Source organism: Streptomyces sp. CNB091 (assembly GCF_000377965.1).
Genome location: NZ_KB899004.1, coordinates 172,362 through 229,530 on the forward strand (window position 1 = coordinate 172,362; position 57,169 = coordinate 229,530).

The 57,169-nt window shown below is 71.9% G+C and carries 48 protein-coding genes and 3 pseudogenes (1 of these 51 running past the window's edge); 37 read left to right on the top strand and 14 right to left on the bottom strand.

The window, feature by feature from the left end; translation table 11 throughout:
- The 4 genes and pseudogenes from D581_RS0125740 to D581_RS0125755 form a co-directional block, all read left to right on the top strand.
- Window positions 1-248, top strand: partial view of an MMPL family transporter gene (locus D581_RS0125740; protein ID WP_018960066.1) — the final stretch only. It extends 2,014 nt beyond the left edge of the window; only the last 248 of its 2,262 coding nucleotides appear in the window; its start codon lies off the left edge, out of view; the stop codon is at window positions 246-248.
- 25 nt (window positions 249-273) lie between these two features.
- Window positions 274-432 (top strand): annotated as a pseudogene (locus D581_RS0125745) (GNAT family N-acetyltransferase); the annotation flags it as partial.
- Window positions 433-808: 376 nt separating this feature from the next.
- Window positions 809-985 carry a hypothetical protein gene (locus D581_RS1000000141705; protein WP_018960068.1) on the top strand — a complete coding sequence of 59 codons (177 nt, stop codon included), beginning with the start codon at window positions 809-811 and terminating at the stop codon, window positions 983-985.
- Window positions 986-1,080: 95 nt separating this feature from the next.
- The gene (locus D581_RS0125755) at window positions 1,081-4,230 is read left to right on the top strand and encodes a helix-turn-helix transcriptional regulator (RefSeq protein ID WP_026290908.1); all 3,150 of its coding nucleotides are present in this window, start codon (window positions 1,081-1,083) and stop codon (window positions 4,228-4,230) included.
- Between the two features lie 15 nt (window positions 4,231-4,245).
- On the opposite strand, the gene D581_RS0125760 is transcribed toward D581_RS0125755, so the two are convergent.
- From D581_RS0125760 to D581_RS0125770, 3 genes are all read right to left on the bottom strand, one after another.
- A complete protein-coding gene (locus tag D581_RS0125760) occupies window positions 4,246-4,566 on the bottom strand; it encodes a DUF6191 domain-containing protein (RefSeq protein WP_018960070.1) in 321 nt (106 codons plus the stop codon).
- A 38-nt stretch (window positions 4,567-4,604) separates the two neighbouring features.
- Window positions 4,605-5,777, bottom strand: coding sequence for a PQQ-dependent sugar dehydrogenase (locus D581_RS0125765; protein ID WP_486585882.1), 1,173 nt, complete (start codon window positions 5,775-5,777; stop codon window positions 4,605-4,607).
- Between the two features lie 180 nt (window positions 5,778-5,957).
- A complete protein-coding gene (locus D581_RS0125770) occupies window positions 5,958-6,950 on the bottom strand; it encodes an aldo/keto reductase (RefSeq protein ID WP_078625928.1) in 993 nt (330 codons plus the stop codon).
- 300 nt (window positions 6,951-7,250) lie between these two features.
- Between D581_RS0125770 and D581_RS0125775 the strand changes: the two genes are divergently transcribed.
- The 13 genes from D581_RS0125775 to D581_RS0125840 all read left to right on the top strand — a co-directional run bounded on the left by D581_RS0125775 (window position 7,251) and on the right by D581_RS0125840 (window position 24,773).
- Window positions 7,251-8,198, top strand: coding sequence for a 2-hydroxyacid dehydrogenase (locus D581_RS0125775; RefSeq protein WP_026290910.1), 948 nt, complete (start codon window positions 7,251-7,253; stop codon window positions 8,196-8,198).
- A gap of 484 nt (window positions 8,199-8,682) precedes the next feature.
- Window positions 8,683-11,505 (top strand): EAL domain-containing protein, encoded by a 2,823-nt coding sequence (locus tag D581_RS0125780; protein ID WP_018960074.1) that lies wholly within the window; start codon window positions 8,683-8,685, stop codon window positions 11,503-11,505.
- A gap of 217 nt (window positions 11,506-11,722) precedes the next feature.
- On the top strand, window positions 11,723-13,579 hold the full coding sequence (locus D581_RS0125785; protein WP_026290911.1) for an acetolactate synthase large subunit: 1,857 nt from the start codon (window positions 11,723-11,725) through the stop codon (window positions 13,577-13,579).
- A 22-nt stretch (window positions 13,580-13,601) separates the two neighbouring features.
- Window positions 13,602-14,129: an acetolactate synthase small subunit gene (gene ilvN, locus D581_RS0125790; RefSeq protein ID WP_003966072.1), complete on the top strand. Its 528-nt coding sequence runs from the start codon at window positions 13,602-13,604 to the stop codon at window positions 14,127-14,129.
- A gap of 110 nt (window positions 14,130-14,239) precedes the next feature.
- Complete coding sequence (gene ilvC, locus D581_RS0125795) at window positions 14,240-15,241, top strand: ketol-acid reductoisomerase (protein ID WP_018960076.1); 1,002 nt, start codon at window positions 14,240-14,242, stop codon at window positions 15,239-15,241.
- Window positions 15,242-15,533: 292 nt separating this feature from the next.
- Window positions 15,534-17,126 carry a phosphoglycerate dehydrogenase gene (gene serA / locus D581_RS0125805; RefSeq protein ID WP_018960078.1) on the top strand — a complete coding sequence of 531 codons (1,593 nt, stop codon included), beginning with the start codon at window positions 15,534-15,536 and terminating at the stop codon, window positions 17,124-17,126.
- 311 nt (window positions 17,127-17,437) lie between these two features.
- Complete coding sequence (locus tag D581_RS0125810; RefSeq protein ID WP_026290912.1) at window positions 17,438-19,957, top strand: Tox-REase-5 domain-containing protein; 2,520 nt, start codon at window positions 17,438-17,440, stop codon at window positions 19,955-19,957.
- 127 nt (window positions 19,958-20,084) lie between these two features.
- Window positions 20,085-20,783 (top strand): hypothetical protein, encoded by a 699-nt coding sequence (locus D581_RS0125815; protein ID WP_026290913.1) that lies wholly within the window; start codon window positions 20,085-20,087, stop codon window positions 20,781-20,783.
- Window positions 20,780-21,310, top strand: coding sequence for a hypothetical protein (locus tag D581_RS0125820; protein WP_018960080.1), 531 nt, complete (start codon window positions 20,780-20,782; stop codon window positions 21,308-21,310). The genes D581_RS0125815 and D581_RS0125820 overlap by 4 nt, the downstream gene beginning before the upstream one ends.
- An 82-nt stretch (window positions 21,311-21,392) precedes the next feature.
- Window positions 21,393-22,175 carry an isoprenyl transferase gene (locus D581_RS0125825; RefSeq protein WP_018960081.1) on the top strand — a complete coding sequence of 261 codons (783 nt, stop codon included), beginning with the start codon at window positions 21,393-21,395 and terminating at the stop codon, window positions 22,173-22,175.
- Between the two features lie 164 nt (window positions 22,176-22,339).
- Window positions 22,340-23,149 carry an alpha/beta fold hydrolase gene (locus tag D581_RS0125830; RefSeq protein ID WP_018960082.1) on the top strand — a complete coding sequence of 270 codons (810 nt, stop codon included), beginning with the start codon at window positions 22,340-22,342 and terminating at the stop codon, window positions 23,147-23,149.
- Window positions 23,149-24,417 (top strand): PP2C family protein-serine/threonine phosphatase, encoded by a 1,269-nt coding sequence (locus tag D581_RS0125835; protein WP_018960083.1) that lies wholly within the window; start codon window positions 23,149-23,151, stop codon window positions 24,415-24,417. The genes D581_RS0125830 and D581_RS0125835 overlap by 1 nt, the downstream gene beginning before the upstream one ends.
- A complete protein-coding gene (locus D581_RS0125840) occupies window positions 24,414-24,773 on the top strand; it encodes an STAS domain-containing protein (protein ID WP_018960084.1) in 360 nt (119 codons plus the stop codon). The genes D581_RS0125835 and D581_RS0125840 overlap by 4 nt, the downstream gene beginning before the upstream one ends.
- Window positions 24,774-24,813: 40 nt before the next feature.
- Here D581_RS0125840 and D581_RS0125845 read toward each other — a convergent pair whose 3' ends face one another.
- Entirely contained in the window at window positions 24,814-25,962 is a 1,149-nt protein-coding gene (locus D581_RS0125845) for a PucR family transcriptional regulator (RefSeq protein WP_018960085.1), read from the bottom strand.
- Between the two features lie 191 nt (window positions 25,963-26,153).
- On the opposite strand from D581_RS0125845, the gene D581_RS0125850 reads away from it, so the two are divergent.
- Window positions 26,154-27,080 (top strand): proline dehydrogenase family protein, encoded by a 927-nt coding sequence (locus tag D581_RS0125850; RefSeq protein ID WP_018960086.1) that lies wholly within the window; start codon window positions 26,154-26,156, stop codon window positions 27,078-27,080.
- 79 nt (window positions 27,081-27,159) lie between these two features.
- Complete coding sequence (pruA, locus tag D581_RS0125855) at window positions 27,160-28,791, top strand: L-glutamate gamma-semialdehyde dehydrogenase (RefSeq protein ID WP_018960087.1); 1,632 nt, start codon at window positions 27,160-27,162, stop codon at window positions 28,789-28,791.
- 225 nt (window positions 28,792-29,016) lie between these two features.
- Here pruA and D581_RS0125860 read toward each other — a convergent pair whose 3' ends face one another.
- Window positions 29,017-29,727, bottom strand: a complete 711-nt coding sequence (locus D581_RS0125860) for a nitroreductase family protein (RefSeq protein ID WP_018960088.1) — start codon at window positions 29,725-29,727, stop codon at window positions 29,017-29,019.
- A gap of 200 nt (window positions 29,728-29,927) precedes the next feature.
- Here D581_RS0125860 and D581_RS0125865 point away from each other — a divergent pair, with 200 nt between their 5' ends.
- From D581_RS0125865 to D581_RS0125885, 5 genes are all read left to right on the top strand, one after another.
- The gene (locus D581_RS0125865; protein ID WP_018960089.1) at window positions 29,928-30,998 is read left to right on the top strand and encodes a S1 family peptidase; all 1,071 of its coding nucleotides are present in this window, start codon (window positions 29,928-29,930) and stop codon (window positions 30,996-30,998) included.
- 137 nt (window positions 30,999-31,135) lie between these two features.
- On the top strand, window positions 31,136-31,687 hold the full coding sequence (locus D581_RS0125870; protein WP_018960090.1) for a GNAT family N-acetyltransferase: 552 nt from the start codon (window positions 31,136-31,138) through the stop codon (window positions 31,685-31,687).
- A gap of 357 nt (window positions 31,688-32,044) precedes the next feature.
- The gene (locus D581_RS1000000142265) at window positions 32,045-32,173 is read left to right on the top strand and encodes a hypothetical protein (protein ID WP_018960091.1); all 129 of its coding nucleotides are present in this window, start codon (window positions 32,045-32,047) and stop codon (window positions 32,171-32,173) included.
- A gap of 111 nt (window positions 32,174-32,284) precedes the next feature.
- Window positions 32,285-33,328 carry a 3-isopropylmalate dehydrogenase gene (locus D581_RS0125880; RefSeq protein WP_032753022.1) on the top strand — a complete coding sequence of 348 codons (1,044 nt, stop codon included), beginning with the start codon at window positions 32,285-32,287 and terminating at the stop codon, window positions 33,326-33,328.
- Between the two features lie 257 nt (window positions 33,329-33,585).
- Entirely contained in the window at window positions 33,586-34,689 is a 1,104-nt protein-coding gene (locus D581_RS0125885) for a branched-chain amino acid aminotransferase (RefSeq protein ID WP_018960093.1), read from the top strand.
- Between the two features lie 172 nt (window positions 34,690-34,861).
- On the opposite strand, the gene D581_RS0125890 is transcribed toward D581_RS0125885, so the two are convergent.
- Both D581_RS0125890 and melC1 read right to left on the bottom strand, forming a co-directional pair.
- Complete coding sequence (locus D581_RS0125890; protein WP_018960094.1) at window positions 34,862-35,680, bottom strand: tyrosinase family protein; 819 nt, start codon at window positions 35,678-35,680, stop codon at window positions 34,862-34,864.
- A gap of 16 nt (window positions 35,681-35,696) precedes the next feature.
- Window positions 35,697-36,146 carry an apotyrosinase chaperone MelC1 gene (melC1, locus tag D581_RS0125895; protein WP_018960095.1) on the bottom strand — a complete coding sequence of 150 codons (450 nt, stop codon included), beginning with the start codon at window positions 36,144-36,146 and terminating at the stop codon, window positions 35,697-35,699.
- Between the two features lie 445 nt (window positions 36,147-36,591).
- On the opposite strand from melC1, the gene D581_RS0125900 reads away from it, so the two are divergent.
- From D581_RS0125900 to D581_RS0125920, 5 genes are all read left to right on the top strand, one after another.
- Entirely contained in the window at window positions 36,592-37,635 is a 1,044-nt protein-coding gene (locus D581_RS0125900) for an agmatine deiminase family protein (protein ID WP_018960096.1), read from the top strand.
- Entirely contained in the window at window positions 37,632-38,246 is a 615-nt protein-coding gene (locus tag D581_RS0125905) for a TetR/AcrR family transcriptional regulator (RefSeq protein WP_018960097.1), read from the top strand. Before D581_RS0125900 ends, D581_RS0125905 begins: the two co-directional genes overlap by 4 nt.
- A gap of 341 nt (window positions 38,247-38,587) precedes the next feature.
- Window positions 38,588-40,195, top strand: coding sequence for a citramalate synthase (cimA, locus tag D581_RS0125910; protein ID WP_018960098.1), 1,608 nt, complete (start codon window positions 38,588-38,590; stop codon window positions 40,193-40,195).
- 505 nt (window positions 40,196-40,700) lie between these two features.
- Entirely contained in the window at window positions 40,701-43,184 is a 2,484-nt protein-coding gene (locus D581_RS0125915) for a glycoside hydrolase family 3 N-terminal domain-containing protein (protein WP_018960099.1), read from the top strand.
- A 57-nt stretch (window positions 43,185-43,241) separates the two neighbouring features.
- The gene (locus D581_RS0125920) at window positions 43,242-44,624 is read left to right on the top strand and encodes a hypothetical protein (protein WP_018960100.1); all 1,383 of its coding nucleotides are present in this window, start codon (window positions 43,242-43,244) and stop codon (window positions 44,622-44,624) included.
- Between the two features lie 203 nt (window positions 44,625-44,827).
- Here D581_RS0125920 and D581_RS0125925 read toward each other — a convergent pair whose 3' ends face one another.
- Complete coding sequence (locus D581_RS0125925) at window positions 44,828-47,140, bottom strand: FlgD immunoglobulin-like domain containing protein (protein WP_018960101.1); 2,313 nt, start codon at window positions 47,138-47,140, stop codon at window positions 44,828-44,830.
- A gap of 120 nt (window positions 47,141-47,260) precedes the next feature.
- Window positions 47,261-48,271, bottom strand: coding sequence for a YdcF family protein (locus tag D581_RS0125930; protein ID WP_018960102.1), 1,011 nt, complete (start codon window positions 48,269-48,271; stop codon window positions 47,261-47,263).
- Between the two features lie 106 nt (window positions 48,272-48,377).
- Here D581_RS0125930 and D581_RS0125935 point away from each other — a divergent pair, with 106 nt between their 5' ends.
- Both D581_RS0125935 and D581_RS0125940 read left to right on the top strand, forming a co-directional pair.
- The gene (locus D581_RS0125935) at window positions 48,378-48,917 is read left to right on the top strand and encodes a hypothetical protein (RefSeq protein ID WP_026290914.1); all 540 of its coding nucleotides are present in this window, start codon (window positions 48,378-48,380) and stop codon (window positions 48,915-48,917) included.
- Window positions 48,918-49,021: 104 nt separating this feature from the next.
- Window positions 49,022-49,255, top strand: coding sequence for a hypothetical protein (locus D581_RS0125940; RefSeq protein WP_018960104.1), 234 nt, complete (start codon window positions 49,022-49,024; stop codon window positions 49,253-49,255).
- 129 nt (window positions 49,256-49,384) lie between these two features.
- Here D581_RS0125940 and D581_RS0125945 read toward each other — a convergent pair whose 3' ends face one another.
- A complete protein-coding gene (locus D581_RS0125945) occupies window positions 49,385-50,362 on the bottom strand; it encodes an ornithine cyclodeaminase family protein (RefSeq protein WP_018960105.1) in 978 nt (325 codons plus the stop codon).
- A 163-nt stretch (window positions 50,363-50,525) separates the two neighbouring features.
- Here D581_RS0125945 and D581_RS1000000142270 point away from each other — a divergent pair.
- Window positions 50,526-50,690 (top strand): annotated as a pseudogene (locus D581_RS1000000142270) (NAD(P)-dependent alcohol dehydrogenase); the annotation flags it as partial.
- A gap of 45 nt (window positions 50,691-50,735) precedes the next feature.
- On the opposite strand, the gene D581_RS0125950 reads toward D581_RS1000000142270, so the two are convergent.
- Window positions 50,736-51,329 (bottom strand): TetR/AcrR family transcriptional regulator, encoded by a 594-nt coding sequence (locus tag D581_RS0125950; RefSeq protein ID WP_018960106.1) that lies wholly within the window; start codon window positions 51,327-51,329, stop codon window positions 50,736-50,738.
- Between the two features lie 140 nt (window positions 51,330-51,469).
- Between D581_RS0125950 and D581_RS0125955 the strand changes: the two genes are divergently transcribed.
- The 3 genes from D581_RS0125955 to D581_RS0125965 all read left to right on the top strand — a co-directional run bounded on the left by D581_RS0125955 (window position 51,470) and on the right by D581_RS0125965 (window position 53,773).
- The gene (locus D581_RS0125955) at window positions 51,470-52,351 is read left to right on the top strand and encodes an NAD(P)-dependent oxidoreductase (RefSeq protein ID WP_018960107.1); all 882 of its coding nucleotides are present in this window, start codon (window positions 51,470-51,472) and stop codon (window positions 52,349-52,351) included.
- A 112-nt stretch (window positions 52,352-52,463) separates the two neighbouring features.
- The gene (locus D581_RS0125960) at window positions 52,464-53,336 is read left to right on the top strand and encodes an AraC family transcriptional regulator (RefSeq protein ID WP_018960108.1); all 873 of its coding nucleotides are present in this window, start codon (window positions 52,464-52,466) and stop codon (window positions 53,334-53,336) included.
- Window positions 53,337-53,530: 194 nt separating this feature from the next.
- On the top strand, window positions 53,531-53,773 hold the full coding sequence (locus D581_RS0125965; protein WP_018960109.1) for a hypothetical protein: 243 nt from the start codon (window positions 53,531-53,533) through the stop codon (window positions 53,771-53,773).
- Between the two features lie 93 nt (window positions 53,774-53,866).
- Here D581_RS0125965 and D581_RS1000000142275 read toward each other — a convergent pair whose 3' ends face one another.
- Both D581_RS1000000142275 and D581_RS0125970 read right to left on the bottom strand, forming a co-directional pair.
- Window positions 53,867-54,136 carry a DUF397 domain-containing protein gene (locus tag D581_RS1000000142275; protein WP_078625929.1) on the bottom strand — a complete coding sequence of 90 codons (270 nt, stop codon included), beginning with the start codon at window positions 54,134-54,136 and terminating at the stop codon, window positions 53,867-53,869.
- Window positions 54,137-54,225: 89 nt separating this feature from the next.
- Window positions 54,226-54,972, bottom strand: a pseudogene (locus D581_RS0125970) (helix-turn-helix domain-containing protein); the annotation flags it as partial.
- A 113-nt stretch (window positions 54,973-55,085) separates the two neighbouring features.
- On the opposite strand from D581_RS0125970, the gene D581_RS0125975 reads away from it, so the two are divergent.
- Both D581_RS0125975 and D581_RS0125980 read left to right on the top strand, forming a co-directional pair.
- Window positions 55,086-55,499, top strand: coding sequence for an ATP-binding protein (locus D581_RS0125975; protein ID WP_018960111.1), 414 nt, complete (start codon window positions 55,086-55,088; stop codon window positions 55,497-55,499).
- A 76-nt stretch (window positions 55,500-55,575) separates the two neighbouring features.
- Complete coding sequence (locus D581_RS0125980; RefSeq protein ID WP_032753026.1) at window positions 55,576-56,559, top strand: NAD(P)/FAD-dependent oxidoreductase; 984 nt, start codon at window positions 55,576-55,578, stop codon at window positions 56,557-56,559.
- A gap of 109 nt (window positions 56,560-56,668) precedes the next feature.
- Here D581_RS0125980 and D581_RS1000000141710 read toward each other — a convergent pair whose 3' ends face one another.
- Window positions 56,669-56,839 (bottom strand): hypothetical protein, encoded by a 171-nt coding sequence (locus D581_RS1000000141710; protein ID WP_018960113.1) that lies wholly within the window; start codon window positions 56,837-56,839, stop codon window positions 56,669-56,671.
- Between the last annotated feature and the right edge of the window lie 330 nt (window positions 56,840-57,169).

A 57,169-nucleotide genomic window follows, 5' to 3' on the forward strand; every position in this document is an offset into this window, starting at 1 on the left:
CCCTGGACGCCTTCGTGCTGCGCACCCTGCTGGTGCCCGCCCTGATGCACATGCTCGGCGGGGCGAACTGGTGGCTGCCGGGCTGGCTGGAGAAGCGGCTGCCCAGGATCAGCATCGAGCCGCCCGACTGCGTACCGCTCCGTGCGAAGATCCCGGAGACACGCGGTACGGGTGCGGAAGAGGGCGATGAACCGGTGACGGGCCGCCCCGCCGAGAAGGAGCACGATGTTCGCCATATCCCTGGGTGACGACCGGGCGGAGCTGGAACGGGTCGCCTCCGCCGCGAACACCAGGTCGATCGCGGTGGCGAAGCGGCTCGGCATGACCCGGGACGGGGTGATGCGGCAGAACTACGTCCACCGGGGCGTACGCCACGACACCGAGATCTGGTCGGTCCTCGCCCCGGAGTGGGAGGCCCGCGCGGGGCGCTGAGCCCCGACCCACGCCCCGCGCGGCCCCGGCGTGCTTGATCTCCGCGGGCATTACGTCGACCTCTTCGTCGCCCTGCCCACCGCGGGCGCCCCGGCCGGCGGCTGACCCCACTGCTCACCGCCCCGTACGGCACGGGGACGGGGCGTGTCCGGCAGGCCCGGTCATGATCCGCCGGGCACTCCCTAAGGCCCGCGCCCACCCCTCGGACACCCCAGGGCTCGCCCTAAGGCCCCCACCGCCGCGAAGATGCGGAACTCGCCCGATGCGGCGCCCCCGCCTGGCCGACGACAGTGGACACACAGCGAACACAGGGCCCCGGCCGACCGACCGGGCACCCCGCCGGTCCGCTGCCACGACCAGGAACAAGGGGCACTCCATGTACGAGTACGAGCTCTACCGCTCCACCTCCGCCGAGCTGATCCGCCGGGCCGACGCCGAGCGCGAGCTCGGCCGGGCCCGCCTCGTCCGCCGGGCCGCCCGCCGCTCCGGACACGGTGATCCCGAAGGGAAGGTGGTGGAGGGCGACCGCACCCGCTTCGCCCCGGCCGCCTGACGGTGTCCGGGGCCGGCAGCACCACCGCACCGGTCAGCGGTCCCGCCGACGCCCCCTCCGGATCGGGCGCGGCGGGCCCGGACCGCGCCGGGAGCATGATCACCCTCCGCGAAAAGCCGCCCGCGGCCTCGTACGCGTATGCGATGCTCGGCAGCGTGGAGACCAGGTCAGTCAGCCCCGTGTTCATCGGGCGCGCCGAGGAGTTCGCCGCGCTCACCGAGGCGCTCGCGCGGGCCGCGTCCGGCGACCCGCAGGCGCTGCTGATCGGCGGCGAGGCCGGCGTCGGCAAGACCCGCCTGGTCGAGCGGTTCGTCACGGCGGCCGAACGGCGCGATGCCGTCGTCGCCGTCGGGTCCTGCGTCGAGATCGGGGCCGACGGACTGCCGTTCGCCCCCTTCCCCACCGCCCTGCGCGCCCTGCGCCGGGCCCTGCCCGAGGAGATGGCCGCCGCCTGCGCCGGCCAGGAGGGCGAACTGGCCCGGCTCCTGCCCGAACTGGGCGAGGTCCACCGGGACGCGACCGACGAGCACAGCATCGCCCGCCTCTTCGAGCTCACCGTACGGCTGCTGGAGCGGATCTCCGCCGAACGGGTGGTCGTCCTCGTCCTGGAGGACCTGCACTGGGCGGACGCCTCCACCCGGCACCTGCTCGCCTACCTCTTCCGCACCCTCGGCAGCGGCCGCCTCATGGTCGTCGGCACCTACCGCGCCGACGACATCCACCGCCGCCACCCCCTGCGCCCGCTCCTCGCCGAGCTGGACCGGCTGCGCACCGTCACCCGCGTCGAACTCGACCGGTTCAGCCACGACGAGGTCGGCCGCCAGCTCGCCGGCATCCTCGCCGAGACCCCCGAGGCCGCGCTCGTCGACGAGATCTTCGACCGCTCCGACGGCAACGCCTTCTTCGTCGAGGAGCTGGCCCGCTCCCTGGAGTGCTGCGGCGACAGCTCCGGCCTGACCGAATCGCTCCGCGACCTCCTGCTCGTCCGCGTGGAGGCGCTCCCCGAGCACGCCCAGCGGATCGCCCGGCTGGTCGCCGAGGGCGGCTCCTTCGTCGAACACGAACTGCTGGCCACCGTCGCCCAACTCGCCGAGTCCGACCTCGACGAGGCCCTGCGCGCCGCCGTCGGCGCCAACCTGCTGCAACCGTCGCCCGACAACGACGGCTACCGCTTCCGGCACTCCCTGGTCCGCGAGGCCGTCAGCGACGACCTGCTGCCCGGCGAACGCACCCGCCTCAACCGCCGGTACGCCGAAGCCCTGGAGGCCGACCCCTCCCTCGTCCGGGACGACGAACGCGCCACCCGCCTCGCCAGCTACTGGTACGCCGCGCACGACGCCGCCAAGGCCCTGCCCGCCGTGCTCAGGGCCGCCGTCGAGGCCCGCCGACGCTACGCCTACTCCGAGCAGCTGAAGCTGCTGGAGCGGGCGATGGAGCTCTGGGACGACGTCCCCGACGCGGTGCTCGCCACCCTGCGCCCCTTCGACTACGCGGAGGTCTACCCGGCCTCCGGCTGCGATCCGGAGAACACCCCGCTGCGCTACCTGGACGTGATGGCCGAGGCCACCGTCGCCGCCCACTTCGGCGGCGACCGCAAACGCGCCCTGGCCATCTCCAAGAAGGCGATGCGGGTCCTGGCGTCCGAGGCCGACCCGCTGCGCGAGGCCTGGTTCTGGGTGCAGCGCAGCCGGCTGGTGCAGGGGCTCGACAAGGGGGACGGCTGGGAGGAGCTGGCCACCGCACAGGAACTGGTGCGCGGGCTGCCGCCGTCCCCGGTGCAGGCCGACGTTTTGACCAACGTGGCCAGTTGGCGGGCGCTGCACCAGCCGGGCCCGCAGGCGCTCGCCGACAGCGACCGCGCGGTGGAGTACGCCCGGCTCGTCGGTGACGAGTACATCGAGCTGCACGCCCGCCTCACCCGGGGCTGGCTCACCGCGGACGCGGGCGGCGTGGAGGACGGCCTCGCCGAGATGTACGCGGTCCGGGACCGTGCCGAGAAGCTGCACCTGATGAACCTGCTGGGCCGGGTCAGCGTCAACCTGCCCTCCTCGCTCGAAGCGATGGGCCGCTCGCTGGAGGCCGTCGCCGCCGCCGACCACGGCATCGAGATCTGCCACAGCCACGGCCTGGCCGACTCCGGGGCCTGGGTGTACGCCAACCAGTCGCAGTCCCTGTTCTCCCTCGGGCACTGGACCCAGAGCGAGGCCGCCGCCGCGTCCGCCGCCCGCCTGGCGCTGGGCCCCAGGGCGAAGGGCCTCGCCACCCTCCGCCATACTGAACTGGCCTTCGCACGAGGGGACTTCGCCGAGGCCGAGGAGTTGCTCGCCCTGACCCGCAAGCACTTCGGCCAGCGCGATCCGCAGCCCCAGCACCTGATCGCGCCCGTCCGGCTCACCATGCTCCTGGCCGCGGCCCAGGGCAGGCTCGCCGAGGCGCGGGCCGCGTTCGGGGAACTGGCCCGGCACGGCTTCCCGCCCGGCACCCAGCGCTACGCCCTGCCGCTCCTCCAGACCGCCGCCATGATCGAGGCGGACGCCCGCGGGCTGCCCGCCGCCGAACCGGACCGCCCGGAGCTGCTCGCGCTGATCCGCCGGTGCGCGAAGAGGCTCCCGATGCTCGTCCCCGTGTGGGCGGCCCACGGCGTCCTCATCGACGCGGAGCTGGCCCGCGCGGACGGCACGGACACCCCCGGTCACTGGGCGCGCGCCGCCGAGGCCTTCGGGCCGCTCAGCCGCCCCTACGAACTGGCCCAGATCCACCGCCGCTGGGCGGAGTCCCTGCTCATCGCCCCCGGCGACCGGTCCACCGCCACGACCCTGCTGCACCGCGCCCACGAGGCCGCCCACCGGCTCGGCGCCCGCCCGCTCGCCGAGGCCGTCGAACAGCTGGCGGCCCGCGCCCGCATCCCCCTGGACGGCTCCGGCACGGCACCCGGCCCCGACGCCGGGATCCACCCGGCCGTCCTGACCGCCGTATCCGCCGGAGGGAGCCCCGAGCCCGCGGCGGCCGCCGGACAGGACCCCGCCATCGCCGCCGTGGCGTCCTTCGGGCTGACCCCGCGAGAGCAGGACGTGCACCGGCTGGTCGCGGCCGGGCACACCAACCGCAGGATCGCCGAGGAGCTGTTCATCTCGCCGAAGACCGCGAGCGTGCACGTCTCCAACATCCTGGCCAAGCTCGGCGTCTCCAGCCGCGGCGAGGCGGCCGCCCTCGCCCACCGCCTCCGCCTCTACCCGGCCGCGTAGGCCCTGGTCACGTCCTTACGTCCCGGGCTCCTCGTCCGCGCGCCGCTCGGGCCCGCTCACCGGCTTCCCGGGTCTCGGCCGGTCCAGGACGGCGTCCTGCTCGGGCGCGGGCGGAAGCACGCTGCCGTTGCCGGGCCCGGCGGTACCGTCCGGGGCCATGCCGTAAGCGGGCCCCGGGGCCGGAGCACGGACGGTCACCTTCCCGGAGGTCAGGTCTATCGGCCCCCGGTCCGGATCGCCGATGCCGAGATCCACCCTGCTCAGCTCCAGGCGCCTCTGCTCGTCGGAGACGTGCTTGCGCCCCGGGGCGAAGAGCTCCTCGAAGAAATTGAACACCGGCCGTGCTCCCTCCGACGTGCCGCGCGGGCGGACGGCTAACCCACTTCCACCTGGAGGATCCTGTCGTCCCCGGGCTTCCGCGTGCCCCGTCCGTCCGTGTTGCTGGTGACCAGCCACAGGCGGTCGCCCCCCGCACTCACCACAGTGCGCAGGCGGCCGTGCTTCTCCTCCAGGAACGACTGGGGGTCGGCATAAGGTTCCTCCGCCTTCTCGCCGGACAGCGGAATGCGCCAGAGCCGCTCGCCGCGCAGCCCGGCCATCCAGACCGAGCCCTCCGCGTACGCGATCCCGCTGGGGGAGGCCTCGGAGGTCTTCCACTGGGCCACCGGGTCGATGAACCCGTCCTCGCCCTCCCGGCCCTCGACCTCGGGCCAGCCGTAGTTCCCGCCGGGCTCGATCAGATTCAGCTCGTCCCAGGTGTTCTGGCCGAACTCGGCGGCCCACAGCCGCTTCTCCGCGTCCCAGGCGAGCCCCTGCACATTGCGGTGCCCGTACGAATACACCACCGAGTCCGCCTGCGGATTGCCGTGCACCGGCTCCCCGTCCGGGGTCATCCGCAGGATCTTCCCCGCCAGCGACTCCTTGTCCTGGGCCAGCCCGGTGTCCCCGGTCTCGCCCGTGCCCGCGTACAGCATCTTGTCCGGGCCGAAGGCGATCCGGCCCCCGTTGTGGATGCTGCCCTTGGGGATGCCCCGCAGGATGGTGTCCGGGGCCCCCAACTGCTGTCCCGCCGGACGCTTCTCGTCGTAACTCATGCGGACGATCCGGTTGTCGGACGTGGTGGTGAAGTAGGCGTACACCAACTGGTCCGCGCCGAACGTGGAGGAGACGGCGAGCCCGAGCAGCCCGCCCTCGCCCGCCGGGGACACCCCGGGCACCGAGCCCAGCAGCGTCTGCTTCCCGCTCTCGCCGTCGACCCGGTGGACCGTTCCCTCGTCGCGCGAGGAGACCAGCAGGTCACCGCCCGGCAGCGCGGCCAGGCCCCAGGGCGACTTCAGACCCTCGGTCAGCGTCGAGACCACCTTCGCCGAGCCCTTCGCCGGCGGCAGACCGGCCGACCGGCTCGGGGTGGCCGGGGGAGCGGAGCCCCCCGAGGCGCTCGGGGAACCGGCGGGCTGCCCGGACGGCCCCCCGCCCCCGTCGCCGGAACACCCGGCGGTCAGCAGCAGCGTGGCCGACGCCAGCACGGCCACCACCCCCCTGCGCATCGCCGGAGACTGCACAGGTCCGAACAGAGCACCACGCACGGAACCGATCCTTTCGACGGTTGCCCGACTACCTGCTCCTACACCTTGTTCCTACACCGCGACCGGCCCAGGAGTTCCCGATGCGCCCATTCTCCCGCCGGGCGCCGGACGGCGCCCCCCTGACCACCGCTCCCGCGACACTCAGTCCCACGACTCGCGGGCGGCGGGCAGGCCGTCGATCTCCGCCAGGTCCCGGTCGTCCAGGACCACCCGCGCCGCCCCGGCGTTCTCCACCGCCCACCGCTCCCGCTTCGCCCCCGGGACCGGCACCACATGCGGACCCTGGCGCAGCACCCACGCCAGCGCCACCTGGGCCACGGTCGCCCCGCGCCGCTCCGCGACCCGCCGCAGGCCGGCCACCACCGGCTGGTTCGCCGCCATCACCTCCGCCGTGAACCGCGGATGCCTGGCCCGCAGATCCTCCGGCTCGAAACCCTGGCCCGGCTTCAGCGTCCCGGTCAGATAGCCGCTGCCCAGCGGCATCGCGGCCAGCAGTCCGACCCCGCGCGCCACGCACCACGGCAGCAGCTCCGCCAGCGCCTCGCGCGACCACACCGACAGCTCCGCCTCGACGGCGCTCACCGGGAAGACCTGCTGGATCCGCTCCAACTGCCGGATCGTTCCCTCATGCGGTCCCGCACCCGACCGGCGCGGGGCCCGCGCCCCCACCGCGCACAGTCCGAGCGAGCGCACCTTGCCCGCGGTCACCAGCTCCGCCATCGCACCCCAGGTCTCCTCCACCGGCACCTCCGGGTCGGCCCGGTGCAGCTGGTACAGGTCGATCACATCGGTCTGGAGCCGCCGCAGCGAGGCGTCACAGGCCCGCCGGACATACCCCGGCCGGCCGTTGGCGACGATGTGCTGATCGCCCACCAGCAGCCCGCACTTGGTGGAGACGAACGCTTCCCCGCGGCGCCCCTTCAGCGCCCGCCCCACCAGCAGCTCGTTGGTGAACGGGCCGTACATGTCCGCGGTGTCGAGCAGCCGGACGCCCGCGTCCAGCGCAGCGTGCACCGTCCGCACCGAACGGTCTCCGAGCCGCTGCGACGCGCTGTAACCCCAGCTCATCGGCATGCAGCCGAGACCGACCGCACCGACGGCAAGCCCCGCCGCCCCGATAGTCCTGCTCTCCAACTCCCCGAACCCTTTCCTGGACGAGCCGTTCCGCCCTCCCGTCCGCCGCGGTCCACGGGCGGCTCTTTCCGGAGACGGCGCGAGAGCACGGTCCCGGACCCGGACGGTCACGCCCGCCCGATCCACGACGCAGGTCCCTGTCGGGGGAGTTCGGTGAGTGATTGACGGAAGCGTTTGGGCGATGTGACGATACGCCGATGCCCGGCCCACCCGCACGGACGGCTGCTCGTGGTGGTGACCGCACCGCCGGCGCACCCCACCCCTGGAGCGCTCGTACATCTGTCGCATAGCCTCCTGACCATGACTGCGACGACTGCCGACGTGTGGCTGCCCTACCCGGCCGAGGAGATCGACGGCCTGCCCGAGGGCCTCAACTACCTCTTCTGGGACGGTGAACCGGAGTACCCGGGCGACCCGGCCGACTGCGCCTACTACGTCGTTCCCTACCTGAAGGGTTCCGAGGTCGCGGTGCGCCCGCTGGCCTCGATGAACGCCGTCCGGGTGGTGCAGACGCTCTCCGCGGGCATCGACCACGTGGAGCCGGGCCTCGGAGTGCTTCCCGCCGGCGTACGCCTCTGCAACGCCAAGGGGGTGCACGAGGCGTCCACCGCCGAGCTGACGCTCGCCCTGATCCTCGCGTCCCTGCGCGGGTTCCCGGGATTCGTCCACGGCCAGGACAAGGGGGAGTGGCGGTCCGGCTTCTACCCGGCGCTCGCCGACAGGTCCGTCCTCATCGTGGGGTACGGATCCATCGGCTCGGCCATCGAGGACCGGCTCGCCCCCTTCGAGTGCGCGCGGGTGGCGCGCGTCGCGCGCTCCGCGCGGACCACCGCACGCGGTCCCGTACAGACGCTCGACGATCTGCCCGCCCTGCTGCCCGAGGCCGACGTCGTGATCCTCTCCACTCCGCTGAACCCGTCCACGCAGGGGCTGGTGGGCGCCGACTTCCTCGCCGCGATGCCCGACGGGGCCCTCCTCGTCAACGTCGCCCGCGGCCCGGTCGTCGACACCAAGGCCCTGCTGTCCGAACTCGAATCCGGACTACTGCGGGCCGCACTGGATGTGACCGACCCGGAACCCCTGCCCGAGGGCCATCCTCTCTGGCATGCTCCGAATGTCTTGATCACGCCGCACGTGGGCGGCAGCACCTCGGCCTTCGAACCGCGTGCCAAGCGGCTGCTGGCCGCACAGCTCACCCGGTTCGCCGCCGGAGAGCCGGTGCGCAACGTCGTGACCACCACCGGCTGACCCCGCCGCGGCGGCCACGCTACGGGGCGGTCCGGATGCACGCGGTGCCGCCCACCTCGCACTTCGTCACGGAGCGTAGAGAATCTATGGCCCTGAGTGACGGATCTGGTGTATCGTCCGATCCGGGGGGCTGCGCCGTGGAAGGGACGGCGCGGGGGGAGCACCGGAACGCGAGGGGGCGACGGGCGATGTGCTGGCCATGGAGAGACGATCCGACGCGGACGAGCGGACGGTTGCGGCCGCCCGCGCCGACGGAGCACAGCACCCGTCGGTGGCCGGATTCCTGCCCCGGCCCGGCAACGCCGAAGCCGCCGCGGCCGGGCCGGAGCGAGCGGCGCCGGAGAGCCCCCGCCAAGGGCCGGGCGCCTCGGCGCCGCGTACCTCAGCGCCTGGCTCCCCAGTGCCTGGCCTCTCGGTGCCGTACGCCGAGGAGCCGGGCGCCGGGGAGCGCCTGCCCGGCGGGCCCGGGGCGGGGAGCCCTCCGGTGAGCGCGCTGGGGGCCCTGCTCGCCCCGCGGTCCGCCACCGGCACCACGGGACTGCGGTCCAGGATCCTGCTCGGCGTCGTCTGCGCCGGATATTCGGTGGGCGCCGCCCTCGGCTGGGGCTCACCGCGGGTCGCCGTCATCATGGGGGACTTCGGTCTCGCCGCGGCGGCCCTGGTCGCCGCCGTCTCCTGCTTCCTCTACGCACGGGCGGTCAGGGGCCGGCTGCGCCCCGCCTGGCTGCTGTTCTCGCTCTCCTCCGCCATGGCGGCCTGCGGAAACGCAGTCTGGGGCTGGTACGAGGTGATCCTCGGCGTCGCCGTGCCCACACCCTCCCTCGCCGACGTCTTCTTCCTCTGCTTCGCGCCGCCCGCCATCGTCGGACTGCTCGTGCTCGCCAAACGGCCCGTCACCCGCGCGGGCTGGGTGTGCCTGGCCCTGGACGCCTGGCTGATCGGCGGCTCCCTGCTGACGCTCGCCTGGAGCCTCGCCCTCGCGCACACCGCGCAGCTGGCGGGGGTCCAGGACACCAGCGTCGCGCCCGCGGCCCTCGCGCTGGCCTACCCGCTGCTCGACATCGTGCTCGTCTCGATGGTGCTCGCCCTGCACTTCCGCCGGGCGGGCGTGAACCGCACCGCGGTGAACACCGCCATCGCCGCCCTCGCGCTCACCGTGCTGAGCGACGCGGTGTTCACCTCGCCGCTGCTGCGCTCCACCTACCACTCGGGCCAACTCCTCGACGCCGGCTGGTTCGCCGGTTCGCTGCTCCTCGCCTACGCCCCCTGGGGCGCCCGGAGCGGGGCCGGGCCGTCCGCCCGCCCCGGGCCGCCGCGCGCCATCGCCAGCCGCCCGATCGCCGGCTCGCTGGCCGCCCTGACCCCGTATCTCGCCGCCGCCGTCTGCACCCTGGGCATCCTGTACAACGTGGTCGACGGCCGCCGGGTGGACCACGTCGTCATCTTCACCGGCTGCACCGTCGTCCTGGCCCTGGTCGTCCGGCAGGGCATCATGCTCCTCGACAACATCTCCCTCACCCAGGAGCTGGCCCAGAAGGAGAACCACTTCCGCTCCCTGGTGCAGGGCTCCAGCGACGTCATCATGATCGCCGCGCCCAACGGCACCCTGCGCTACGTCAGCCCCGCCGCCGCCGGGGTCTACGGGCGCGAGGCGGAGGGCCTCGTCGGCTCCGAGCTGTCCTCGATCATCCACCCCGACGACCTCGGCCGGTTCGTCCACGAGGTGCGACGCTTCCTGGCCGCACCGCCGCACGAGGAGCCCACCACCCGCATCGAGTGCCGCTTCCGCTCGGGCGCGGGTGACTGGCTCCACGTCGAGTCCACCGTCAACCGCCACCAGGGCGGCCTCCTCCTCAACAGCCGGGACGTCACCGAACGGGTCAGGCTCCAGGCCCAGTTGCAGCACAACGCCGAGCACGACCCGCTCACCGACCTGCCCAACCGGGCCCTGTTCACCGCCCGGGTCCGACAGGCCCTCGGCGGCCGCCGCTCGGGCGACCCCGGCACCGCGGTCCTCTTCATCGACCTCGACGGCTTCAAGGCGGTCAACGACACCATCGGCCACCAGGCGGGCGACGAACTCCTCGTCCAGGCCGGCCGCCGCCTCCAGGACTCCGTCCGGGCCGGCGACACCGCGGCGAGGCTCGGCGGCGACGAGTTCGCCGCGCTCATCATGGGCGACGGCACCCGCGACCAGGGCGCCCGGGAGTACCAGGTCCACGAGATCGCCGACCGGCTGCGCCTCACCCTCTCCCAGCCCTACCGGATCGGCCCCAGCGAGGTCCGGGTGGCCGCCTCCATCGGCGTGGCCTTCGCCGAGCCCGCCATCAGCCCCACCGACCTCATGCGCAACGCGGACCTCGCGATGTACCGCGCCAAGGCCGGCGGCAAGGACCGGGTCGAGCTGTACGCCCCGCAGATGCAGGCCGACGTCGTACGCCGCTCCGAGCTGGCCACCCGGCTGCGCACCGCCCTGCGCGAGGGCGAGTTCGCCCTGCTCCACCAGCCCGTCGTCCATCTCGCCAGCGGGTCCGTCGCGGCCGTCGCCGCACAGGCCCGCTGGCGGTCCGCCCAGGGCATCCTGTTCACCCCCGCCGAGTTCCTCCGGGTCTCCGGCGACGACGACCGCACCGCCGAGCTCGGCCGCTGGCTCCTGGAGGAGGCGGTGGCCCAGGCCGCCGACCGGGCCAGGGCCGGGCACCCCGTCGCCGTCTCCGTCCGGCTCTCCGCCGCCCGGCTGCTGGAGGCGGCCGAGCCCCCCGGCTCCATCGAGGCGCTGCTGACCCGCCACGGCCTGCCCTCGGGCGCCCTGATGATCGAGGTGGCCGACAGCGACCCGCGTGTCTCCTTCGACGCCCTGGAGCAGCGCCTCGTGGCCCTGCGCCGCCTCGGTGTACGGATCGCGCTCGACGGCTTCGGCAGCGGCTTCGCGGCGATCAACGCGCTGCGCCGGCTCCCCATCGACGTACTGAAGCTCGACCGGAACCTGGTCGAGGGGGTGGTCGAGTCGGCCAGGCTGCACAAGATCACCAGCGGTCTCCTGCGGATCGCCTGCGACCTCGGTCTCCAGTCCGTCGCCGACGGCGTCGACGTCCCCGAGCAAGTGCTCGCCCTGCGCGCCATGGGGTGCACTCACGGCCAGGGGATGGCCTTCTCGGGCCCGCTCGACGAGTACCGGCTGCGACGCGCCCTGGTCCGGGGGGAGTTCCCCGTACCGAGCATCCCCAGCCCCCGGCCGGTGATGGCGGGCGGCTCGATTCCCCTGCTCACCGGATCACATGCTGAGACGCCCGTCCCACCCACTTGACACGTCATGCGTGCCGGAGAGAGGGTCAATGCCATGCGCACCCGAATTCTCGTACTTGGAAAGCGCGTCGGCTGAAGCAGAGTCACTCCACGACACTCTGCGACCGCACCCGGCGCGCTCCCCTCGCTTGCCTCACGGCACGAGGGGTTTTTTGTTGCACTGACACCGCTCAAACCGCTGCAAAACACCCGCGAAAAACCTCAGCTTCGAGAAGAGAATGCCGATGACCGAGCAGGCCACCGGGGCCCACCACCCGCAGCCGCGCGCCCGTAACGGCGGACAGCCGTCCGTCACCGTTGAGCACGTCACGGGCGCGCAGTCCCTCATCCGTTCTCTCGAGGAAGTCGGCGCCGACACGGTATTCGGCATTCCCGGCGGCGCGATCCTCCCCGCCTACGACCCGATGATGGACTCCACCCGGGTCCGTCACGTCCTGGTCCGCCACGAGCAGGGCGCCGGCCACGCCGCCACCGGGTACGCGCAGGCCACCGGCAAGGTCGGCGTCTGCATGGCCACCTCGGGCCCCGGCGCCACCAACCTGGTCACCCCGATCGCCGACGCACACATGGACTCCGTGCCGCTCGTCGCGATCACCGGCCAGGTCGCCGCCAAGGCCATCGGCACCGACGCCTTCCAGGAAGCCGACATCTGCGGCATCACGATGCCGATCACCAAGCACAACTTCCTGGTCACCAAGGCCGAGGACATCCCGCACACCATCGCCGAGGCCTTCCACATCGCCTCCACCGGCCGCCCCGGACCGGTCCTCGTCGACATCGCCAAGGACGCCCTCCAGGCGAAGACCACGTTCAGCTGGCCGCCCACCCAGGACCTGCCCGGCTACCGCCCGGTGACCAAGCCGCACGCCAAGCAGATCCGCGAGGCCGCGAAGCTGATCACCCAGGCCAGGCGCCCCGTGCTCTACGTCGGCGGCGGCGTCATGAAGGCCGGCGCCACCGCCGAGCTGAAGGTCCTCGCGGAGCTGACCGGAGCGCCCGTCACCACCACCCTGATGGCGCTCGGATCCTTCCCCGACAGCCACCCGCTGCACGTGGGGATGCCGGGCATGCACGGCGCGGTCACCGCCGTCACCGCGCTGCAGAAGGCCGACCTGATCGTCGCCCTCGGAGCCCGCTTCGACGACCGCGTCACCGGCAAGCTGGACAGCTTCGCCCCGTACGCCAAGATCGTCCACGCCGACATCGACCCGGCCGAGATCGGCAAGAACCGCACCGCGGACGTCCCCATCGTCGGCGACGCCCGTGAGGTCCTGGCCGACCTGGTCCAGGCCGTCCAGGCCGAGCACACCGACGGCAACACCGGCGACTACACCGCCTGGTGGAAGGACCTCAACCGCTGGCGCGAGACCTACCCGCTCGGCTACGACCTGCCCGAGGACGGCAGCCTCTCCCCGCAGCAGGTCATCCAGCGCATCGGCGAGCTCGCCCCCGAGGGCACGATCTTCGCGGCCGGCGTCGGCCAGCACCAGATGTGGGCCTCCCACTTCATCGACTACGAGCAGCCCGCCACCTGGCTCAACAGCGGCGGCGCCGGAACGATGGGCTACGCGGTCCCGGCCGCCATGGGCGCGAAGGCCGGCATGCCCGACCGCACGGTCTGGGCCATCGACGGCGACGGCTGCTTCCAGATGACCAACCAGGAACTGACCACCTGCGCGCTCAACAACATCCCGATCAAGGTCGCCGTCATCAACAACGGCGCGCTCGGGATGGTCCGCCAGTGGCAGACCCTCTTCTACAACCAGCGCTACTCCAACACCGTGCTGCACTCCGGCGCGGACACGGACGGCGTCCCGGCCAAGGGCACCCGCGTCCCGGACTTCGTCAAGCTGTCCGAGGCCATGGGCTGCTACGCCATCCGCTGCGAGGACCCGGCCGACCTGGACAAGGTCATCGAAGAGGCCAACTCCATCAACGACCGCCCCGTCGTGATCGACTTCATCGTCCACGAGGACGCCATGGTCTGGCCGATGGTCGCGGCGGGCACCTCCAACGACGAGGTCCAGGCCGCCCGCGGCGTCCGCCCCGACTTCGGCGACAACGAAGACGACTGAGAGACAGAGAGAGACCGACTCCATGTCCGAAAAGCACACGCTCTCCGTCCTGGTCGAGAACAAGCCCGGTGTCCTCGCCCGGATCACCGCGCTGTTCTCCCGACGCGGCTTCAACATCGACTCGCTCGCGGTCGGTACCACCGAGCACCCCGACATCTCCCGCATCACCATCGTCGTGAATGTCGAGGGCCTGCCCCTGGAGCAGGTGACCAAGCAGCTCAACAAGCTGGTCAACGTCCTGAAGATCGTCGAACTCGAGCCCGCCGCCGCGATCCAGCGGGAGCTCGTCCTGGTGAAGGTCCGCGCCGACAGCGAGACCCGCTCCCAGATCGTCGAGATCGTCCAGCTGTTCCGCGCCAAGACCGTCGACGTCTCCCCGGAGGCCGTCACGATCGAGGCGACCGGAGGGGCCGACAAGCTGGAGGCGATGCTCAAGATGCTGGAGCAGTACGGCATCAAGGAGCTCGTCCAGTCCGGCACCATCGCCATAGGGCGCGGCGCGCGCTCGATCACCGACCGGTCCCTGCGCGCCCTCGACCGCTCCGCCTAGGCGGAACGGGGAGCGGCCCCCGCGCCGCTCGCATGGCGAGACCCGATCACGTACCCGACGCCCCCGCCGTACGGTGGGACGCAACACCTGCACACCAAGGAGAAGACCCAGTGGCCGAGCTGTTCTACGACGACGATGCCGACCTGTCCATCATCCAGGGCCGCAAGGTCGCGGTTCTCGGATACGGCAGCCAGGGCCACGCCCACGCGCTGTCGCTCCGCGACTCCGGCGTCGACGTCCGCGTCGGTCTGCACGAGGGCTCGAAGTCCAAGGCCAAGGCCGAGGAACAGGGCCTGCGCGTGGTGACCCCGGCCGAGGCCGCCGCCGAGGCCGACGTCATCATGATCCTCGTCCCGGACCCGATCCAGGCCCAGGTCTACGAGGAGTCCGTCAAGGACAACCTCAAGGACGGCGACGCGCTGTTCTTCGGCCACGGCCTGAACATCCGCTTCGGCTTCATCAAGCCGCCGGCCGGCGTCGACGTCTGCATGGTCGCCCCCAAGGGCCCCGGCCACCTGGTCCGCCGTCAGTACGAGGAGGGCCGCGGCGTTCCCTGCATCGTGGCCGTCGAGCAGGACGCCTCGGGCAAGGGCCTGGAGCTCGCCCTCTCGTACGCCAAGGGCATCGGCGGCACCCGCGCCGGCGTCATCAAGACGACCTTCACCGAGGAGACCGAGACCGACCTGTTCGGTGAGCAGGCCGTCCTCTGCGGTGGCACCGCCGCCCTGGTCAAGGCCGGTTTCGAGACGCTGACCGAGGCCGGATACCAGCCCGAGATCGCGTACTTCGAGTGCCTGCACGAGCTGAAGCTCATCGTCGACCTCATGTACGAGGGCGGCCTGGACAAGATGCGCTGGTCCATCTCGGAGACCGCCGAGTGGGGCGACTACGTCACCGGCCCGCGCATCATCACGGCCGACACCAAGGCCGAGATGAAGAAGGTCCTCACCGAGATCCAGGACGGCACCTTCGCCAACGCGTGGATGGCGGAGTACCACAACGGTCTGCCCAAGTACAACGAGTACAAGAAGGCCGACAGCGACCATCTGCTGGAGACCACGGGCCGTGAGCTGCGCAAGCTCATGAGCTGGGTGAACGACGAAGAGGCCTAGGCCTCGGGGGAGCGGGGCGGGTCCGCGAAGGACCCGCCCCGCTCCGCGGTGAACCGGAGAAGCCGCTCCGTACGGGGGTACCGGAGGGGCACTTCCGTACGGGTGTACACCACGTCCACCCTCGTGCGGGTGATCCTTCCACCGGGGCGCGGTACGAGGCGCGTCGCATGACTACACTTCTCCACAGATACACGCGTCAGGGCCCACAGTGTCGTGCGTCTCCACGCGGCTAGCCCCTCCACCGCCTGCGGCCGTCGGGACGGCCGTCCGCACTGGACTTGTGAGGACTCACGTGAGCTCGAAACCTGTCGTACTCATCGCTGAAGAGCTGTCGCCCGCAACGGTCGACGCCCTGGGTCCGGATTTCGAGATCCGGCACTGCAACGGCGCGGACCGCGCCGAGCTTCTCCCCGCGATCGTCGACGTCGACGCCATCCTGGTGCGCTCCGCCACCAAGGTCGACGCCGAGGCCATCGCCGCCGCCAAGAAGCTCCGGGTCGTGGCCCGCGCCGGCGTCGGTCTTGACAACGTCGACGTCTCCTCGGCCACCAAGGCCGGCGTGATGGTCGTCAACGCCCCCACCTCCAACATCGTCACCGCGGCCGAGCTGGCCTGCGGTCTGCTGGTAGCCACCGCGCGCAACATCCCGCAGGCCAACACCGCGCTCAAGAACGGTGAGTGGAAGCGCTCCAAGTACACCGGGGTCGAGCTCAGCGAGAAGGTCCTCGGCGTCGTCGGCCTCGGCCGCATCGGCGTCCTGGTGGCCCAGCGCATGTCGGCCTTCGGCATGAAGATCGTCGCCTACGACCCCTACGTCCAGCCGGCCCGCGCCGCGCAGATGGGCGTCAAGCTCCTCAGCCTGGACGAGCTGCTGGAGGTCGCGGACTTCATCACGGTGCACCTGCCCAAGACCCCCGAGACCCTCGGTCTCATCGGTGACGAGGCGCTGCACAAGGTGAAGCCCTCGGTCCGCATCGTCAACGCCGCGCGCGGCGGGATCGTCGACGAGGAGGCCCTGGCCTCCGCGCTGAAGGAGGGCCGCGTCGCGGGCGCCGGCCTCGACGTGTACGCGAAGGAGCCCTGCACGGACTCCCCGCTGTTCCAGTTCGACCAGGTCGTCTGCACCCCGCACCTCGGCGCCTCCACCGACGAGGCGCAGGAGAAGGCGGGCATCGCGGTCGCCAAGTCCGTCCGCCTCGCCCTGGCCGGCGAGCTGGTCCCGGACGCGGTCAACGTCCAGGGCGGCGTCATCGCCGAGGACGTACGCCCCGGCCTGCCGCTCGCCGAGAAGCTCGGCCGGATCTTCACCGCGCTCGCGGGCGAGGTCGCGGCCCGGCTCGACGTCGAGGTGTACGGCGAGATCACCCAGCACGACGTCAAGGTGCTGGAGCTCTCCGCGCTCAAGGGCGTCTTCGAGGACGTCGTCGACGAGACCGTCTCCTATGTGAACGCCCCGCTGTTCGCACAGGAGCGCGGTGTGGAGGTCCGCCTCACCACCAGCTCCGAGTCGCCCGACCACCGCAACGTGGTCACCGTGCGCGGCACGCTCTCCGACGGCCAGGAGGTCGCGGTCTCCGGCACGCTGGCCGGCCCGAAGAACCTCCAGAAGATCGTCGCCATCGGTGAGCACGACGTCGATCTGGCGCTCGCCGACCACATGGTCGTCCTGCGCTACCAGGACCGTCCCGGTGTGGTGGGCGCGGTCGGCAAGATCCTCGGCGAGGCCGGGCTGAACATCGCGGGCATGCAGGTGTCCCGGGCCGCCGTGGGCGGCGAGGCGCTCGTCGTCCTCACCGTCGACGACACCGTCCCCCAGCCGGTGCTGACCGAGATCGCCGAGGAGATCGGCGCGTCCTCGGCCCGCTCGGTGAACCTCACCGACTGACGCGGACACGTTGGTGAGCCTCACCGGCTGACGCGGACACGTTGGTGAGCCTCACCGGCTGACGCGGAAGCGTCGATGAGGCTCACCGGCCGACGCGGGCGCACAGCCGCACGACCCCGCTCCGTACCCGGTAGCAGGCCCGCTCGTTCCGTACCAGCGGCCCCGCCGCCGGGTACGTCGCTTTCCGCGGCCCGGTCAACCCCTCCGGGTGGGCCCGGGGTTGGGTCCTGGGGCCCACGACGTGAGCGGGTCCCCGCCCCTAGGGTGACCGGTTGTCATGTCACTCATGGGCGCCGGGGGTCGGATCACGTATGTCTGCTGTCGGTGGCATACCCGTAGCGGGAGGCCCTGCTCCGGCCGCCGCCCCGCGGCGTGAACTCCCGCGCCCGCTCGTCCTGGTCCGCGTGCTGCTCCTCGTGCTGTTCGGGGCGACGGTGCTGGGGGCGGTCGGCCTCTCCGGCTCGGCCCTCGCCGCGGACGCGATGGGCGCCGAGGTGCTCGGCATCCTGCTGTACGCCTCCGCGCCCGGGGTGCTCGCGGCGCTGCTGGCCCGGCACGTCAGGACCGGCGGCGCGCGTGTGCGGTGGGGCATCGTCGCCGTACAGGTGTGGCTGATCCTCGGGGGCCTCGCCAACCTCGGGGGCGGGTCGCCGGACGGGCTGACCCAGCTGGTCCTGCCGATCCTGATCACCGTCCTGATCAGCCGCGCGGGGAGCCGGGCGTGGTTCCGGCTGCCGCCCGGCGAACGGGGACAGCCGCCGAAGTTCTCGCTCCCGCACATGATCACCTGGAAGCGGGACCGGGGGCAGACCGCCCTGGAGTACCTGGGCCTGGTCCTGATCGTCGTCGCGCTGATCGGGGCCCTGACCGTGGGCGGCCTCGGCGGCCGGATCACCGAGGGCCTCCAGTCCGCGATCTGCTCGCTGACCGGCAGCTCCTGCCCGGTCTCCCCGGGCAGCGGCTCCGTCGAGGCGGGCGACGGCCCGGGCGGCGGTACGGGCGGCGGTATGGAGGGGGGAGCCGACGGAGGTACGGACGCAGGGGCCGACGGCGGTACGTCGGGGAGCGCGGACGGAGGGGCCGACGGCGGTACGGACGGGGGAGCCGACGGCGGTTCGACGACCACGGGAGGCGTCACCGGAGGGTCCACGGACGGGGCCACCGGCGGTGACGCCACCGGCGGTACGGGAGGCACCGGCTCCACCGGAGGCCCGGGCGGCACCGAGGGCACCGGAGGCACCGAGGGCTCGGGCGGATCCGAGGGCTCGACCACGACCGGCGGCGGCACGGGAGGCCCCGACGACACAGGCCGCCCCGGCACCGGCGCGGACACCTTCCCCGACGACAACGAGGAGCCCGAGGCCGCCCACGACGTACAGGCGTCCGACGACGGTGAGGGCGAGGGCGGCGGCGAGCAGGCCGAGGAGCAGGAGGACTGCGGCGGCTGGGGCTTCTTCGGCTGCGCCTGGGACCGTACGACGCAGGTCGTCAAGGGCCTCGTGGTCGACGGGCTCTGGGGCGACATCACCGGGATCATCGACCTGTTCAAGCCGGAGACCTGGTCGGGCCTGGCCGACTACGGCCGGCAGCTCGGCGACCAGTGGACGAAGGACTCCGCGGGCGCCGGCGACAAGTGGGCGGACGGCGACTACCTGGGCGCGCTCCTGGACTGGGGCAAGGCGTCCGTCGGCACCGTGGTCACGGTCGGCGACGACGTGTTCGTCGGGGACGAGGTCCGCGAGCGCTGGAACAACGGCGAGAAGACCCGGGCCGTCACCGACGTGATCTGGAACGTCGGCTCGATCTTCATCCCCGGCTACAACGTCGGGAAGGTCGTCGGCAAGGTCGGCAAGCTCGGTGCGCTGGGCAAGGCCGCCGGAGCCGTGGCGAGGGCCGCGGACGATGCGGGGGCGGCGGCCCGCAGGGCCCGTAAGGCGGCGGAGGCCGGCGATCTCGACGGCGTGCGGAAGGCGGCGAAGGAGGCCGACGACGCGGCGGACACCGCCGAGGACGCGGCCCGCCGCACCGGCTGCGCCATCGCCTCGGGCCCGCCGCGCGTGCGGTACGGCGAGGGCGGGGCCACCGGTGTCCCGGGCGCCGGCACCGGAGTGCTGGCGGGCGGCTCCCCGGACCGGATCGTGCTCGGAGACGGCGGGTGCGACGAGGCGGCCAAGGCTGCCGCCGCCCGGGCGCGGGCAGCCGAGCGGACCGCCCACCTGGAGCGGAAGAGGCTGGAGGAGCCCGAGCGGGCACGAAAGGCGGAGGTGGACAAGAAGCAGTACCCGCAGGCGCAGCGCAACGACACCTCCGACCCGCGCAACTACAACCCGCCGTCCTGGGCCGACGACCTCAAGGACCGTACGCTCGGGGACGCCGACGCGGGCGACGGCTACTGGGCGAGCCGGGACCGCAACCCCGCGCCCAACTGGAAGAACGAGTCCTGGCTGCGCTACCAGGAGCAGGTGACCGGTACCAACCGGGGCCAGGAGTACGTCGTGCCGCACCCCCGGGAGGGTAAGCCGGCGGTGGAGTACGACGGCTGGGACTCCTCCCGGCAGACGTTCCTGGAGGCCAAGAACGGCTACGACAGCTATCTGTCCCAGTCCGACAGCGGCGCCCTTACCCCCTCGGGCAAGGACAAGTTCGTCACCGAGGCCCGCTCCCAGGTGGAGGCGTCCGGCGGCCGGAGCGTGGAGTGGCACTTCTCCGACCCGGAGGTGGCCAAGGCCGCCCGCAAGGCGTTCCGGGACGAAGGGCTGCCGGTCAAGGTGGTCCACAGCCCGACGAAGCCCAACGACAGCACCAGGAAGCCGGGGGCGTTCGACGAGTAGGCCGCGCGCCGGGACGCAAGCCGTCCTCGTCCCGGGGGAGCCTTGTAGCCTGCACGCGTGGTGATCCCGGCCGCCGTCCGGCCGGGGGACCGCGCGCTGTGGGCCGGCCGACGGAGGAGAGACGAGCATGCGACGTGTAGTGCGGGGCTTCTGGGGTCCCCGGCCGGAGCCGGCCGAGGCGCTTGCCGACCGTTGGCTGCGGACCCTCGACGGGCTCGCCGAGCTGGTCCCGCAGGCGGCCGACGCCTGGAGTCAGGTCCACGGGAACGGCCCCGCCACCGCGTTCACCCCCGACGGGGACGCCCTGTTCGGCGCGCTCCGCGCCGCCCAGAGCGCGGCCGACTGGTCGGACCTCACCGGCACCGGGCTGCGGCTCGTCGGCACCGGGGCGCGCGGCTGGGAGGCCGAGGTCAGCGGAGTGGCCGGCGGGGCGCCGGAGTTCCTGCTCCAGTCGCTCGCGATCATCCTCCACGCCCCGGACGAGGCCGTGGTCCCCGAGGAGGCGCTCCTGTCGCTCGTCGCCCGGGTGTGGGAACCGGACTTCGGCGACGTGAGCGACGACGACGTGCTGGACGCGCTGGAGGACGACGCGGGCTACTCCGTCGGCGACCCGGTCGTCGGCCGGGCCGGCTACCTCTCCCCGGCCCGCGCCGCCCTCGTCCCCGAAGGACTGGAGGTGGTCCGCGAACCTCTGCCCGGCGGCGGGGCGTTGCTGAGCATCGCGGCCCCGGGCGACAGTGCGGGCGTGGTGCGGGTGTACCAGCGGCTGCGCGAGGCGGGGGCGTTGGCTCCGCTGCCCCGCCCGATGGACCGGGCGGTCCTGTGACCTCCCGCGCGGGCGAGGAGTTCGACGCCGAGCGCGCGGCGGCCGAGGTGACCGCGCTCCTCGCCGCCCCCGTACCGGCGGCCGGCCCCACCGCCGCCGAGGGCGACCCGGCCACCGGCGAGTGGACGGTCACCGTCGGGGAGGGCTTCCGGATCGTGCCGCTCTGGGAGGGCCACTCCCTCACCGGTGTGTACGCCCCCGAGTGGAACGAAGCCGTGGAAGCCGCCGAGGGCCATCTGGCGGTGCTGGCACGGGCGTTGGACGACCACTGGGTCCCGCACCGGCCGGTGCGGTTGCACGTGGCGCTGCTGCGGTGGCAGGCCGGGACGCCCGTGGAGCCTTTGTTCGAGGCGCTGTTCACCGCGGATCTGTACGGAGATCTGGTGGTCTGGGGGCCTCTCGCCCCCGACGGCCGGTGGGCCGCCCTGACCGTGGGGCACAGCGACGGCGACGCGCCGCTGGTGCTGGCCGCCCTGGTCAGCGACCGCCCGATCACCGAACCGGACGACGGGGAGAGCCCGTTGTGAGGACCGGCCGGAACGGGCCGGAGGCGCCCGGGACCGTCGGCGGGGTCCTCCGGCACGGGCGGTCCTGTGATGGAGTGGGTCCATGAAGCTGCTTCCCCTGTTCCTCCGACGGCCGATCGAAGCGGTGTACGAGCGTCGGCTCGCCGCCACCCTGGTGGGCCTGCCGCGCCCCCAGCACGTCGGAATCATGGTCGACGGCAACCGGCGCTGGGCCCGGAAGGCCGGGCACACGGACGTCCGGGAGGGCTACCGGGCGGGCGGCGCCAAGGTCACCACGTTCCTGGGCTGGTGCACGGCCGCCGGGATCGAGCACGTGACCCTCTTCATGCTCTCCGACGACAACCTGGGCCGCCCCGCCGAAGAGCTCGGCCCGCTGATCGAGGTCATCGAGGAGACCGTCCGGGACATCACCGCCGAGGGCCGCGACTGGGAGGTCCGGGCGATCGGCTCGCTCGACATGCTGCCCGGCGCCAGCGCCCGGGTGTTCAAGGAGGCCACCGCAGCCACGGCCGGGCGCGGCGGCCTCAAGGTGGACGTGGCGGTCGGCTACGGCGGCCGGCGCGAGATCGTCGACGCCGTGAAGAGCGCCTTCGAGGAGCACATCGCGGCCGGCGGCGACGCGGCCGAACTGGCCGCCCGGTTCGCCATCGACGACATCTCCCGGCACCTGTACTCACCCGTCGCCGACCACACCGACTTCATCATCCGCACCTCCGGGGAGCAGAGGCTGTCCGGCTTCCTCCTCTGGCAGTCCGCCTACGCCGAGATGCACTGGGTGGACTGCTACTGGCCGGCCTTCCGGCACGTGGACTTCCTGCGCGCGCTGCGCTCGTACGCGAACCGGGAACGCCGCTTCGGCAAGTGAAGGACCGGCCTTCCGGACGCCCCTCCGGCCGGGCCCGCCGGTCCCTCCGCCGGCCGGGCCCGCCCGGCACCCCCTTGGGGCGGGCCGCCCTGACGGGCAGGGGGGAGGCGTCGCACAGCGGTAGCGGACCGGGCGGTTCGGGGCGGTCTGCGAGGATGTGCGGCATGGACGTGCTGAGCAGGAACCACGTGAGGGTGAGCGGCCGCGCCGACGGGCCGGTGGTGATGCTCGCGCACGGGTTCGGGTGCGACCAGAACATGTGGCGTCTCGTGGTGCCCGAGCTGGAGCGCCACTTCACCGTGGTCCTCTTCGACCACGTCGGCTCGGGGAACTCGGATCTGTCGGCGTGGAGCCCGGAGCGGTACTCGACCCTGGACGGGTACGTCGCCGACCTCCTGGAGCTGTGCCGGGAGCTGGCGCTGGGCCCGGTGGTGTTCGTCGGGCACTCGGTGAGCGCGATGATGGGCGTGCTGGCCGCCGCGAAGGAGCCCGAGGCGTTCGCCGGTCTCGTGCTGCTGGCCCCCTCACCCTGCTTCATCGACGACCCCGCCACCGGTTACCGGGGCGGGTTCAGCGCCGAGGACATCGACGAGCTCCTGGAGTCGCTCGACGCCAACTACCTGGGCTGGTCGGGTGCGATGGCCCCGGTCATCATGGGGAACCCGGAACGCCCCCAGTTGGGCGAGGAGCTCACGAGCAGTTTCTGCCGTACCGATCCGGAGATCGCCAGGGCTTTCGCCCGCGTGACGTTCCTGTCCGACAACCGCGCCGACCTCGGCAAGGTGACTGTGCCCACCCTGGTCGCCCAGTGCTCCAGCGACGCGATCGCCCCGCCCGAGGTCGGCGCCTTCGTGCACGCACGGATACCGGGCAGTCGGCTGGTCACGTTGGAGGCCACCGGGCACTGCCCCCAGCTCGCCGCCCCCGAGGAGACCGCCGCGGCGATCGCCGCCTTCGCGGGAGACACACTTTGATGAGCAGGACCGACGACGAGGAACACGGTGGAACGAGGGACGAGGGGCCGGTGGACGACCGGGCACAGTTCTCCGCGCTGCTGGAGGACAGCGCCGAGGACCTGTACGAGCACGCGCCCTGCGGCTACCTCTCCACCCTGCTCGACGGCCGGATCGCGAAGGCCAACACCACCCTCCTGGACTGGCTCGGCTACCGTCGCGAGGACCTGGTCGGCCGCAAGCACTTCTCCGACCTGCTCACCGTCGGCGGCCGGCTCTACCACGAGACGCACTTCGCCCCCATGCTGCGGATGCAGGGGGAGATCAGCGGCATCGCCCTGGAGATGAAGGCCGCCGACGGCACCCGACTGCCGGTCCTGGTCACCTCCACGGTCAAGACGGGAAGCGACGGACAGCCGCTGCTGGTCCGCACCACGGTCTTCGACGCCCGCGACCGTCGCGCATACGAGACCGAACTGCTGCGCGCCCGTCAGGCCGCCGACCGGGAACGCGACCGCCTCCAGGCTCTGACCACGACCCTGCAGAGGAGCCTGCTGCCGCCGGTCCTGGCGAACGTGCCCGACCTGGACGTCTCCGCGTACTACCACGTTGCCTCCGTCGACGAGGTCGGCGGCGACTTCTACGACCTCTTCCCCCTGGCAGCCGGTACCTGGGGCCTGTTCCTGGGCGATGTCTGCGGCAAGGGAGCCGCCGCGGCGGCGGTCACCTCGCTGGCGCGCTACACCCTGCGCGCCGCGGCCGTCTATGACCCCGACCCCGTCGCCGTCCTCGGCAACCTCAACACGGTCCTCAACCACGAGTACCACGGCTCCGACCCACGGTTCTGCACCGTCGTCTTCGGCCTGCTCACCCCGGACCTCCTCCACGGCGGCTTCCAGATCACTCTGGCCAGCGGCGGCCACCCCCCGGCCCTGCTGATGCGCGCCGACGGCACCGCCGACTTCCTGCCCACTCCCGGCGGACAGCTCATCGGCGTCCTGCCGAACGCCCACATCGCCACCACCACCATCCACCTCGCCCCCGGCGACACCCTCCTCCTGCACACCGACGGCCTCACCGAGGCGCACACCGACGCCGCCGCCGGTGACGGAGAACGCTACGGCGACGACGCCTTTCTCGACTTCGGCCGCGCCCTGGCCCCCACCACGGCCTCGGACACCGTCAGCGCGGTCCGTGGCCTGCTCGACAGCTTCGGCACCGGCGTCGACGACGACACCGCCATCCTGGCCATCCATGTGCCCCGGCCCCCCAGTGAAGAGCGGCAGTGACCAAGCACCTGACCATGAACACCCGCACGACCCCGGCCGGTACGGTCATCGAACTCACCGGAGACCTCGACCACCACACCACACCCGAGGTCCGCGCCGCGCTGCCGGCTCTCGGCCTGAGCCCCGGCCAGCAGCTCGTGTTCGACCTCGGCGCCCTCACCTTCTGCGACTCCACCGGCCTCACCGTGTTCATCGCCGCCCGCAACCACGCCCTCGCCGCCGAGGCGAGCATCGTCCTGGTCGCGGTCCCCGACCGTGTCAGCCGGATCTTCCGCATCGTCGGCCTGGACCAGGTCTTCCCCACCTTCCCGACCGCCCAGGACGCCGAAGCCGCCTGGCGACCCCCGGCAGGCTGACCCGCCGTCGCACGGCCCGGCCGATCCTGGCCCTGGCCCCCTACAGCCGGGCCCGCTTCACCGCCATGTGCAGCAGCAGCCGGTCCTCGCCGTCGTTCAGGTCGAGGCCGGTGATCTGCTGGATCCGGGAGAGGCGGTAGTACAGCGTCTGGCGGTGGATGCCCAGCGCGGCGGCCGTCCGGCCCGCCTGGCCCGCGCAGTCCAGGAACACCTCGGCGGTGTGCGCCAGCTCCCGGTGCGGCGAGGTCAGCAGCGGGGCGACCGCCGGGTCCCCGGGGGCGTCGCCGGTGCCCGGGAGGGCGGTCAGCAGACGGTACGGGCCGATCGCCGACCACCGGGCGACCGGGCCGAGGCGGGTCTCGGCCCGTGCCGCGCGGGCCGCCGCCGTGGCCTCGCGCCAGGAGACCGGCAGCTCGTCCAGGCCCCGGCGCGGCGTGGCGATCCCCCCGGTGGCGGCCGGGCCGGCATCGGTGCGCAACCGGTCCGCGGCGCTCAGGGCGGGATCGAGGCGGTCCGGCGCGCGCAGCCGGACGAGCGCGGCCAGCGACGACGGCCCGGCTCCCCCCGGCGCGGCGACCGTCGCCAGGGCGGCCGCCGAGCCCACCCCCCGTACCGAGGGCGTGTCGTCCCCCCACGGGGTCACACAGACCACCGTGTGCAGCCCCTCCGCGTCCGGCCCCAGGGCCTCGCTCAGCGCGGCGACGGCGGTGTCGCGCTGCCGGCCGGGGCCCGCCGTGAGCACCGCGCCGAACTCCCGCGACAGGTCGGCGCCCGCCCGTGCCTCGTCGGAGAGCAGCGCCCCGATCCGGGCGGCGACCTCCATCGCGGCGGCCAGCTGCTCGTCGGCCGGGCCGGGGTCGGCGTCGAGCAGCCAGACGTAACCGAGGACGACGCCTCGATGGCGTACGGGAAGGCAGACGCGGTCCCGGAACACCCCGGCCTCGGGGGCGGCGGGGATGCGTACGGGGCCGGTCGCCCGGGTGATGCCGAACCCCTCGAACCAGGCGCGCACGGCGGGCGTGGAGCGACGGGTCAGGATCGACCGGGTGCGGACCGGGTCCATCGCGGAGTCGTCGTCGCTGTCGTGGGCTCCGAAGGCGACCAGGCCGAAATCCCGGTTCTCCAGGGTGGCCGGGGCGTCGAGGAGGGCCGAGATCTCGTCGACCAGTTCCTGGTAATCGCCTGTCACTCCGCCATTCTGCACCCCTTCGCGCCCTTCTTCAGACAGATGTCTGAGATGGCGGCCACGGATGCGTGACAGGTGTCGATGGCACAGGATCGGAGCGGTCCCTAGATTTCACGGTGGTTATCCGTGCCGTACCGGTCCGTTCATGTTCGTGCCGTTACGGCCCTTCGTCCGTACATTCGTGGAGGTGCCCCGTGCTGGGTCCCGTGATTCTCGCCGCATCACGCAGCGACAAGATGCGCCGGTTCGTCTCGGCCGCGCCCGGCACCAAGCAGGTCGTCGACCGCTTCATCGCCGGGGAGACCGTCGACCAGGTCGTACCGATCGTGGAGGACGCCGCGGACAAGGGGCTGGAGGTCACGCTCGACGTCGTCGGCGAGGACATCACCACGCCCGCGCAGGCCGAGGCCGCCCGCGACGCGTACCTGGAGCTCGTCGGGCGTCTGAAGGACCTCGGCCTGGGCACCCGCGCCGAGATGTCCGTCAAGCTGTCCATGTTCGGCCAAGCGCTGGAGGGCGGCCACGAGCTGGCCCTCGCCAACGTGCGCCCGGTCGTCGAGGCGGCGGCCGCCATCGGCACCACGGTCACCCTGGACGCCGAGGACCACACCACCCTCGACTCGATGTTCGCGATCCACGAGGAGCTGCGGAAGGACCACCCGGAGACCGGCTGCGTCATCCAGTCCTACCTGTTCCGCACCGAGGACGACGCCCGCAGGCTCTCCGCCGCGGGCAGCCGCGTACGCATCGTGAAGGGCGCCTACAAGGAGCCCGCCTCCGTCGCGTACCAGGACAAGGCCGAGATCGACAAGGCGTACGTCCGCATCACCCGGATCCTGATGGAGGGCGCGGGCTACCCGATGATCGGGTCCCACGATCCCCGTCTCATCGCCATCGCCCAGGAGCTGGGCCGCCAGGCCGGGCGCAAACTGGATGAGTACGAGTTCCAGATGCTGTACGGCATCCGCAGCGACGAGCACGTCCGGCTCGCGGCCGAGGGCCACCGGATGCGCGTCTACACGGCGTACGGCACCGACTGGTACGGATACTTCATGCGCCGCCTCGCGGAGAAGCCGGCCAACCTGCTGTTCTTCGGCCGCTCGATCCTCACCAAGGGCTGAGCGCCCGGCCCCCACCCGGGGCTGAACCGGCCACGGCCGACCCACCCATCCCCGCCGACACCAAGGAGACAAGGCAACCATGGACGCCGTCACCCAGGTCCCCGCGCCGGTCAACGAGCCGGTTCACTCCTACGCCCCGGGCTCCCCGGAGCGCGCCCGCCTGGAGGTGAAGCTCAAGGAGCTCGCCGACAATCCGATCGACCTGCCGATGACCATCGGCGGCGAGAAGCGGATGGGCGGCGGCGAGCGTGTGGACGTCGTACAGCCGCACAACCACCAGGCCGTCATCGGCACCTTCGCCGGCGCCACCGAGCAGGACGCCCAGGACGCCATCGACGCGGCCCTGGCCGCCGCTCCGGCCTGGCGCGCGATGGCCTTCGACGACCGCGCGGCGATCATCCTGCGCGCCGCGGAGCTGCTGGCCGGCCCCTGGCGCGAGACGCTGGCCGCCTCCACCATGCTCGGCCAGTCCAAGACCGCCCAGCAGGCCGAGATCGACACCCCCTGCGAGCTCATCGACTTCTGGCGCTTCAACGTGCACTACGCGCGCCAGATCCTCGCCGAGCAGCCCCCGGCGAACTCCCCGGGTGTGTGGAACCGCATGGACCACCGCCCGCTGGAGGGCTTCGTCTACGCGATCACGCCGTTCAACTTCACGGCCATCGCGGGCAACCTCCCCACCGCCCCCGCCCTCATGGGCAACGTCGTGGTGTGGAAGCCGTCCCCGACGCAGACCCACGCCGCCGTGCTGCTGATGCAGCTCCTGGAGGAGGCCGGGCTGCCCAAGGGCGTCATCAACCTGGTCACCGGCGACGGCATCGCGGTCTCCGAGGTGGCGCTGAACCACCGCGACCTGGCCGGCATCCACTTCACCGGCTCGACCCCCACCTTCCAGCACCTGTGGAAGACGGTCGGCAACAACATCGCCAAGTACCGCACCTACCCGCGGCTCGTCGGCGAGACCGGCGGCAAGGACTTCGTCGTCGCGCACCCCAGCGCCGACCGCGCCGTCCTGAAGACCGCACTGACCCGCGGCTCTTTCGAGTTCCAGGGCCAGAAGTGCTCGGCGTCCTCGCGGGCGTACGTCCCGGCCTCCATCTGGAACTCCGGTTTCAAGGAGGAGTTCGCGGCCGAGGTCGACTCGATCACGATGGGTGACGTCACCGACCTGACGAACTTCATCGGGGCCGTCATCGACGAGCGTTCGTTCGCCAAGAACAAGGCCGCGATCGACCGTGCGAAGTCCGATCCGGCGTGCACCGTCGTCGCGGGCGGCACCTACGACGACTCGGTGGGCTACTTCGTCCGTCCGACCGTCATCGAGTGCTCCGACGCCGAGAGCGAGGTCTTCACGACCGAGTACTTCGGCCCGATCCTCGCGGTCCACGTCTACGAGGACGACAAGTACGACGCCATGCTGGAGCAGATGGAGTCGGTCTCCGACTACGCGCTGACCGGCTCGGTCATCTCGGGCGACCGCGCGGCGGCCGCGTACACGATGGACAAGCTCCGCTACGCCGCGGGCAACTTCTACATCAACGACAAGTCGACCGGCGCCGTCGTCGGCCAGCAGCCCTTCGGCGGCGGCCGTGCCTCCGGCACCTGCGACAAGGCGGGCGCCCCGCAGAACCTCCAGCGCTGGACCCTCACCCGGGCCATCAAGGAGACGCTGGTCCCGCCGACCGACTACACCTACCCCCACCAGGGCTGACGCCCTCCCGGGGCGCCGCAGCACGACGCCCCGGACCCGGGGTCTCCCGGCGACGGAAGACCCTCCAGAGCACCGCCCCCCGACCGGCCCCCCTGCCGGCCGGGGGGCGGTTTCCATGTGTCGTCTCCTGTCCTCGGGGCCGGACGGGGCCGGGCGGGGCCGGGCGAACCCGAGGAGGGGCCGGGCGGGGCCGGCCGGGGTAGGGCCAGGCTCCTCCGATGCTTCTCAGATCTCCACCAGCACCTGGTCCAGCGACTTGCGCACCAGGTCGGGGACCTCGCAGTCGTCGGCGGGATAGCCGACGGGGATCACGGCGAACGCCTTCTCGTTCTCGGGCCGGTTCAGGACCTCGCCGAGGAAGCGCATCGGGCTCGGGGTGTGGATCAGCGCGGCGAGCCCGGACAGGTGCAGGGCGGTGAGCAGCATGCCCACCGCGATCCCGACCGACTCGTCCCCGTAGTAGTGCTTGCGCTTCGTGCCGTCCTCGCCCAGCCAGTAGCGCTGCTGGAACACCACGATCAGGGCCGGCGCGTCCGTCATATGGGCCTTCACCGCGTCCGTGCCCAGCGGGCGCAGCGCCGCGAGCCACTCCTCGCCGAGCCGCCCGTCGTAGCTCACCTTCTCCTCGTGCTCGGCGGCCTCCCGGATCCGGCGGCGGACCTCGGGGTCCTTGACCAGGGCGAAGGTCCACGGCTGCTGGTGCGCGCCGGAGGGGGCGGTGGCCGCGCACGCGATGGCGTCGCGCACCACCTGCTCGGGGACCGGGTCGGGGGAGAAGGCGCGGACGGTCCTGCGCTCGTCCATGCGCTCCCGCAGCCGGGCGGCGCGGGCGAGCGACTCCTCCGGAGCGATCCGCTCGGGGCGGTAGGGCGCGGGGCGGTACGGGTCGCCGTGGATGGGCGACCACTGCCGGGGCGTGGGCGTCGTGTCGGACATGGCCGCAGTGTGCGCGGTGGGGGAGGCCCGGGGGAAGCGGGGCTTCGGACAGGAGCGGGACCGGTCCCGGTCAGTGTCCGCTGAGCGGGACCGGCTGTCCGCCCTCCGGCGTCCCGGGCACGCGGTCTTGTGGACTAGGTAATGAGCATGTCAAATTCCTTCTCGGTACGTCCCCACACGTCACCCAGAAGGAGCCCCCCATGAGACGCAACTCCCGCGCGCGCCTCGGTGTTTCCCTGCTGCTCGTCGCCGGCGCCCTCGGACTCGGAGCCGCCCCCTCCACCGCCGCCGACGCCCCGGCGGCGCCCGTTCCCCCGGCGACCCCCGCCCCGTCCGCGTACGCGCTCGACGCCGCCGTCGAACGGCAGCTCGGGGCCGCCACCGCCGGCGCCTACCTCGACGCGAAGACCGGGAAGCTGGTCGTCACCGTCACCACCGACCGGGCCGAGGAGCAGGCCCGCGCCGCCGGGGCCACCGTCCGCCGGGTGGCCCGCAGCGCCGCCCAGCTGGACGCCGCGATGGCGGCCCTGGAGGCCGAGGCCAAGATCACCGGCACCTCCTGGGGCGTCGACCCGCGCACCAACCGGGTCGCCGTCGAGGCCGACTCCTCCGTCTCCGCACGGGACATGGCCCGCCTCGAAGCCGTCGCGGAACGGCTCGGCGGCGCGGTCGACATCAAGCGCGTACCGGGCGTCTTCCACCGCGAGGTGCTGGGCGGCGGAGCGATCTACGGCGGCGGCAGCCGCTGCTCGGCGGCTTTCAACGTCACCAAGGGCGGGGCCCGCTACTTCGTGACCGCCGGACACTGCACCAACATCTCCGCCAACTGGTCGGCCGGCTCGGGCGGTCCGGTCGTCGGCGTCCGGGAGGGCACCAGCTTCCCGACCAACGACTACGGCATCGTCCGCTACACGAACGGCTCGTCGCCCGCCGGGACCGTCGACCTGTACAACGGCTCCACCCAGGACATCTCCTCCGCCGCCAACGCGGTGGTCGGCCAGGCGATCAGGAAGAGCGGATCCACGACGAAGGTGACCTCCGGCACGGTCACCGCCGTCAACGTCACCGTCAACTACGGCGACGGGCCCGTCTACAACATGGTCCGCACCACCGCCTGCTCGGCCGGCGGCGACAGCGGCGGCGCGCACTTCGCCGGATCCGTCGCCCTCGGCATCCACTCCGGCAGCTCCGGCTGCTCGGGCACCGCGGGCTCGGCCATCCACCAGCCGGTCGCCGAGGCGCTCTCCGCGTACGGCGTGACGGTGTACTGAGCCGCCACGGCGACGCCGCCAGCGGCACTGCTCGACCCCGCCCGCCCGGACCCCCGCGCACCCCGGTCCGGGCGGGCCTGTGCACGGCGGCCGAATGCGGTGTCGGGAGGGCCGCGGCGGCTGGCAGGCTTACGCTCATGGACCGCTCTTCCGTACCGCGCATCGCCCACACTCATGAGCTCACCGCAGTCGAACGGGACCGGATCCGCGAGCTGCTCGACACCGCCTTCGACGGCAATTTCAGCGACGCGGACTGGGAGCACTCCCTGGGGGGCCTCCACGTCCTGCTGTGCGACGCGGACGACCGCCCGATCGCCCACGGCAGCGTCGTCCAGCGCCGCGTCCTGCACGCGGACCGCTCCTACCGCGCCGGATACGTCGAGGCCGTCGCCGTCCGCGCCGACCGCCGCCGCGCGGGCCTCGGCCACCGGGTGATGGCCGCCCTGGAACACGTCATCGACACGGCCTACGACTTCGGGGCCCTGTCGGCCTCCGACGCCGGAGCGGCGCTCTACGCGTCGCGTGGCTGGCAGGTCTGGCCCGGCAGGCTCGCCGCCCTCGGCCCGGCCGGCCCCGTCCCGCTGCCCGAGGAGGAGGGCACCACCTACGTCCGCCCGGCGGCCGGGGGCGCTCTGCCCGCGGCCGGCCACCCGCTCCAGTTCGACTGGCGGGAGGGGGACCTGCTCTGAGCGGGCGGGCGGACGGACGGGCGGACGGGCGTAGGGACGGATGGGTGGATGGGGGACGGACTCCTTCCGCCGCTGTCACCTGGTCCGATCCGATGACCCGTCTCAGATAGTAGGAAGTCCGAGTAACTGTGGAGACAGGACGGCTCGACTGTCCTAACTTGGTAGGAGCCGAACGATTCGCTCGATCGAGCGACTGTGGCGGTCGCGGGCGCGCGCCCCGAAGCAGGTAACCCCCTGCGGCGCACGCTCCCCGCTCCTTACGGCACCTCGAAATCCGATCCCGGCCCGGCCTCGGCGCCGCATCACGCTGTGCGGCCCGCCCCCGGCATCCATGCGATCTCAAGGAGTCGATCCACCATGGCCACCACCACCGCCCGTCGCGTCCGTCACGCTCCCCGCCCGTCCGAGTCGGACCGCAAGAACGCCGCCGCCGCTCTCCAGCGCGCCCTGGACCGCCGTGACAACGGCGGCTCGACCGGCCACTGAACCGTCCGCAGACCACTCGACCCCACCCTGAACACCCCGAACACCCTTGCCCCCCGTCCGTATGGTGGACGCCGGATGTCATGGGATGGGACGCACCGTTAGGCTTCCGGCATGTCTCGCAGCATCGATCTCGCAGTGATCCCCGGTGACGGAATCGGCCAGGAAGTCGTGGCCCAGGGCCTCAAGGTCCTCAACGCTGTCCTCCCGCAGGATGTGAAGCTGGAGACCAAGGAGTACGACCTCGGCGCCCAGCGCTGGCACCGCACCGGCGACACCCTCCCGGACGCGGAGCTGGAAGCCCTCAAGAACCACGACGCCATCCTCCTCGGCGCGATCGGCGACCCGTCCGTGCCGTCCGGCGTCCTGGAGCGCGGGCTGCTGCTGAAGCTGCGTTTCGCGTTCGACCACTTCATCAACCTGCGGCCCTCCAAGCTCTTCCCGAACACCGCGACCCCGCTCGCCGGCCGCCCCGACATCGACTTCGTCGTCGTCCGTGAGGGCACCGAGGGCCCGTACACCGGCAACGGCGGCTCGCTGCGCACCGGCACCCCCGCCGAGGTCGCCACCGAGGTCAGCCTCAACACGGCGTACGGCGTCGAGCGCGTGGTCCGGGACGCCTTCGAGCGTGCGGCGGCCCGTCCGCGCAAGAAGCTGACGCTGGTCCACAAGAACAACGTCCTCGTCTACGCCGGCCACCTGTGGAAGAACACCTTCGACCGGGTCGCCGCCGAGTATCCGCAGGTCAGCACCGACTACCTGCATGTCGACGCCGCGACGATCTTCTTCGTCACCCAGCCGGAGCGCTTCGACGTCATCGTCACCGACAACCTCTTCGGCGACATCCTGACCGACCTCGCCGCCGCCGTCTCCGGCGGTATCGGCCTGGCCGCCTCCGGCAACATCAACCCGACGGGCGCGTTCCCGTCGATGTTCGAGCCGGTCCACGGCTCCGCCCCCGACATCGCGGGGCAGGGCAAGGCCGACCCGACCGCCACGGTCCTCTCCGTCGCCCTCCTGCTGCGCCACCTCGGCTACGAGACCGAGGCCGCGCGCGTCGAGGACGCCGTCTCCGCCGACCTCGCGGAGCGCGACGGGGCCGCCACGCGTACGACCGACGAGATCGGCGACGCCCTCGCGGTACGTGTAGCGGGCTGACCCGACGACTCCACTTCGAAGCCGCCGGGTCGCACTCAGCGCCCGGCGGCTTCACCTGTGCGGCCCCCGGGTGCCACCATCGATCCCTGGACCGCATTCACACCATTTCGTGCACGGCCCCCCGCAAGTGATAATCGAACGCGGGGCCGTGGCTCGCGGTGAAGCTCGGACGTCCTAGGACCTGACCGAAAAGCGTCGGGCACGAACAGGCGTGAGCGCGGTCCATCACACACAAGACCGGTGAAGGACACGCACTCATGACGACGCCCACGATCGAGCTCAAGCCCTCCTCGAACCCGCTGTCCGACGCGGAGCGCGAGGCGATCCTGGCCAACCCCGGATTCGGCCGGCACTTCACCGATCACATGGTGACCATCCGCTGGACCGAGGGCCGGGGCTGGCACGACGCCCAGCTGGTCCCCTACGGCCCGCTGTCGATGGACCCGGCCAACATGACCCTGCACTACGCGCAGGAGATCTTCGAGGGGCTCAAGGCCTACCGTCAGCCCGACGGCACGGTCGCCTCCTTCCGCCCCGACGCCAACGCCCGCCGCTTCCAGCGCTCGGCCGCGCGCCTGGCCATGCCGGAGCTGCCCGTCGAGACGTTCATCGAGGCATGTGACGCGCTGGTGCAGCAGGACAAGGCGTGGGTCCCGGCCCACGGCGGCGAGGAGTCGCTCTACCTGCGCCCCTTCATGATCGCCACGGAGGTCGGCCTCGGCGTGAAGCCGGCCAACGAGTACCTCTTCCTGGTCATCGCCTCGCCCGCCGGCGCCTACTTCCCCGGCGGGGTGAAGCCGGTCTCCATCTGGCTCTCGGAGAACCGCGTCCGCGCCGTCCCCGGCGGCGTGGGCGACGCCAAGACCGGCGGCAACTACGCCGCCTCCCTCCTCGCCCAGGCCGAGGCCGCCGCACACGGCTGCGCCCAGGTCGCCTACCTCGACGCGGTCGAGCACAAGTGGGTCGAGGAGCTCGGCGGCATGAACCTCTACTTCGTGTACGCCCAGGAGGACGGCTCGAAGAAGATCATCACGCCGTCCCTCACGGGCTCGCTGCTCGCCGGCATCACCCGCGACTCCCTCCTCAAGGTCGCCCGCGACCTCGGTTACGGCTCCGAGGAGGGCCGGGTCTCCATCGACCAGTGGCGCGACGACACCGCCGACGGCACCCTCGTCGAGGTCTTCGCCTGCGGCACGGCCGCCGTCATCACCCCCGTCGGCCTGGTGAAGTCCGAGGGCGGCGAGTGGACCCAGGGCGACGGCGAGCCCGGTGAGGTCACCATGAGGCTCCGGGAGCGTCTTCTCGACATCCAGCGCGGCGTCGTCGAGGACACCCACGGCTGGATGCACCCGCTCGGCTGACGAGTCGCCGCGTGATCGTGGGTGCGGCGTGTTCGGCCGTGGCCCGTTGTCAGGCGTTGTCGGTGCCCGAGCGCACATAGCCGTGACGGCGCGCTCGGGCACCCTCGGCGTCGCCGGCAGCATTTCTGCTGGGACCGGTCCAGAGCCTGGATGGAATCAGGATTCCCAAGGGTTAGGCGTACTTGTAGAAGCGGGTGTGGTCGAGCATCGCGGCCGGGGTGACGTTGTTCCACGGGGCCATGGCCTGGTTCAGCGCCACCACGCCTGTGGTGCGCACGGCGGGCAGATAGGAGTGCCGGCGGTGGCGCCGCTGCCAGTCCGCCCATATCTTGTCGACGAAACTGTGATGCAGCCAGAAGACCGGATCATTGGGTGACACGCTCTGCAGCATCTGCCCCCCGACCCAGTTGTGCACCCCGTTGTGAAGGCCCGGACCGGCCCCGCCTTCGAGGTTGTTGCGGAATCCCGGGGCGGTGAAGTCCCATGGCGCCGTGTCATACGGCGTGACGGCGAGAACGGTGTTCAGCTCGGCCCTGGTCGGCAGGGGCATACCCGGCGGCGCCATGGAGCGCCGGAGGAAGGGTGCGTCGTCGTCCTGCACGGTGATGGTCCAATTGCCGGTGGAATAGGCGAAGGGGCCGTTCATCACCTGTCCGTCCGGCCTCCGGCCGTTTCCACCGAGGAAGTCGGCCGCCCAGAGGGAGGAGGTGGGAGTCCGGTCCCTCGTCCAGTCCCAGTACGGGATGGACACACTGGGGTTGACCGACTGGAGCGCCCGTTCGAAGTCGATCAGATATTGGCGATGCCACGGCAGGAACGACGGTGATTCGTGCCCCTGTCGTATCGGACCCGTCATGTCGGAGAGGAAGATCTCGCGATGAGTGATGACGAAGGGGTCGTACCGGCCTCTCCGCTTGAGTTCCACGACGGCGTTCACGAAGGCTCTCTTCTCGGCGCTGGTGAGGTTTGCCTGGTTCTTCCGTACGGTCATGGCGGCTGCTCCCGGTTCAGGCGGTGGGGGTGTGGGGGACGAGGGCGGCGCCCATGAGCGAGGTCACGGCGGCGCGGGCCGCGGTGTGGGGGTCCGGGAACGTCCGGTAGTGGTTGGTCACGCTCGTCCAGCTGTTGTCCGGCTTCCGCATCACATGCAGTTCTCGGCCGTCGATCAGGACGCGATAGGCGGGGGCGGATGTGTGGTGTCCCCCGTGCGCCTCGCCCTTGGCGTTGGCGTCGCCGGGTATGCCTTCGATGCGACGCCCTTCGAAGACCTCGCTGAACGGGGTCGGGCCGTCCGTGCGGTGGTTCGCGCCGGGTCCGGCCCCGGCTCCTGCGGTGGTGGACTTGCCGGCCTTCTCCGGTGTGGCGTTCGCGGAAGCTGCGGCCATTCCGGCCACGGCTACGCCCGCTGCGACGCCCGCGACAGTGCCGACGACCTGGCGCCGGGTGAATTGGGACATGAAAGTGGAACCCCCTGATTCATGGATGTGCGCGGCCAGGTGATGACTGCGGACCGCTTTCACCATGAGTACAGGCTGCTGGAATACCGGAGAAGAGAAGAATTTTTGGTTCGGCGTTAAGTGGTCATTCTTGAACCGGACAACCGGTGACTGATTCTTTCGCTTCGGAGAGGTGGGCGAAAGCCCGGAAGGGGTGAGGTGAAGATTCGATGAGAATCACCCCTTCCCCATGAGAACGTCCTCAATAAAAGCAATGTGTCGTGTCCACGTTCACACAGGTAACGTGTCCGGAATTGCACCTCTCGCTCGGTCGGCCGTCCGCCCCCCTTCGTCGAGTGAGGGGAGGAGTCGCCTGTTTGCCCGGAGAGGTTCCGGGAGTCTTTCGGGTGGTCGTGCGTCATGGTTAGAGTGTCACTCTAACCATCGGTCGTTCCAGGAGCTCCCCATGCCCGCCACTCCCGCCCCCTTCCGCATGCCCCCCGAATGGGCCCCCCACGAGCGCACCTGGATGGCCTGGCCGGGGCCCAACCCCACCTTCGCCTCCGACGCCGAGCTGGACGGGGCCCGCCGCGCGTGGGCCGGTGTCGCCCGTGCCGTGCGGCGGTTCGAGCCGGTGACCATGGTCGTCGGGCCCGGCCAGGAGGAGGGGGCGGCGGCGCTGCTCGGGCCGGACGTACAGCTGGTCGTGCGGCCGCTCGACGACGCCTGGATGCGGGACATCGGCCCCACCTTCGTCACCGACGGCCGGACGCTCGCCGCCGTCGACTGGACGTTCAACGGCTGGGGCGCCCAGGGCTGGGCCCGCTGGGAGCACGACCAGCACATCGCCCGGGGCGTCGCCGAGCTGGCCGGGGCCCCCGCCCACAGCTCCCCGCTCGTCAACGAGGGCGGCGCGATCCACGTGGACGGCGACGGCACCGTCCTGCTCACCGAGACCGTCCAGCTCGGCGCGGAACGCAACCCCGGCTGGACCCGGGAGCAGGTCGAGGCGGAGGTCCACGCCCGCCTCGGGACCGAGAAGGCCATCTGGCTGCCCCGGGGGCTGACCGGCGACTACGGGACGTACGGCACGCTTGGCCATGTCGACATCGTCGCCGCCTTCGCCCGCCCGGGCACCGTCGTCGCCCACGTCCAGCCGGACCCCGCCCACCCCGACCACGAGGTCACCCGGGCGACCCTGGCGATCCTCCGGGCCGCCACCGACGCGCGGGGGCGCCCCCTGGAGGTCGTCGAGGTGCCCGCGCCCACCGTGCTCCGTGACGAGGACGGGGAATGGGTCGACTACTCCTACATCAACCACTACCTCTGCAACGACGCCGTGATCCTCTGCGCCTTCGACGACCCGCGCGACGAAGAGGCCGCCGCGATCTTCCGGGGCCTCTTCCCGGACCGTACGGTGACGCCGGTCGACGCCCGTACGATCTTCGCCGGCGGTGGAGGCATCCACTGCGTCACCCAGCAGCAGCCGAAGGTCCGAGCGAACCCATGACCCGCACCCCCCGTCGCACCCACCACGCCGCCCCGCCCCGCGAGGACGTCCTCGCCGCCGCCATGGCCACCGTCGCCGAGCGCGGGCTCGACGGGCTGACCATGGCCGGGCTGGGGCGGGAGGTGGGCATGAGCAGCGGGCACCTCCTCTACTACTTCCGCACCAAGGACGAACTGCTCCTCCAGACCCTGGAGTGGAGCGAGCGGCGTCTGGGGGCCGAGCGCGGCGCCCTGCTCGCCCGGCCGGGGACGGCCCGCGAGCGGCTGGACGCGTACATCGACCTCTACCTGCCCGCCGGGCACCGCGACCCCCACTGGACGCTCTGGCTGGAGGTCTGGGGCCGCTCGCAGAACGCCGACGACGACGCCCGCTCCCGGCAGGCCGCGATCGAGGGGGTCTGGCACCGCGACCTGGTGGCGCTGCTCGTCGAGGGGGTCTCGCGCGGCGAGTTCCGGCCGGTGGACGCCGACCGGTTCGCCGCCCGGCTGCGGGCGCTGCTCGACGGGTTCAGCATCCACGTGACGGTCGGGATCCCGGGGACGGGCCGCGAGCAGGTGCTGGGGCAGGCGGCGGAGTTCCTGGACGAGACGCTGGTGCGGGGCGCTCACTGAACGACGCGACCAGGGTCACGACCGCATCCTGAGACACCGCAGTCACGGGGCCGTCGCTGTGCGAGACTGCTCCCGTGTCCTCGTTCGTCATGATTATTGGCAGCAGGCGCGCCGGTCCGCAGTGACCGCCCCGTACCACCACGTACGGCGCGGCCATCGTGCCCCAGACCCGCGCGCAGACCTCTCGCACCCGCGAGGGGTTTTTTCGTTTTCCGGCCCGCACCCGAGCCGGGGCGAGGCGCGCGGGATGATGGGGGCAAGTGGAGCTGGGGCCTGTTCCGGGTTCCCCGAACAGGCCCAGACCGTCCGGATCCACTCATCCGACAGGAGATCAGATCAGCATGACCACCAAGGCCAACGCCACCGACGACAGTTTCCATGTCTTCGACACCACACTGCGCGACGGTGCTCAGCGTGAGGGCATCAACCTGACGGTTGCCGACAAGCTGACCATCGCCCGTCATCTGGACACCTTCGGTGTGGGGTACATCGAGGGCGGCTGGCCGGGGGCCAACCCGCGCGACACGGAGTTCTTCGCCCGCGCCCAGCAGGAGGTCACGTTCGAGAACGCCCAGCTAGTGGCGTTCGGCGCGACCCGCAGGGCCGGCGGCAGCGCCGCCGAGGACCCCCAGGTGAAGGCGCTTCTGACCTCCGGCGCCCCGGTGATCACCCTGGTGGCCAAGGCGCACGACCGGCACGTCGAGCTGGCCCTGCGCACCACCCTGGAGGAGAACCTGGAGATGGTCCGCGACACCGTCTCCCACCTCCGCCAGCAGGGCCGCCGGGTCTTCGTGGACTGCGAGCACTTCTTCGACGGCTACCGCGCCAACGCCGAGTACGCCAAGTCCGTGGTCCGCACCGCGTACGAGGCGGGCGCCGAGGTCGTCATCCTCTGCGACACCAACGGCGGCATGCTCCCCGCCCAGGTCCAGGCCGTCGTCTCCACGGTCGTCGCCGACACCGGCGCCCGCCTCGGCATCCACGCCCAGGACGACACCGGCTGCGCCGTCGCCAACACCCTGGCCGCCGTGGACGCCGGCGCCACCCACGTCCAGTGCACGGCCAACGGCTACGGCGAGCGGGTCGGCAACGCCAACCTCTTCCCCGTAGTCGCCGCCCTGGAACTCAAGTACGGCATGAGGGTGCTGCCCGAGGGCGCGCTCGCCGAGATGACCCGCATCTCGCACGCCATCGCCGAGGTCGTCAACCTCACCCCCTCCACCCACCAGCCGTACGTGGGCGTCTCGGCCTTCGCCCACAAGGCCGGGCTGCACGCCTCCGCGATCAAGGTCGACCCCGACCTCTACCAGCACATCGACCCCGAGCTGGTCGGCAACACCATGCGGATGCTGGTCTCCGACATGGCGGGCCGCGCCTCCATCGAGCTGAAGGGCAAGGAGCTCGGCATCGACCTCGGTGACGACCGCGCGCTGGTCGGGCGGGTCGTGGAGCGGGTCAAGGAGCGCGAACTCCAGGGCTACACCTACGAGGCCGCCGACGCCTCCTTCGAACTGCTGCTGCGCGGCGAGGTCGAGGGCCGGGCCCGGCGCTACTTCCGTACGGAGTCCTGGCGGGCGATCGTCGAGGACCGCCCCGACGGCACCCACGCCAACGAGGCCACCGTGAAGCTCTGGGCCAAGGGTGAGCGGATCGTCGCCACCGCCGAGGGCAACGGCCCGGTCAACGCCCTGGACCGGGCCCTGCGCGTCGCCCTGGAGCGGATCTACCCGCAGCTCGCCAAGTTGGAGCTGGTCGACTACAAGGTCCGCATCCTGGAGGGCCGCACGGGCACCGAGTCCACCACCCGCGTGCTCATCACCACGGGCGACGGCACCGGCGACTGGGCGACCGTGGGGGTCGCCGAGAACGTCATCGCCGCCTCCTGGCAGGCACTGGAGGACGCGTACACCTACGGACTGCTGCGCGCGGGCGTCGAGCCCACGGAGTAACCCGACCTGACCCGACCTGACCCGACCCGACCCGACCCGACCCGACCCGACCCGACCCGACCGGATCCGACCGACCGACCCGATCCGACCCGATGCGGACCGGACCCTGGACCAGTCCGGTCCGCATCGCTCGTGGGAGCCGCCGCCCGTCACCGGGCGGCGGCTCCCACGCGTCCGAGACGGAGTACTCGACCCTCCCTGCCCGGTGGGCGGATGGCGCCGGACCGATCCCGACGTGAGGTGTCGTGAAGTACGGACGGCCCGCGCTCGATGTCGTCATGCGGCGGCAGATCCCGTGACGGCTCGTCCGGTCGAGGGAACAGCCGGACTTCTCGGTCGTGTTGATCATCCACGCCGTCCCGCTCCTGATCGAATTCCCGGGCCGGATCGCGATCGTGCACGGGGGCCGGCCTCGACCGCAGGAGGAGAGAGCGCCCCCATGCCCCGCACACCGCACCCCCGCTCCCGGCCCCGGCCCTGGCCCCGGAAGGACGGAGCGGGACCCGTGACGGCCGCTCTCGCCGCCGGGGCCGTGCTGGCCACCCTGCTCACCGGCCCGCCCACCGGCCCCGCGGCGGCGGCGGACCCGGCGCTCACGGCGAGCGTCCTCACCGACACGGCGGTCCGGCCGGTGCGGAACGGCGCCGACGCCCTGATCGAGCTTTCTGTCGCCACCACGGGCTCCGCGCCCACCGAGGAGCCCCTCACCGTCGCATACACCACGAAGGGCGGCACCGCCCGGGCCGGGAAGGACTACACCCCGGTCACCGGCAGCCACACCTTCCCCGCGGGCACCGCCTCCGGCACCACCCACACGGTGACCGTCCGCACGGCGAAGGCGTCGAAGCCCGCCGTGGCGAAGACGATTCCGCTGGAGCTGACCGTCACCGGTGCCAAGGCCCCCGAGGAGAACCCGCAGGTCGTCATCGACGCGCACGGACTCCCGTACCAGAACGCGCACCTGCCCGTGAAGCAGCGGGTGGCGGATCTGCTGGGACGCATGTCGCCCGCCGAGAAGGCCGGCCAGATGACCCAGGCCGAGCGCAACGCGCTCCGCGCCCCCGGCGACATCGCCGCCTACGGCCTCGGCTCGCTGCTCTCCGGCGGCGGCTCGGCCCCCACCCCCAACACGGCGGCCGCCTGGGCGAAGATGACCGACGCCTACCAGCTGCGCACCCGGACCACCCGCTTCCAGATTCCGCTGATCTACGGCGTGGACGCGGTGCACGGGCACAACAACGTGGCCGGCGCGACGATCATGCCGCACAACATCGGCATCGGCGCGGGCCGCGACCCGGAGAGCGCGGAGCGGACCGGCGCGATCACGGCGAAGGAGGTCCGCGCCACCGGCGTCCCGTGGAACTTCGCGCCCTGCGTCTGCGTCACCCGCGACGAACGCTGGGGCCGCTCCTACGAGGCGTTCGGCGAGGACCCCGCCCTGGTCGAGGCCATGGAGACCGTCATCCAGGGCATGCAGGGCAGTCCGTCCGGCGAGGACCTGCACCGCGCCGACAAGGTGCTGGGCAGCGCCAAGCACTTCGTCGGCGACGGCGGCACCGCGTACGGCTCCTCCACCACCGGCACGTACACGGTGGACCAAGGCGTCACCCAGGTCACCCGGCAGGAGTTGGAGGCCGTACACCTGTCGCCGTTCGAGGAGTCGGTGAAGCGGGGCGTCGGCACGGTCATGCCCTCGTACTCCTCGCTGGACGTCCTGGGCGACGACGAGGGCCCGGTGAAGATGCACGCCAACGCCGAGATGATCAGCGGCGTCCTCAAGGACCGGATGGGATTCGAGGGCTTCGTCATCAGCGACTGGCAGGCCATCGACCAGATTCCCGGTGACCATGCCAGTGACGTCCGCACGTCGGTCAATGCCGGAGTCGACATGATCATGGTCCCGACCGCGTACCAGGACTTCACGAAGACTCTGCGGGACGAGGTGGTCGCGGGCCGCGTCACCGAGGCCCGGATCGACGACGCGGTCGCCCGCATCCTCACCCAGAAGTTCCGCCTCGGCCTCTTCGAGAAGCCGTACGCGGACACCACCCACCTGGACAGGGTCGGCTCGGCCGAGCACCGCGCGGTGGCCCGCGAGGCGGTGGCCAAGTCCCAGGTGCTGCTGAAGAACGACGGAGCCGTCCTCCCGATCGAGCCCGGCCAGAAGGTGTACGTCGCCGGGTCCAACGCCGATGACATCGGCAACCAGACCGGCGGCTGGACCACCAGCTGGCAGGGGTCCTCAGGGGAGACCGCCACCGGCACGACGATCCTGGAGGGCATGCGAAAGGCGGCGCGAACCCCCGAGTCCGTGACGTTCTCCCAGGACGCCTCCGCCGCCACGGACGGTTACGACGTAGGCGTGGTCGTCGTCGGCGAGACCCCGTACGCCGAAGGCATCGGCGACGTCGGCAACGGGCACGACCTGGAACTGACGGCTGCCGACCGGACAGCGGTCGACAAGGTCTGCGCCGCCATGGACTGCGCCGTCCTCATCGTCTCCGGCCGCCCCCAGCTCATCGGCGACCGGCTCGGGAAGATCAACGCACTGGTGGCCTCCTGGCTGCCGGGCTCCGAGGGCGACGGCGTCGCCGACGTCCTCTACGGCAGGCGGGCCTTCACCGGACAGCTCCCGGTGACCTGGCCGAAGGCGGAGGCCCAGCTGCCGATCAACGTGGGGGACACCGCCTACGACCCGCAGTTCCCGTACGGCTGGGGCCTGACCACCCTCACCAAGCCCCGGGCCGGCGGTGAGCCGGCCCTCGCGGCCCTCGCCGTCGCCGCCCGGGCCGCCGAGGAGGCGCACCTCGGGAACACCGCGGCGGGCAGGGCGATCGTGGACCGGGCCCGGCTGCTGGTCCAGCGGAAGATCGACGGGACGTTCGGCCAGGAGGTCTCGAAGCCGTTCGCGGAGGCGGACCACCTGCTGCTCACCGGTGATCTGACCGGGGCGGTGGACAGACTGCGCACGGCGTACCGAGCAGCGTAGGACACGCGTTCCCAGGCGGGCGACGGCGTTCGTCGCCCGTCTGGAGTAGCGTTAAGTATGAGGAAAAGGCTCTTCCCCGCTCTGCTGGCGGGCCTGCTGCTCATCATCGCAGCGGCGGCCCTCGCCCTGACCTCCCCCGCGTCGGCCGCGCCCGCCGCGACCATCCAGGACGCCGCCCAGGCCCTGCGCGACGACCCGGTCTACGTGGACCCGGGCGCTCGCGATCAGCTCTCCGTCGCTGACGAGAAGGCCCTGGAGAACAAGATCACGGGCGCCGGCAAGCCGGTGTTCGTGGCCGTCCTCCCCGATACCCAGGCCTTCCCCGAGGAAGACCTCCTCCAGACCCTGCGCAGCGACACCGGCATCACCGGCGTCTACGCGGTCCGCCTCGGCGACGGCTTCGACGCGGGCGCCGACCCGCAGGTCATGCCCACGCGAGCGGTCGACAACCTCACCGCCGCCGTGGAGAACCCCACCACCGCCGGTGACGCCGACACCCAGCTCAACGCGTTCGTCGACCGCGCCGTCGAACAGGCCCGGGGCAGCGCCCCCGCCTCCTGGTCCGGCGGCTCGGGCGCTGAGGACGGGGCCGGAGCCCCGGTCGGCGGCCTGATCACGCTCGGCGCGCTGGTCGCGGCGGGCGGCGCGGGCGCGTACGCCATCTCCCGCCGCAACAAGCGCCGCGAGGAGGAAGAGGAGCGCGCCGCGCTCGACAAGCTCCGGGTCGTCGTCGACGAGGACATCACCGCGTACGGCGAAACCCTGGAACGCCTGGACTTCCACCCCGCCGAACCGGGCGCGGACGACACCATGCGCGCCGACTACGAACGGGCCCTGGACTCCTACGAGAGCGCCAAGTCGAAGATGGACAGGGCCGGACACCCCTCCGACGTACGCGAAGTCACCCGGTCCCTGGAGGACGGCCGCTACTCCCTCGCGGTCCTGGAGGCCCGCCGCACCGGCGCGGAGATCCCGGCCCGCCGCCCGCCGTGCTTCTTCGACCCGCGCCACGGCACGGCGGTCACGGAGGTTCTGTGGACCCCGTCCGGCGGCGCGTCCCGGGAAGTCCCGGTCTGCGGCGCGGACGAGGCGCGACTCACCCGGGGCGAGGACCCCATGAGCCGTACGGTCGACGTCGGCGACGGCAACCGCCGCCCGTACTGGGAAGCGGGCCCGGCGTACGGGCCCTGGGCCGGCGGTTACTTCGGCGGCGGCCTGCTCCCCGGCCTCCTGGTCGGCACCATGCTCGGCTCGATGCTCGCGACCCCGGCGTACGCCTCCGAGTACGGCGGCGGTGACTTCGGCGGCGGCGCGGGCGGCGACTGGGGCGGCGGCGACTTCTCCGGCTCCGACTTCGACGCCTCGGGCTTCGGCGGGGGCGGCGGGTTCGGCGACGGCGGAGGCTTCGGGGGCGGCGGCTTCGACGGCGGCGGGTTCTGAACGTCCGGGTCCTCCCACGACGCCCCGGGTTCCGGCGGATCCCCTCAGCCGGGACCCGGGGTCGTCGGGCTGACGGTCCGGGGCGGCGGAGGGCCGGCCCCGGACCACGCGGCTCAGGGGGCGGAGCGCCGCCCCGGACCACGCGGGCTTCGCGCTCAGCCGGTGGTGACCCTCCGCCGCCCCGTACCGCGCGGGCTTCGCGCTCAGCCGGTGGTGAGCCGCAACGTGCCCGAGGCCGTGGCGTCCGCGCCCGAGCCGTCCGCCGGCGCGGCGGTCAGCCGCCACGTGTAGCCGCCGGCCGGTACGGGGCCGCCGGCGGCGGACGTACCGTCCCAGCTGACCTTTACCGTTCCGCGCGTGTCCTCACCCGTCCAGGTGCGGACGGTCTCGCCGGTCGAGCGACGGGTGAGGGTGAGCTGCCAGGACGCCGCCGGCTTGGAGAGCCACCACGCGGCGCTCCACGTGCCCGCCGAGGTGGCGGGCACGGTGCTGTGGGTGACGCCCAGAGGGGAGAGGGCCTGCTGCGGGGCGGTGACGTGGATGGTGTCGTCGGTCCCCACCCAGGCGAGCTTGCCCGCTGCCGGGTCCAGGGTCCAGGTGGAGCCGCGCCCGTCGTCGTCCGTGGGCGGCTTCACGCCGGTGACGGTTCCCAGGTCGGCGGTGGATCCGTCGGGACGCAGGGCGGTGAGGCGCAGATCCCCCGACGCGTCCCGTGCGGCCAGGAACCGGTCGCCGAGCAGGACCCGGGACACCGGGGCGGGGTAGTCGCGGTGCGTCGCCGTGTCGTACACGCCCGCCACGTCCTTCGAGGCACAGCTCCAGTACACGAGGCTGCCGCTGACCTGGAGTTCGGAGGGCACACAGTCGACGCCCAGATCATGGCTCCCGGTCGCCCTCCCGGAGCGCGGGTCGACCACGTTCACCGTGCCGGGCTTGCCGGGCGCCGACTTGTACAGCCGGTCACCGGCCAGCGCCGCGCCCTGCGCACGTTGGTCGCGGACGACGCGGTCGCCGACGATGTCGACGACGTACTGCCGGCCGCCCGCCTCGTACAGCACGAACTCCGGTGACGTGTCGATGATGCGGCCGAGGCCGTTCATGTCCGCCAGGGGGATGCCCTCGGTCCGCGGGTCCGGGTCGTCGCCGGTCACGAGGACGTCGCCGCCGGTGTCCGGATCTCTGCGCAGTCGGGCCAGTCCCTCGTCCGTGCCGTCGGCGAACCTGCCCGCCGTCACGAGAGCCGGGTACGCGGCGAGGGGAGCGCCGTCCGCGGGGTCGGGGCCGGTCCCGATGTCCTTGCCGTGCATCCTCGAGTCCCTGTCGAGGTAGTTGATGTACCGCAGCCGTCCCCGGTCGAGGTTCAGCGCCCCGATCTCGCCGTCCGCGGTCTTGACCTGGGGGACCTCCCGCAGCACCAGCTCGCTGACGAGTTCGAGACCGTTGACGCTGAACAGGCGGATCGCGCTCTTGCCGTCGCCTCCCCTGCCGAGCACCACGACCGAACCGGTCCCCTCGGTGCGGAGGAAGGTCCCGAAGATGCTGCTCAGGAGCATCCGGGGGGCGTCCGCACCGGCGAACGGCGTGAGATACAGCGGGCCGCTCAGACCCTCGTACCAGAGCACGTTGTCGCCCACCACGTAGGAGGTGACGTCACTGTCCGAGGACGCCGTGGTGATCGGGACGACGCGGGGCGCGGCCGTGCTCTCCCGCTGGCGGACCCTGACGCCCGGCCCGCCGTCGCCGCCCCGCGAGAACCAGCTGACCGTGGTCTGCGTGATGCGGAAGCTGCTCGCGTCACCGGTCACGGGCAGCGGTACGACCCGGCCGTTGTACGCGGTCAGGATGCCGTAACCGGGGGAGCCGTCGGCGAGCCGATAGCCGATGACGAGCTGGTTGGACCACGAGCTCAGCAGTACGGGCTCGGCTCCGACGGTGGCTCCTGCGGGCAGCTGGACGACGGGATCGTCGGCGGCGGCCCCGCCCCGGGCCACCCGCAGTTCGTGACTCCCGTCGCCCCGGTCGACGGTCGCCAGTACCCAGCCGCCCGAGACGCGCGGGTTGAGGTAGTCGGCGGGCACCTTGACGGTGCTCGTGAAGGCGGGGTCCTCAAGGCCGATCCGCACGACGTCCGTGCCGCCGTCCGCGCGTGGCCGCGTGTAGATGGCCCTGTTGGCCTCGTCGTGACCGTGGACGAGCATGTCCTCGGCCACGTCGTCGAGCTCCGGCACCGCCTTCGTACGGCTGTTGTACGTGTTCGTCCAGAGGTAGCTGAGGCCCTCGCGGTGCAGGACGCCCTGGCTGCCGGTCGCCAGGACCGTCTCGTGGACATCGCCGTAGGCGTCGGGCGCGGGTATCAGGACCTCCGCCGCCTCTGCCGTGCCGACGGCGTGCGCGGTGGCCGGCGGGGCGGCCGTGGCGAGCCCCGCGGCCAGTACCACCGCGACGGCCGCCGCCCCTGTGGCCCGCCCGGTGCGCCGGGCGTGGGTGCGGCTGTTCGTGTGCAGGTGTCGGGACACCTGACCCCCCTCGTCAGTTGACCGATGATGTGCATCCGCGATGCGAACGCGATCAACTTTATTCGCGTGTGGGGGAGTTGTGGGCGGAGCGTGGGAAATCAGTGATGCGGAGAAGGGCCGCTACCCACGGTTCAGCCACCAGGCGGCCACTCCGCCGAGGATGATCAGCAGACACATCACCGTGTTGCTCCGCCGGTAGTCCACGAGGATCGCGGCGAACTCGCGGAGCGTCGCGTTGGGCCAGAAGTACGCGGCCGTCGGCGAGCCCACCACCTGCCCACGGATCCGGACCCGCCGGGCGGTGAGGGCGGCGCGGAAGGCGTGGTAGTTGTTCGTGACGACGACGCACCGGTAGTCGGGCTTGGCCTCCTCCATGATCGCCTTGCTGAACCGCAGGTTCTCCTCGGTGTTCGTCGACCGGTCCTCCCGCTCGATGAGGTGCGCCGGAAAGCCCTCGGCCACCAGGTGGTCGGCCATCGCGTGGGATTCCGGCAGGTCCTCGTCGGGTCCCCGCCCGCCCGAGGTGATGAGCACGGGGGACCCGCCGCGCCGGGAGAGCCGTGCGTGCACCTCCCGGCCCCGCTTCAGCCGGCTCGCCAGCAGCGGGGGCACGGTGGAGCCGCCGACGAGCCCCGAGCCCAGTACGACCACGAAGTCGGCCTTGCGGCGCACCCGCAGCCGCCCGTAGAGGAACGCGTAACAGACGAAGCACAGGAACAGGAACGAGAAGTAGAGCGCCAGCCCGCCGGCCGCCGTCGCCGCGCCGATCAGTATCGGTGTCCGCAGGGCGGCGGCGGTGGCGAGCAGGGCGACCACGGCGAGGACGGCCAGGGCGGCCAGGAGGGAGAGCAGATTCGACGGGCTCCTGCCTTCCTCGCGCAGCATGCGTACGCCGTTGAGGAACAGGAAGCAGGTCAGTACGAGCACCGCCACCGCCCCCAGGCCCAGCAGTGACCACACCACGACGGGCGCGGAGGCGGAGCCGGAGTCGACCAGCCGGTAGAGCAGGCCGGCCAGCGCGAAGAGCGCGGCGAGCCCGAGGATGACGGCGTTGCTGAATTTGCGGCGCTCGCGCAGCACGCTCACGCAGAAGACGAGGAAGAGGAGTGCCGCCGGGGCGTAGACCACCATGCGCACAGACTAGGCAGCGCGCAGGGAGTGGTTGACGGCGAGGCGTTGGTGGGGTTGGAGGGGGCTGGGGCGACCGGTGGCCGGGCGCTGTGCCAGGCTCCAGCCCATGAGACGGAGCTTCAAGCTGCACGGCGGCGCGGCGGCCGCGCTGAGCGTAGTCGCCCTGGTGCTGGCCGCGCTCACCTGGCTGCCCGGCACGCTGCCGTTGTTCGAGCCGGCATGGCCGATGGTGACGGTCTTCTGCCTGGCTCTCCTGCTGTTCCTGGCGGCTCTGGCGCGCCAGTTCGCGACCGGTGCGGACCGGGGTGCGCAGTGGCAGGCCTTTCGGTGCCTTCCCGGCAGGGTGCAGGCGGGGCTCGGGGTCCTGCTCGGGTCGAGTGCGGTCATCATCGTGCTGGGGTTCGTGGCGGCGGGGGACCAGCGGTTGCAGGACGCGGAGGTGCGCGAAGGCCGGTACGTCGCCTACGACACGTCGGTGACCACGGACCGGGCGGTCGAGCTGACGCGGGCCGAGTACCTCGCCCTGCTGCCGAGCAGCCGCCGGATGATGTTCGGGGTGCCGGGGCTTCTGTCCGTCACCGCCGCCGCCCTCGTGCTGGCGGCCGGGGAGTTGCGCCGCGCGGACGCCGCCTCCGCCGCTCGGTGACGGAGACGGAGACGGTGACAGAGACGGAAACGGCAGACTCTGACCGTGACGGTGATCCTCGATCGGGGCGTGCCCTTTGCGGGGTCCGAACCGTTGAACCCGGCATGAAGAAGCGAAGCGTACTCGCCGCCGTCACCCTCGCCGCCGGAGCGGTCATCGCCGCCATCTCCCCGCCCCCGGGAGGCGGGGACACCGCGCACGCCGCCGAGCCGCCCGTCAGCCTGGGCGCGCTGGACAACATCGGCGAACTCGGCGCGCTGGTCGACGGCGCGGCGGAGGCCACCACCTCCACCGCCGGCACGGTCACCAGCACAGTGGAAGGCGCCCAGCTCAGCTGAACCGGCAGGGAAAGGGGGTCGGGGGTGACCGAAGGGTCGCCCCCGACCCCCTTTCCCGCTCCCGGCACTCCGCCGATGGCGCCCGGGGGACGGTGAGCCCCGGTCGGGCCAGAAAACGTAAGCCCCCGGTCAGGCCAGGAAGTCGACCTGCGGGCAGGCGCCCGCTCCGGCGGCGGCCCGGTAGACGGGCCAGGCCAGAGCCAGGTCCTGCCAGGGCAGACCGACGGGGGCGTAGACCGTGGTCTGGTCGCTGCTCTCGCGACCGGCCCGCTCACCGCGGAGCACCTGCCCGAGCGAGGCGTGCGCGGCGTCCGCGCCCAGCCCGCTGTTGCCGAGAGCCCCCATGGCGACGGCGAGTTCGAGGTCGTCGACCACGGTCAGGGCGTGTCGCAGTGCGTCGGCGGCGAGTTCGACCTTCCCGGGTTCATCGGCGCCGAGCGTGGTCACGTGCATGCCGGGGCGCAGATCGGAGGCGTCGAGCAGCGGGCTGCGTGACCACGTCGCCAGGACGACGATGTCCCCGCGTGCAGCGGCGCGCCGAGGTTCGGCAGCCGTCTCGACCGGGATACCCAGAAGGCGTTCGTGCTCCGCGGCGAACGCGGCCGCCCGTGCGGGGTCGGTGTCGCACACGGTCAGCCTGGTCAGCTCACGTAGTCGGTCGAGACCCCGCAGCACCATCCGGGCCTGGGCGCCCGCACCGACGACGCTCACCGATCCCGCGTGGTCGGCGGCGAGTGCGTGCGTCGCCAGAGCCGCGGCCAGCCCGGTGCGCCAGGCCGTGACCGTCGCCGAGTCGAGCACGGCCAGCAGTTCTCCGTCCGCCAGGTCGTGCAGACAGACCAGCCCGCGCAGCGCGGGAGTCGCGTCGGGGAACTTCGCGTTGACCTTCACCGTGTAGGCCGGAATCCCGTCGATCGCTCCGGGCAGCAGCGCTGTCGCCGTGCCCGCTCCGGAGAGAGTCGCCGTGCCCGGCCGGGGAAGATCCGTCCGTACCCGCAACGGCCGAACGTCCTGATCGGCTGCGAGGAAGCCCGCGCGCAGTCCGGCCATCACGGTGTCGGAGTCGAGCAGTTCGGTGATCACGGAACGCGTCAGGAGCAAGGTCACCCGGCCACCCTCGCTCGTCGGCCGTGACCATGGCAACTCCGCGGAGATCGCTCGATCGGCCTCAAGGGGTCGCGGCGGCTGGCGTAGAGCCGGAACTCCGCGAACAGGGCTTCTTCTCCGGCGGTAAGGACCCCTTCCACGGTGGGAAGGAGCTCCGCGGGGAGCGGGGAGCGGAGGGCGCCGGGCGACAGCCGAGATGCTCCAGTTCTGCGCCGACAACGGCATCGCCGCCGACGTCGAGGTCCTCCCGTCGTCACAGGTGGAGACGGCACTCGACCGCCTCCGGCGAAACGACGTCCGCTACCGCTTCGTGCTCGACATGTCCGACCCGTCCGACCTGGACCGAGGAGACGGTCGGCTGCCCTGGTCAGGCCTAAGCGGCTGGGTGCGTCGACTCGACCCCGTACGACCTCACGAGGCGGGCCAGCTGCCGGCCCGCCGCCAGGAGGGGCTCCTCGCTCCGGTTGACCTGGGCGGTGACCTCGGCGCCCTCCATGGCGCTGATGACAGTGGTCGCCAGCTCGCGGGCGTCCTCCGCCGGGAATCCGCGGCCCAGCAACTTGTCGCGGACGACTAGCTCCCAGCCGTTCAGCGCGTCGGCGCAGACTCGCTGGAGCTCCGAGTCGGTCCCGAGCGTTTCCAAGGCCGAAGCCGTCACCGGGCAGCCGTCGACCCAGCCCGACTCCTTGAGCCCGGCGGCCAACTGGCGGGTGCAGGAGATCACCGCCTCCGCCGGGTCGGGCTCGCTGTCCAGGGCTTCCTTCAGGAGTGTCGCGAACTCCTGCGCGCTGTACCGGATCGCGGCGACCGCGACGGCCTCCTTGCCGCCCGGGAAGAAGTGGTAGATCGAGCCGAGCGTGGCCTGTGACTCCGCGGCGATCTGCTTGATGCCGGTGCCGACGTAGCCCTGCCGCTGGAGGAGGCGCGCGGTCGCCACGACGATCCGGTCCCGGGTGCTGGTCTGCATGCCGTCACTGTAGCGGGCACTAAGTAGAGCGTTCGTTCTAGGGCTGTGCTAGCTTCTCGACATGCTCTGGATAGAGCGATCGTTTTAGTCGGGGAGAGGGATCTGGCTCTCTGCCCTGACCGACTTGTCGGAGGCAGGCAATGAACAGCGCACAGAACGCGGTCACCGTCATCGGGCTGGGCCCCATGGGCCGGGCGATGGCCGCGGCCCTGCTCGACCGCGGCTTCGCGGTCACCGTCTGGAACCGCACCGCCTCCCGCGCGGACGACCTGGTGGCCCGAGGAGCGACCCTCGCGCAGAGCCCCGCCGACGCCGTCGCGGCGAACGAGGTGGTCATCATCAGCCTCACGGATTACGGGGCGGTCAACGCCGTGCTGGAGCCCGCGACGCAGGCCCTGGACGGCCGGATCCTGATCAACCTCACCTCCGCCACGCCGGAGGAGGCCCGCGCAGGAGCGCGCTGGGCGGCCGGGCGCGGCGCCGTACAGCTCACCGGCGGCCTCAACGCGTCACCAACGGGGATCGGGCAGCCCGAGTCGTACGCCTTCTACAGCGGGCCGCGCGAGGCGTTCGACCGGCACCGGCCGGTGCTCGAAGCGCTGACGGGCCGGGTCGACCACAAGGGCGAGGACCCGGGGCTCGCCGCGCTCCACTACCAGATCGGCATGGCCGTGTTCTGGACCTCGCTGCTGAGTTTCTGGCAGGCGATCGCCCTTGCCCGCGCGAACGGTCTGACAGCGGCCGACATCCTGCCCAGCACCGCGGAAACGGCGAACTCGCTCTCGGAGACCTTCGCCTTCTACGCCGAGCGCATCGACGCAGGAGTCCACCTGGGTGACGTCGACCGCCTGGCCATGGGGCTGGCGAGCGCCGAGCACGTCCTGCACACCAGCGCCGACGCGGGCGTCGACACGGTCATCCCGGCCGCCGTCGTCGACCTGTTCCGGCGGGGCGTGGAGGCGGGTCACGGCGCGGACAGCTGTTCGGCCCTGGTGGAGCTGATGGCGAAGCCCGGGAAGTAGCCCTGCGCCGGACCCGACCGGCCTTACCGCCCCGACCGATCCGGGCATGGACGGTCGGGTCCGGCAGGATGGCCCCTTCCTACGGTGGACGAGCAAGGGAAGGAGTCAGCGGTTGCTGGAACGGCTGAACGACGCGATGGAACACATCGAGGCACACCTCGGTGAGCCCATCGAGGCGGCGGAGCTCGCGCGTATCGCGATGACGTCGGAGTACCACTTCCGCCGGATGTTCTCCGCGCTAGCGGGCCTCCCGCTGTCGGAGTACATCCGTTGCCGCCGCATGACGGTCGCGGGGGCCGAGGTGCTCGGCGCCCCCGACCGGACGCTGCTGGACGTGGCGGTGCGGTACGGCTACGACACGGGGGAGGGCTTCGCCCGCGCCTTCCGGGCCGTGCACGGCATCGGCCCCGGCGAGGCCCGGCGAAGCGGCGCGGTTCTGCGGTCCCAGCAACGGCTGACCTTCCGGCTCGTCGTCGAAGGGAGTACGGCCATGCAGTACAAGCTGGTAGAGAAGGACGCATTCCGGGTGGTGGGCAGGAAGGCCCGCGTCCCGCTCATCCACGAGGGGCCGAATCCGGCCATCGCGGAGTTCATCCGGGGGATCGGCCGGGAGGAGCTGGACCGCATCGCGGCCCTCTCCGACCAGGAGCCGGCGGGCATCGTCGGGGTGAGCGACCAGCTCGACCCGAGCCGCGCGGAGGGCACCGAACTCGACTACTACCACGGGGCGGTGAGCAGCGCGGAGCCTCCGGAGGACTTGGACATCCTGGCCGTGCCGGCAGGGACCTGGGCCGTCTTCGAGAGCGAGGGTGAGTTCCCGGTGGCCCTCCAGTACCTCTGGCGGGATGTGTTCACCCAGTGGTTCCCGTCGAACCCGTACGCCTCCCGGCCCGGCCCGGAAATCCTGCGGGTGCGGCTGACGGAGGAGGGGAATCGGGCGGAGGCGGAGCTGTGGATCCCGGTGGAGCGGACCTCCGGGGGCTGAGCGAGCCGCACGAAATAGGCGGCACGGCAGAGGTTTACGGCCATGGGGCATATGCGATGCCTTATTGGTCCAGACCTATTGTGTGGCGGGGCTCCGCTCGCTAGCTTTTCCCTGGCGGCGCGCGCTGATCGGCTCGGCTCTACCCATTCACTGACGCACGGTCATGTGCGTTGACTGGAAACGGAGTTACCGACATGCGTAGACGTATCACCACCATCGCGGTCACTGCTGTGGCGGCGGCTGCGATGGCCCTCGGCACGGCCTCCACCGCCTCCGCGGTGGGCTCGGGCTACACGATCCGTGGCCACTACGAGTCGCAGGCGGCCTGCCAGGCCGCCGGGGCGGCCGGCGCCGCCAACCACATCTGGAGCCCCCTGTTCATCTGCAAGCCGTTCGCGGCCAAGCCGAGTGTGTACGAGCTGTGGGTGCGTTACTGATCCCGCCGCGCACAGACGGGAACCGCCCCGCCCCCGGCCGTGTTGGCGGCCGGGGCGGGGCGGGTTCTTTTCGGGCACGGGTACGGGTACGGCTCAGGCGGCCGCGCTGCCGTGGACGAAGGCGCTCCAGGCGGCGGGCTCGACGGTGAGGACGGGGCCGTCGGTCACCTTGGAGTCGCGGACGTGGACGGCGGAGGGGTGGGCGGCGACTTCGACGCAGGCTCCGCCGTCACCGGTGCTGTGGCTGGACTTGAACCAGTGATAGGCGACCTCAATGCATGCGCCCCCGTCACCGTCGCTGTAGCTGGACTTGAACCAGTGGAGGGCAGTGTGGCCAGGGGTCGGTTGTGCTGCGCGGGACATGTCTCTCCAAGCAGTGCGGCAAGCAGTGCGTCCAGTAGCCGGGCGCTCTCCTCGACGGTGAGCGCCTGGGAACGCAGCATCCCATACCGCTGCATAAGAGCGCTGACGTCAGCTGGCTCGTCGTACAGCTCTGCGCGCAGCTGGCCGCTGATGTAGGCGAGCTGGTCGTGGTCGGGAGTCTCCAGCAGAACGAGAGGGCCCGCGAGCGCAGCGTGCCGAGGGGTCCTCCGAGGCATGATCTGGATGCTGACGAACGGCAGATCCATGCAGCTTCGCAGGTGGAGAAGCTGCTCCAGCATCATTTCGGGGTCGTCCAGCTCGGCGTGCAGGATGCTCTCCTCCAGGATGAAGTGGAGAAGCGGCCGGGGCCTGCGCTCCAGGATTCTCTGGCGGCCGAGGCGCTCCGCGACCCGCTTCTCGATCTCGTCCTCTTCGAGAGGTGGGTAGTTGCAGTCGAAGACGAAGCGCGCATACGCCTCGGTCTGAAGGAGTCCCGGAACGAGTTGGGGCTCGTACCAGAGCAGGCTCAACGCGTTCTGCTCGTACTGTACGAAGTCCTTCACCAGCGCCTGGTAGCGCTCCTTACGCGGGATCTTCTCCACCGCGACCCGCAACGTGCCCTTGGTATCCAGTAGTTCATCGAGCTGGATGGCCAGGTCCAACTGAAGGGCCCGTCGCCCCTGCTCGATTGAGGCGATCGTGTCCTCGCCCACCCCGGCCTGCTCGGCGAGGGCGGCCTGTGTCAGCCCGGCGAGTTTGCGGAAGTGGCGCAACTGCGCCCCTACCAGCTGCCACGAAGTAACTCGCCTGATGCCGCTCTGCTTTCCCGGTTGCATGACCTGGCTCTCCCCGTTCTGGTCCCGCTGTCAACCCGTCAGAACCCGTACAAAACCTTTTGTACGTCTCTCGGCTCTGCTGAAGCCTAGTAACAGCGTGTGAGCGTGGAAGCATGAACGAGACAACTCAACTCCCCTACTACCGCGCCGCCTTCTACTGCCGTGAGCGCAGGTCGATCCCGGTCGTACGCAAGTTCGCCCGTAAGGCGCTGATCGAGTGGGAGTGCGAAAAGCGTATGGATGATGTGCTGCTCTGCGTAACCGAGCTGGCGACCAATGCCCTGCGTCACGGCGTCCCGCCGGGGCGTGGCTTCAAGGTCCACATCTACTTGGAGCGGATCGAGAACGCGCTCCGCGTCGAGCTGCACGACAGTGGTGACGGCGCGGTGTGCCCGGCGGACGAGCCGCCGGGAGCCGACGACGAGGGCGGGCGTGGGCTGCTGCTGGTCGCGGCGCTGGCGGACAAATGGGGAGTGGGGGAGCGGAACCCCGGCAAGATCGTGTGGTGCGAGTTCGATCTCTCCTGACTTGCCGTTTCGGCAATGATGTTTGTCGTTTCGGCTTGGTTGCGCGCACTATCTCCATCAACCGGAGGTGGTCCGCATGGAGAGCAGGAGTGACGACATGAAGCAGCAGCGGTACGACGTGGTGATCGTGGGCGGCGGGGCCGCCGGCCTGAGCGGGGCGCTGGCCCTGGCGCGGGCCCGGCGCTCGGTCCTGGTGATCGACGCGGGTGAGCCCCGTAACGCGCCCGCGTCCCACGTGCACAACTACCTGGGCCGCGAGTCGACCCCGCCCGGCGAGTTGCTGGCGATCGGCCGGGGCGAGGCCGCCGGGTACGGGGCGGAGATCGTCGAGGGCCGGGTGGCCTCGGCAGAGCGGCTGCCGGGGGAGCGGGGTTTCCGGGTGGCCACGGAGGACGGCCGGAGCGTCGAGGCGCGCAGGCTGCTGGTGACGACGGGGCTCGTCGACGAGCTGCCGCCCGTGCCGGGCCTGGCGGAGCGCTGGGGGCGCGAGGTGCTGCACTGCCCGTACTGCCACGGCCACGAGGTGGCGGACCGTCCGATCGGCGTGCTCGCCACCGGGGCCCTCGCCGTGCACCAGGCGCTGATGTGGCGGCAGTGGAGCGAGGACGTCACCCTCTTCCGCCACACGGGCCCGGAGCCGACGGGCGAGGAGTACGAGGAGCTGGCGGCCCGGGGAGTGGCCGTGGTGGACGGCGAGGTGACGGGCCTGGAGGTCGCGGACGACCGGTTCACCGGCGTACGGCTGGCCGGCGGCCGGGTGATCCCGCGCGAGGCGCTGGTGGTCCAGGCGCGCTTCGTCGCGCGTTCGGCCGTACTGGAATCGCTGGGGCTGGTCCCGGTCGCGCAGGAGATGGGCGGCGAGGTGATCGGCGCGTACATCCCGACCGACCCGACCGGCGCGACCGAGGCCCCCGGGGTCTGGGCGGCGGGCAACGTCACCCGCCTCACCGAACAGGTCATCGGCGCCGCCGCGGCCGGCCTCATGGCGGCATCGGCGATCAACGGCGACCTGATCGCCGAGGACACCCGTGACGCGGTGGAGGCGCGGCGGCGCGGCTGAGCGGACGTCGTCGCGGCTGAGCGGACGTCGTCGCGAGGGCGGGGTGCCTTTGCGAGGACGGGATGCCGCCGCACGGACGGGACGGGACGCCGTTGCAGGCGGGATGCGGTTACGAGAACACGGCCCCGAGGAGGTCCCGCGCCCACCCGAAGAACGTATGCACCAACACCGCCAGCAGCACCAGAATGCCGAGGATCACGGCGGTGCCCCAGGAACAACTGCCCCCGGGTCCCCCCGCCGGCTCGTCGCGCCCGCCCAGCTCCCCATCGAACAGATCCATGGCTCCGTCCCCGTCCCTGTCTCACCCCATCACCCGAGATCGGGTGATCGGAGCGCCCCGGCTCCGACGGGTGAAGGCTCGCACGGTTCGGTCGGTTCGGCGGAGGCGGTGCCGTACTCAGAGAGGGGAGGGAACGTACTCAGTCGATCCGCCTCCGTCGGTGCGGGCACCCGCCTCGATCCACACCCCTGCCCGTCCGGCGTAACGAGGGCAGGCCAATGACGGAGCTGGGTGATGGGCGGGCCGCGGTGGATGTGTGAGTTCCGGTCGAGGGGATACGCGGAGGGTCCGGCACCACGCGGGTGGCCGGGCGTCGGCAACGTAAAGGGA

What these genes read in the sequence shown, in the direction of transcription:
- D581_RS0125950 (WP_018960106.1), bottom strand. Translation starts at nt 51,329, where the DNA reads ATGCAGACCAGCACCCGGGACCGGATCGTCGTGGCGACCGCGCGCCTC.
- D581_RS0125815 (WP_026290913.1), top strand. Translation starts at nt 20,085, where the DNA reads ATGCGACGTGTAGTGCGGGGCTTCTGGGGTCCCCGGCCGGAGCCGGCC.
- D581_RS0125785 (WP_026290911.1), top strand. Translation starts at nt 11,723, where the DNA reads ATGCCGATGACCGAGCAGGCCACCGGGGCCCACCACCCGCAGCCGCGC.
- D581_RS0125940 (WP_018960104.1), top strand. Translation starts at nt 49,022, where the DNA reads ATGAAGAAGCGAAGCGTACTCGCCGCCGTCACCCTCGCCGCCGGAGCG.
- ilvN (WP_003966072.1), top strand. Translation starts at nt 13,602, where the DNA reads ATGTCCGAAAAGCACACGCTCTCCGTCCTGGTCGAGAACAAGCCCGGT.
- D581_RS0125765 (WP_486585882.1), bottom strand. Translation starts at nt 5,777, where the DNA reads ATGCGCAGGGGGGTGGTGGCCGTGCTGGCGTCGGCCACGCTGCTGCTG.
- D581_RS0125975 (WP_018960111.1), top strand. Translation starts at nt 55,086, where the DNA reads ATGAACGAGACAACTCAACTCCCCTACTACCGCGCCGCCTTCTACTGC.
- D581_RS0125955 (WP_018960107.1), top strand. Translation starts at nt 51,470, where the DNA reads ATGAACAGCGCACAGAACGCGGTCACCGTCATCGGGCTGGGCCCCATG.
- D581_RS0125825 (WP_018960081.1), top strand. Translation starts at nt 21,393, where the DNA reads ATGAAGCTGCTTCCCCTGTTCCTCCGACGGCCGATCGAAGCGGTGTAC.
- D581_RS1000000142265 (WP_018960091.1), top strand. Translation starts at nt 32,045, where the DNA reads ATGGCCACCACCACCGCCCGTCGCGTCCGTCACGCTCCCCGCCCGTCC.
- cimA (WP_018960098.1), top strand. Translation starts at nt 38,588, where the DNA reads ATGACCACCAAGGCCAACGCCACCGACGACAGTTTCCATGTCTTCGAC.
- D581_RS0125890 (WP_018960094.1), bottom strand. Translation starts at nt 35,680, where the DNA reads ATGACCGTACGGAAGAACCAGGCAAACCTCACCAGCGCCGAGAAGAGA.
- D581_RS0125930 (WP_018960102.1), bottom strand. Translation starts at nt 48,271, where the DNA reads ATGGTGGTCTACGCCCCGGCGGCACTCCTCTTCCTCGTCTTCTGCGTG.
- D581_RS0125835 (WP_018960083.1), top strand. Translation starts at nt 23,149, where the DNA reads ATGAGCAGGACCGACGACGAGGAACACGGTGGAACGAGGGACGAGGGG.
- D581_RS0125755 (WP_026290908.1), top strand. Translation starts at nt 1,081, where the DNA reads ATGATCACCCTCCGCGAAAAGCCGCCCGCGGCCTCGTACGCGTATGCG.
- D581_RS1000000141710 (WP_018960113.1), bottom strand. Translation starts at nt 56,839, where the DNA reads ATGGATCTGTTCGATGGGGAGCTGGGCGGGCGCGACGAGCCGGCGGGG.
- D581_RS1000000141705 (WP_018960068.1), top strand. Translation starts at nt 809, where the DNA reads ATGTACGAGTACGAGCTCTACCGCTCCACCTCCGCCGAGCTGATCCGC.
- D581_RS0125920 (WP_018960100.1), top strand. Translation starts at nt 43,242, where the DNA reads ATGAGGAAAAGGCTCTTCCCCGCTCTGCTGGCGGGCCTGCTGCTCATC.
- D581_RS0125965 (WP_018960109.1), top strand. Translation starts at nt 53,531, where the DNA reads ATGCGTAGACGTATCACCACCATCGCGGTCACTGCTGTGGCGGCGGCT.
- D581_RS0125935 (WP_026290914.1), top strand. Translation starts at nt 48,378, where the DNA reads ATGAGACGGAGCTTCAAGCTGCACGGCGGCGCGGCGGCCGCGCTGAGC.
- D581_RS0125870 (WP_018960090.1), top strand. Translation starts at nt 31,136, where the DNA reads ATGGACCGCTCTTCCGTACCGCGCATCGCCCACACTCATGAGCTCACC.
- D581_RS0125860 (WP_018960088.1), bottom strand. Translation starts at nt 29,727, where the DNA reads ATGTCCGACACGACGCCCACGCCCCGGCAGTGGTCGCCCATCCACGGC.
- D581_RS0125865 (WP_018960089.1), top strand. Translation starts at nt 29,928, where the DNA reads ATGAGACGCAACTCCCGCGCGCGCCTCGGTGTTTCCCTGCTGCTCGTC.
- pruA (WP_018960087.1), top strand. Translation starts at nt 27,160, where the DNA reads ATGGACGCCGTCACCCAGGTCCCCGCGCCGGTCAACGAGCCGGTTCAC.
- D581_RS1000000142275 (WP_078625929.1), bottom strand. Translation starts at nt 54,136, where the DNA reads ATGTCCCGCGCAGCACAACCGACCCCTGGCCACACTGCCCTCCACTGG.
- D581_RS0125775 (WP_026290910.1), top strand. Translation starts at nt 7,251, where the DNA reads ATGACTGCGACGACTGCCGACGTGTGGCTGCCCTACCCGGCCGAGGAG.
- D581_RS0125880 (WP_032753022.1), top strand. Translation starts at nt 32,285, where the DNA reads ATGTCTCGCAGCATCGATCTCGCAGTGATCCCCGGTGACGGAATCGGC.
- D581_RS0125980 (WP_032753026.1), top strand. Translation starts at nt 55,576, where the DNA reads ATGGAGAGCAGGAGTGACGACATGAAGCAGCAGCGGTACGACGTGGTG.
- melC1 (WP_018960095.1), bottom strand. Translation starts at nt 36,146, where the DNA reads ATGTCCCAATTCACCCGGCGCCAGGTCGTCGGCACTGTCGCGGGCGTC.
- D581_RS0125810 (WP_026290912.1), top strand. Translation starts at nt 17,438, where the DNA reads ATGTCTGCTGTCGGTGGCATACCCGTAGCGGGAGGCCCTGCTCCGGCC.
- D581_RS0125905 (WP_018960097.1), top strand. Translation starts at nt 37,632, where the DNA reads ATGACCCGCACCCCCCGTCGCACCCACCACGCCGCCCCGCCCCGCGAG.
- D581_RS0125900 (WP_018960096.1), top strand. Translation starts at nt 36,592, where the DNA reads ATGCCCGCCACTCCCGCCCCCTTCCGCATGCCCCCCGAATGGGCCCCC.
- D581_RS0125885 (WP_018960093.1), top strand. Translation starts at nt 33,586, where the DNA reads ATGACGACGCCCACGATCGAGCTCAAGCCCTCCTCGAACCCGCTGTCC.
- D581_RS0125830 (WP_018960082.1), top strand. Translation starts at nt 22,340, where the DNA reads ATGGACGTGCTGAGCAGGAACCACGTGAGGGTGAGCGGCCGCGCCGAC.